Origin of the sequence: Streptomyces sp. NPDC056296, assembly GCF_042268605.1 — a bacterium.
In the GTDB taxonomy this organism is placed as follows: domain Bacteria; phylum Actinomycetota; class Actinomycetes; order Streptomycetales; family Streptomycetaceae; genus Streptomyces.
Map to the genome: position 1 here is coordinate 1 of NZ_JBHJRX010000023.1, position 57,270 is coordinate 57,270.

The 57,270-nt window shown below is 72.9% G+C and carries 45 protein-coding genes (1 of these 45 only partly in view); 23 read left to right on the forward strand and 22 right to left on the reverse strand.

The window, feature by feature from the left end; translation table 11 throughout:
- Positions 1-452 precede the first annotated feature (452 nt).
- Positions 453-902 (forward strand): PTS glucose transporter subunit IIA, encoded by a 450-nt coding sequence (locus tag ACFCZF_RS18435; protein ID WP_375916774.1) that lies wholly within the window; start codon positions 453-455, stop codon positions 900-902.
- A 77-nt stretch (positions 903-979) separates the two neighbouring features.
- Positions 980-2,650 carry a phosphoenolpyruvate--protein phosphotransferase gene (gene ptsP, locus ACFCZF_RS18440; RefSeq protein ID WP_376672545.1) on the forward strand — a complete coding sequence of 557 codons (1,671 nt, stop codon included), beginning with the start codon at positions 980-982 and terminating at the stop codon, positions 2,648-2,650.
- A 72-nt stretch (positions 2,651-2,722) separates the two neighbouring features.
- Here the strand turns inward: ptsP and ACFCZF_RS18445 are convergent, their stop codons facing one another.
- Together ACFCZF_RS18445 and ACFCZF_RS18450 are read right to left on the reverse strand one after the other, a co-directional pair.
- Complete coding sequence (locus tag ACFCZF_RS18445; RefSeq protein ID WP_376672546.1) at positions 2,723-3,613, reverse strand: hypothetical protein; 891 nt, start codon at positions 3,611-3,613, stop codon at positions 2,723-2,725.
- 121 nt (positions 3,614-3,734) lie between these two features.
- Positions 3,735-5,711, reverse strand: a complete 1,977-nt coding sequence (locus ACFCZF_RS18450) for an acetoacetate--CoA ligase (RefSeq protein ID WP_376672547.1) — start codon at positions 5,709-5,711, stop codon at positions 3,735-3,737.
- A gap of 213 nt (positions 5,712-5,924) precedes the next feature.
- Between ACFCZF_RS18450 and ACFCZF_RS18455 the strand changes: the two genes are divergently transcribed.
- Positions 5,925-8,303 carry a TIM-barrel domain-containing protein gene (locus tag ACFCZF_RS18455; RefSeq protein ID WP_376672548.1) on the forward strand — a complete coding sequence of 793 codons (2,379 nt, stop codon included), beginning with the start codon at positions 5,925-5,927 and terminating at the stop codon, positions 8,301-8,303.
- Here ACFCZF_RS18455 and ACFCZF_RS18460 read toward each other — a convergent pair.
- Complete coding sequence (locus ACFCZF_RS18460) at positions 8,294-8,830, reverse strand: NUDIX domain-containing protein (RefSeq protein ID WP_376672549.1); 537 nt, start codon at positions 8,828-8,830, stop codon at positions 8,294-8,296. The genes ACFCZF_RS18455 and ACFCZF_RS18460 overlap by 10 nt on opposite strands.
- 47 nt (positions 8,831-8,877) lie before the next feature.
- The gene (locus ACFCZF_RS18465) at positions 8,878-9,687 is read right to left on the reverse strand and encodes a M15 family metallopeptidase (RefSeq protein ID WP_376672550.1); all 810 of its coding nucleotides are present in this window, start codon (positions 9,685-9,687) and stop codon (positions 8,878-8,880) included.
- Positions 9,688-9,836: 149 nt separating this feature from the next.
- On the opposite strand from ACFCZF_RS18465, the gene ACFCZF_RS18470 reads away from it, so the two are divergent.
- The 3 genes from ACFCZF_RS18470 (at position 9,837) to glpK (ending at position 14,618) form a co-directional block, all read left to right on the forward strand.
- Complete coding sequence (locus tag ACFCZF_RS18470; RefSeq protein WP_376672551.1) at positions 9,837-11,462, forward strand: EAL domain-containing protein; 1,626 nt, start codon at positions 9,837-9,839, stop codon at positions 11,460-11,462.
- Positions 11,463-12,267: 805 nt separating this feature from the next.
- Positions 12,268-13,017, forward strand: a complete 750-nt coding sequence (locus ACFCZF_RS18475) for an MIP/aquaporin family protein (protein WP_376672552.1) — start codon at positions 12,268-12,270, stop codon at positions 13,015-13,017.
- Between the two features lie 68 nt (positions 13,018-13,085).
- Positions 13,086-14,618, forward strand: a complete 1,533-nt coding sequence (gene glpK / locus ACFCZF_RS18480; RefSeq protein WP_376672553.1) for a glycerol kinase GlpK — start codon at positions 13,086-13,088, stop codon at positions 14,616-14,618.
- A 57-nt stretch (positions 14,619-14,675) separates the two neighbouring features.
- On the opposite strand, the gene ACFCZF_RS18485 is transcribed toward glpK, so the two are convergent.
- The 4 genes from ACFCZF_RS18485 to ACFCZF_RS18500 form a co-directional block, all read right to left on the reverse strand.
- Positions 14,676-15,281, reverse strand: coding sequence for an ATP/GTP-binding protein (locus ACFCZF_RS18485; protein ID WP_375916804.1), 606 nt, complete (start codon positions 15,279-15,281; stop codon positions 14,676-14,678).
- Between the two features lie 94 nt (positions 15,282-15,375).
- Entirely contained in the window at positions 15,376-15,771 is a 396-nt protein-coding gene (locus ACFCZF_RS18490) for a DUF742 domain-containing protein (protein ID WP_376672554.1), read from the reverse strand.
- 10 nt (positions 15,772-15,781) lie between these two features.
- Positions 15,782-16,216, reverse strand: coding sequence for a roadblock/LC7 domain-containing protein (locus tag ACFCZF_RS18495; protein ID WP_375916809.1), 435 nt, complete (start codon positions 16,214-16,216; stop codon positions 15,782-15,784).
- The gene (locus ACFCZF_RS18500) at positions 16,213-19,173 is read right to left on the reverse strand and encodes a nitrate- and nitrite sensing domain-containing protein (protein ID WP_376672630.1); all 2,961 of its coding nucleotides are present in this window, start codon (positions 19,171-19,173) and stop codon (positions 16,213-16,215) included. The genes ACFCZF_RS18495 and ACFCZF_RS18500 overlap by 4 nt, the downstream gene beginning before the upstream one ends.
- 421 nt (positions 19,174-19,594) lie before the next feature.
- Between ACFCZF_RS18500 and ACFCZF_RS18505 the strand changes: the two genes are divergently transcribed.
- Positions 19,595-20,179: a hypothetical protein gene (locus ACFCZF_RS18505; RefSeq protein ID WP_376672555.1), complete on the forward strand. Its 585-nt coding sequence runs from the start codon at positions 19,595-19,597 to the stop codon at positions 20,177-20,179.
- Positions 20,180-20,219: 40 nt separating this feature from the next.
- On the opposite strand, the gene ACFCZF_RS18510 is transcribed toward ACFCZF_RS18505, so the two are convergent.
- Together ACFCZF_RS18510 and ACFCZF_RS18515 are read right to left on the reverse strand one after the other, a co-directional pair.
- The gene (locus ACFCZF_RS18510) at positions 20,220-21,527 is read right to left on the reverse strand and encodes an NAD(P)/FAD-dependent oxidoreductase (RefSeq protein ID WP_376672556.1); all 1,308 of its coding nucleotides are present in this window, start codon (positions 21,525-21,527) and stop codon (positions 20,220-20,222) included.
- Positions 21,524-21,847 carry a bifunctional 3-phenylpropionate/cinnamic acid dioxygenase ferredoxin subunit gene (locus ACFCZF_RS18515; RefSeq protein ID WP_376672557.1) on the reverse strand — a complete coding sequence of 108 codons (324 nt, stop codon included), beginning with the start codon at positions 21,845-21,847 and terminating at the stop codon, positions 21,524-21,526. Before ACFCZF_RS18515 ends, ACFCZF_RS18510 begins: the two co-directional genes overlap by 4 nt.
- A 199-nt stretch (positions 21,848-22,046) precedes the next feature.
- Here ACFCZF_RS18515 and ACFCZF_RS18520 point away from each other — a divergent pair, with 199 nt between their 5' ends.
- The 5 genes from ACFCZF_RS18520 (at position 22,047) to ACFCZF_RS18540 (ending at position 28,975) form a co-directional block, all read left to right on the forward strand.
- Complete coding sequence (locus ACFCZF_RS18520; protein ID WP_376672558.1) at positions 22,047-22,871, forward strand: IclR family transcriptional regulator; 825 nt, start codon at positions 22,047-22,049, stop codon at positions 22,869-22,871.
- Between the two features lie 211 nt (positions 22,872-23,082).
- Complete coding sequence (locus tag ACFCZF_RS18525) at positions 23,083-24,168, forward strand: S-(hydroxymethyl)mycothiol dehydrogenase (RefSeq protein WP_376672559.1); 1,086 nt, start codon at positions 23,083-23,085, stop codon at positions 24,166-24,168.
- Positions 24,165-26,636: an FAD-dependent oxidoreductase gene (locus ACFCZF_RS18530; protein ID WP_376672560.1), complete on the forward strand. Its 2,472-nt coding sequence runs from the start codon at positions 24,165-24,167 to the stop codon at positions 26,634-26,636. The genes ACFCZF_RS18525 and ACFCZF_RS18530 overlap by 4 nt, the downstream gene beginning before the upstream one ends.
- 21 nt (positions 26,637-26,657) lie before the next feature.
- Complete coding sequence (gene solA / locus ACFCZF_RS18535) at positions 26,658-27,830, forward strand: N-methyl-L-tryptophan oxidase (protein WP_376672561.1); 1,173 nt, start codon at positions 26,658-26,660, stop codon at positions 27,828-27,830.
- Positions 27,827-28,975, forward strand: a complete 1,149-nt coding sequence (locus ACFCZF_RS18540) for an aromatic ring-hydroxylating dioxygenase subunit alpha (protein ID WP_376672562.1) — start codon at positions 27,827-27,829, stop codon at positions 28,973-28,975. The genes solA and ACFCZF_RS18540 overlap by 4 nt, the downstream gene beginning before the upstream one ends.
- On the opposite strand, the gene ACFCZF_RS18545 is transcribed toward ACFCZF_RS18540, so the two are convergent.
- The 4 genes from ACFCZF_RS18545 to ACFCZF_RS18560 all read right to left on the reverse strand — a co-directional run bounded on the left by ACFCZF_RS18545 (position 28,964) and on the right by ACFCZF_RS18560 (position 37,030).
- Complete coding sequence (locus ACFCZF_RS18545; protein ID WP_376672563.1) at positions 28,964-33,634, reverse strand: hypothetical protein; 4,671 nt, start codon at positions 33,632-33,634, stop codon at positions 28,964-28,966. The genes ACFCZF_RS18540 and ACFCZF_RS18545 overlap by 12 nt on opposite strands.
- Before the next feature lie 52 nt (positions 33,635-33,686).
- On the reverse strand, positions 33,687-34,568 hold the full coding sequence (locus tag ACFCZF_RS18550) for a hypothetical protein (protein WP_375916842.1): 882 nt from the start codon (positions 34,566-34,568) through the stop codon (positions 33,687-33,689).
- Between the two features lie 52 nt (positions 34,569-34,620).
- Positions 34,621-36,147: a hypothetical protein gene (locus ACFCZF_RS18555; protein ID WP_376672564.1), complete on the reverse strand. Its 1,527-nt coding sequence runs from the start codon at positions 36,145-36,147 to the stop codon at positions 34,621-34,623.
- A gap of 187 nt (positions 36,148-36,334) precedes the next feature.
- Entirely contained in the window at positions 36,335-37,030 is a 696-nt protein-coding gene (locus ACFCZF_RS18560) for a GntR family transcriptional regulator (RefSeq protein ID WP_376672565.1), read from the reverse strand.
- A 175-nt stretch (positions 37,031-37,205) separates the two neighbouring features.
- Here ACFCZF_RS18560 and ACFCZF_RS18565 point away from each other — a divergent pair, with 175 nt between their 5' ends.
- From ACFCZF_RS18565 to ACFCZF_RS18585, 5 genes are read left to right on the forward strand one after another with little or no spacing between them, the layout of a single operon-like run.
- The gene (locus tag ACFCZF_RS18565) at positions 37,206-38,528 is read left to right on the forward strand and encodes an MFS transporter (RefSeq protein WP_376672566.1); all 1,323 of its coding nucleotides are present in this window, start codon (positions 37,206-37,208) and stop codon (positions 38,526-38,528) included.
- A gap of 38 nt (positions 38,529-38,566) precedes the next feature.
- On the forward strand, positions 38,567-39,382 hold the full coding sequence (locus ACFCZF_RS18570) for a putative hydro-lyase (protein ID WP_376672567.1): 816 nt from the start codon (positions 38,567-38,569) through the stop codon (positions 39,380-39,382).
- Between the two features lie 46 nt (positions 39,383-39,428).
- Positions 39,429-40,187, forward strand: a complete 759-nt coding sequence (locus tag ACFCZF_RS18575; RefSeq protein ID WP_376672568.1) for a LamB/YcsF family protein — start codon at positions 39,429-39,431, stop codon at positions 40,185-40,187.
- Positions 40,184-40,822: an allophanate hydrolase subunit 1 gene (locus tag ACFCZF_RS18580; protein ID WP_376672569.1), complete on the forward strand. Its 639-nt coding sequence runs from the start codon at positions 40,184-40,186 to the stop codon at positions 40,820-40,822. Before ACFCZF_RS18575 ends, ACFCZF_RS18580 begins: the two co-directional genes overlap by 4 nt.
- Positions 40,819-41,688 carry a biotin-dependent carboxyltransferase family protein gene (locus ACFCZF_RS18585; protein WP_376672570.1) on the forward strand — a complete coding sequence of 290 codons (870 nt, stop codon included), beginning with the start codon at positions 40,819-40,821 and terminating at the stop codon, positions 41,686-41,688. The genes ACFCZF_RS18580 and ACFCZF_RS18585 overlap by 4 nt, the downstream gene beginning before the upstream one ends.
- A 272-nt stretch (positions 41,689-41,960) precedes the next feature.
- On the opposite strand, the gene ACFCZF_RS18590 is transcribed toward ACFCZF_RS18585, so the two are convergent.
- The 5 genes from ACFCZF_RS18590 to ACFCZF_RS18610 form a co-directional block, all read right to left on the reverse strand.
- Entirely contained in the window at positions 41,961-42,809 is an 849-nt protein-coding gene (locus tag ACFCZF_RS18590) for an SGNH/GDSL hydrolase family protein (protein WP_376672571.1), read from the reverse strand.
- Positions 42,806-43,963 (reverse strand): glycosyltransferase, encoded by a 1,158-nt coding sequence (locus ACFCZF_RS18595; RefSeq protein ID WP_376672572.1) that lies wholly within the window; start codon positions 43,961-43,963, stop codon positions 42,806-42,808. Before ACFCZF_RS18595 ends, ACFCZF_RS18590 begins: the two co-directional genes overlap by 4 nt.
- Positions 43,960-45,087 carry a glycosyltransferase family 4 protein gene (locus ACFCZF_RS18600; protein WP_376672573.1) on the reverse strand — a complete coding sequence of 376 codons (1,128 nt, stop codon included), beginning with the start codon at positions 45,085-45,087 and terminating at the stop codon, positions 43,960-43,962. The genes ACFCZF_RS18595 and ACFCZF_RS18600 overlap by 4 nt, the downstream gene beginning before the upstream one ends.
- A gap of 679 nt (positions 45,088-45,766) precedes the next feature.
- A complete protein-coding gene (locus ACFCZF_RS18605) occupies positions 45,767-47,185 on the reverse strand; it encodes a HEAT repeat domain-containing protein (protein WP_376672574.1) in 1,419 nt (472 codons plus the stop codon).
- A gap of 334 nt (positions 47,186-47,519) precedes the next feature.
- Positions 47,520-47,912 carry an ankyrin repeat domain-containing protein gene (locus ACFCZF_RS18610; RefSeq protein ID WP_210961399.1) on the reverse strand — a complete coding sequence of 131 codons (393 nt, stop codon included), beginning with the start codon at positions 47,910-47,912 and terminating at the stop codon, positions 47,520-47,522.
- Between the two features lie 299 nt (positions 47,913-48,211).
- Here ACFCZF_RS18610 and ACFCZF_RS18615 point away from each other — a divergent pair, with 299 nt between their 5' ends.
- Together ACFCZF_RS18615 and ACFCZF_RS18620 are read left to right on the forward strand one after the other, a co-directional pair.
- Positions 48,212-48,406 carry a hypothetical protein gene (locus ACFCZF_RS18615; protein ID WP_003977410.1) on the forward strand — a complete coding sequence of 65 codons (195 nt, stop codon included), beginning with the start codon at positions 48,212-48,214 and terminating at the stop codon, positions 48,404-48,406.
- A 53-nt stretch (positions 48,407-48,459) separates the two neighbouring features.
- Positions 48,460-50,280, forward strand: coding sequence for a hypothetical protein (locus ACFCZF_RS18620; RefSeq protein ID WP_376672575.1), 1,821 nt, complete (start codon positions 48,460-48,462; stop codon positions 50,278-50,280).
- Positions 50,281-50,489: 209 nt separating this feature from the next.
- Here ACFCZF_RS18620 and ACFCZF_RS18625 read toward each other — a convergent pair whose 3' ends face one another.
- Positions 50,490-51,989, reverse strand: a complete 1,500-nt coding sequence (locus ACFCZF_RS18625; protein ID WP_375916886.1) for a PLP-dependent aminotransferase family protein — start codon at positions 51,987-51,989, stop codon at positions 50,490-50,492.
- 101 nt (positions 51,990-52,090) lie between these two features.
- On the opposite strand from ACFCZF_RS18625, the gene ACFCZF_RS18630 reads away from it, so the two are divergent.
- The 4 genes from ACFCZF_RS18630 (at position 52,091) to ACFCZF_RS18645 (ending at position 55,634) form a co-directional block, all read left to right on the forward strand.
- The gene (locus ACFCZF_RS18630) at positions 52,091-52,768 is read left to right on the forward strand and encodes a YitT family protein (RefSeq protein ID WP_375916889.1); all 678 of its coding nucleotides are present in this window, start codon (positions 52,091-52,093) and stop codon (positions 52,766-52,768) included.
- Positions 52,765-53,541, forward strand: coding sequence for a glycerophosphodiester phosphodiesterase (locus tag ACFCZF_RS18635; protein WP_376672576.1), 777 nt, complete (start codon positions 52,765-52,767; stop codon positions 53,539-53,541). Before ACFCZF_RS18630 ends, ACFCZF_RS18635 begins: the two co-directional genes overlap by 4 nt.
- A gap of 75 nt (positions 53,542-53,616) precedes the next feature.
- Complete coding sequence (locus tag ACFCZF_RS18640; protein WP_376672577.1) at positions 53,617-54,981, forward strand: MFS transporter; 1,365 nt, start codon at positions 53,617-53,619, stop codon at positions 54,979-54,981.
- Positions 54,982-55,259: 278 nt separating this feature from the next.
- Positions 55,260-55,634 carry an RNA polymerase-binding protein RbpA gene (locus tag ACFCZF_RS18645; RefSeq protein ID WP_003977404.1) on the forward strand — a complete coding sequence of 125 codons (375 nt, stop codon included), beginning with the start codon at positions 55,260-55,262 and terminating at the stop codon, positions 55,632-55,634.
- 117 nt (positions 55,635-55,751) lie between these two features.
- On the opposite strand, the gene fxsA is transcribed toward ACFCZF_RS18645, so the two are convergent.
- Positions 55,752-56,327, reverse strand: coding sequence for an FxsA family membrane protein (gene fxsA / locus ACFCZF_RS18650; protein ID WP_376672578.1), 576 nt, complete (start codon positions 56,325-56,327; stop codon positions 55,752-55,754).
- Positions 56,328-56,373: 46 nt separating this feature from the next.
- Positions 56,374-57,270: the 3' portion of a polyprenol monophosphomannose synthase gene (locus ACFCZF_RS18655; protein WP_376672579.1), read on the reverse strand. Its footprint extends 3 nt past the window's final position; 897 of the gene's 900 nt are visible here — the last part of the coding sequence; its start codon lies beyond the right edge, outside the window; it ends in the stop codon at positions 56,374-56,376.

A 57,270-nucleotide genomic window follows, 5' to 3' on the forward strand; every position in this document is an offset into this window, starting at 1 on the left:
GAACCGATCAGGTCGGGGTATCAACATATCTGGCGTTGACTTTTGGCACGCTGTTGAGTTCTCAAGGAACGGACGCTTCCTTTGTACTCACCCGACACTCTCGGGCTTTCCTCCGGGCGCTTCCCTTCGTTGTTTCCAACACTATCAGGCTTTCCCGGTGCTTCTGACCACCGTCCTGCGGACATGCAGAAGGCGATCCAGCGATAGGATCTGACAAGTTGGGTTCCGCCGGGGCGAGGACACCTTGCTTCGCATCGCTCAACCTCAGGCAGGAGTAACGACTGTACACGGAGCCGCGGAACGGGTGCAAATCCGTGAGGACTGTGGTCTAGACCTCTAATCGGAACACTCATGCGGAACCGGTACTTCCTATGACATACCCTGCTGCACAGTGCGCCGTCCGGGACAGGCAGTGACGGCCCGTATACATCCCCGCCCCTGGGAGGCTTCCCATGACCACCGTCTCGTCCCCGCTCGCAGGACGTGCCATCGGACTGGCCGCCGTGCCCGATCCCGTCTTCTCCGGGGCCATGGTCGGCCCGGGTACCGCCATCGACCCCGTACGCGAGCCTTCCGAGGCTGTCGCACCCGTGGACGGGGTCATCGTGTCCCTGCACCCGCACGCCTTCGTCGTGGTCGACGACAGCGGGCACGGTGTGCTGACCCATCTCGGCATCGACACCGTGCAGCTCAACGGTGAGGGTTTCGAACTGCTGGTGAACAAGGGCGACACCGTCGTGCGCGGGCAGGGCGTGGTGCGCTGGGACCCGGTCGCCGTCGAGGCCGCCGGCAAGTCGCCGATCTGTCCGATCGTGGCCCTGGAGGCGACGGCCGAGGCCCTCACCGAGCTCCGTGAGGACGGCGAAGTGAAGGCCGGCGAGAGTCTCTTTCTCTGGAAGTGACGTCAGCGCCGTCGTGTGACGGCTGGTAGGACAACCACCGCGGCGGCGGGACCCGCCGCACTATCGGGACGGGTGAGATGGAGACAACGCTGCGAGGCGTCGGTGTGAGCCACGGTGTGGCGATCGGCGAGGTTCGGCACATGGGGACTGCTGTGCTCGAGCCCCCGGCCAAGCAGATTCCGGCCGAGGACGCGGAGCGCGAGCAGGGGCGCGCCCGCAAGGCAGTGGAGGCTGTGGCGGCCGATCTGATGGCGCGCGGCAATCTGGCGGGGGGCGAGGCCCAGGCCGTGCTCGAGGCGCAGGCCATGATGGCCCAGGACCCCGAGCTCATGGCGGACGTGGAGCGGCGGATCGCCGTCGGCAGCACGGCCGAGCGCGCGGTGTACGACGCCTTCGCCGCGTATCGCGCCCTGCTGGCCGGTGCCGGTGAGTATCTGGCCGGCCGCGTGGCCGACCTCGACGACGTGCGGAATCGTATCGTCGCCCGTCTGCTCGGGGTGCCGATGCCGGGCGTTCCGGACAGTGACGAGCCGTATGTCCTCATCGCTCGGGACCTGGCTCCCGCCGACACGGCGCTGCTGGACCCGACGCTGGTCCTCGGCTTCGTCACCGAGGAGGGTGGGCCGACCAGTCACAGCGCGATTCTCGCGCGGGCGCTCGGTGTGCCGGCCGTGGTGGCGCTTCCGGGGGCCGGGGAGCTTCCCGAGGGCACGGTCGTCGCCGTCGACGGCAGCACCGGTGAGATCTTCGTGAACCCCACCGAGGAGAAGAAGGGGCAGCTGGAGGCGGAGGCGGCCGAGCGCAAGGCGGCGCTGGCCGCGTCGACGGGACCGGGTGCGACCTCGGACGGTCACAAGGTGCCGCTGCTCGCGAACATCGGGGGTCCCGCGGACGTGCCCGCGGCGGTCCAGGCCGGGGCGGAGGGCGTCGGTCTCTTCCGTACCGAGTTCCTCTTCCTCGACGACAGCGAGAACGCGCCGTCGGAGGAGAAGCAGGTCACCGCCTACCGGCAGGTGCTGGAGGCGTTCCCCGAGGGCCGGGTCGTCGTGCGCGTGCTGGACGCCGGCGCGGACAAGCCGCTGGACTTCCTGACCCCGGGCGACGAGCCGAACCCGGCGTTGGGTGTGCGGGGTCTGCGGACGCTGCTCGATCACCCGGACGTGCTGCGCACGCAGCTGACGGCGCTGGCGAAGGCGGCTGATGGGCTGCCGGTCTATCTCGAGGTCATGGCTCCCATGGTGGCGGACCGGACCGATGCCAAGGCGTTCGCGGACGCGTGTCGCGAGGCCGGGCTGCGGGCGAAGTTCGGCGCGATGGTGGAGATTCCGTCGGCCGCGCTGCGGGCGCGCTCGGTGCTGCAGGAGGTCGAGTTCCTGTCGCTGGGGACGAACGACCTCGCGCAGTACACCTTCGCCGCCGACCGTCAGGTGGGTGCGGTGTCCCGGCTGCAGGACCCGTGGCAGCCGGCGCTGCTCGACCTGGTCGCGCTGTCCGCGGAGGCGGCGAAGGCCGAGGGCAAGAGCTGCGGCGTCTGCGGTGAGGCCGCGTCGGACCCGCTGCTGGCGTGTGTGCTGACGGGTCTGGGCGTCACCTCCCTGTCCATGGGTGCGGCGTCGCTTCCCTACGTCCGGGCGACGCTGGCGAAGTTCACGCTGGCGCAGTGTGAGCGTGCCGCGGCGGCCGCCCGGGCGGCGGACAGCGCCGAGGAGGCGCGGAACGCCGCTCAGGCGGTGCTGTCCGGCGAGTAGGGCCGGGCGAGGCCGTAGCTGAGGTTGTGGGTGCGGGGCGTTCCACCTTCGGGTGGGGCGCCCCGCGGGCGTTCAGTGGTGATGTCCCGGTGGCAGGTGGTCGTCGCCGAGGTCGGGCGGTGCGCAGTAGTCGACGTTGGATTCCGGGGAGATGAGGTCGCCGGACTCGACGTCGGTGCAGTAGGCGTCGAAGACCTCACCGGCGGTGAGAGGTTCGAGACCGTATCCCCGTAGGCGCCAGCCGTGGATGCGGTCCGGCCCGCTCGGGGGGCTGACGCGCATGACGAGTCCGCCGGGGCTGTGGGTGGCGAGGCCGAGGGCGAGGACGCCGGTGAACTCCAGGGCCTCGGCCTCGTCGACGTGCGGGGTGCCGTCGATGTCCTCGTCGGCGTGGAGGACGGAGAGGAGGGTCTCCGGGGTGCCCGTGATGCTGCAGACCAGGTGCCGGTTGCCCGGGGGCGCCGTTTCGAGGATGCGGCGGAGGAGGCGCGAAGCCCGGGTGAAGGCGGCTCGGCCGAGGTCCTCGCCGCAGGTGGCGCAGTTGCCGAGGCGGGCGAGCAGGTGGGAGGCGTACTCCCAGGTGGCCTGGCGGACGGCTTCGTCGACGAGAGCCGGGAGGAGGTCGGTGAGGGGCTGGCCCTCGTAGGGGACGGTCGGTCCGCCGGCGGCGAGTTCGGCGGTGAACCGGGTGCGGCTGGCGGGGGCGTCGGGGTCGAGGCCCGCGGCCGAGCAGAAGTCGGCGTACTCCTCCGGGTCGAAGAGGGCGATGGAGGTGTGGGTGCCCTGTGCCGCGCGTGCCCTGAGCAGGGCTTCGACCTGGTGGAGGTAGGCGGCGTGGTCGTCGAAGGTGAAGCTGCGGTAGCGCCGCATGGCGCGGAAGTCGTGTTCGTCGGTGAGCAGTCCGATGGTGCCGGCGATTTCCCGGCGCAGGACGCGTCGCGCGGTCTGGTCTGTGTGCGCCATCTTTCCCCCTGTGCGCAGTCGATCAATGCTCACTCACAGTAACCGGCGGCACTGACAACGGCGGCGGGTGAGGCGCGCGGACCGTCCGCCGTTGGGGGCGGCCGGACCGTTGAGCGCCTGGTCAGGTGCGTTTGCGGGCGAGGTCCTCGTAGAAGTGGAGCAGGTCGAGGTTGTCGATGGAGCCCGGGTTGACGGCCTTCTCCAGCGGGGTGCCCTGGAGGAGTCGTTTGACGGGGACCTCGATGCGCTTGCCGGTCAGGGTGTGCGGGATGCCGGGCACTTCGATGACCTCGTCGGGGACGTGGCGCGGGGACAGCTGTTCGCGGATGGTCCGCTTGATGCGGGACAGGAGGGCGTCGTCGAGGGCGGCTCCGGGGGCCATGTGCACGAACAGGGGCATCCAGTAGCCGCCGTCCGGCTGCTCGACGCCGATGACGAGGGATTCCCTGATCTCCGGCAGCCGCTCGACGGCCTCGTAGATGTCGGCCGAGCCCATGCGGACGCCCTGCCGGTTGAGGGTGGAGTCGGAACGGCCGTGGATGACGACGGAGCCGCGGGAGGTGACGGTGATCCAGTCGCCGTGCCGCCAGACGCCGGGGTAGGTGTCGAAGTAGCTGTCGTGGTAGCGGCTGCCGTCGGGGTCGTTCCAGAAGCGGATCGGCATCGAGGGCATGGGGTTGGTGACGACGAGTTCGCCGACCTCGTCGGTGAGGGGGTTGCCGCTCGGGTCCCAGGACTGGAGGTCGGTGCCGAGGCCGGGGGCCTGGAGTTCGCCGATGTACACCGGGAGGGTGGGGACGGCGCCCGCGAAGCAGGAGCACACGTCGGTGCCGCCGCTGACGGAGGCGATCCACAGGTCCGCCCCGCTCTCCGCGAACTCGTCGTGCAGCCAGCGGAAGCCGTCGGGCGGGAGCGGAGAGCCCGTGGTGGCCACGCACTGGACCCGGGACAGGTCGTGATCGCGGGCGGGGTGCACGCCGGCCTTGCGGCAGGCCATGACGTAGGCGGCGGAGGTGCCGAAGAGGGTGGCCCCGGTGCGTTCGGCGATGCGCCACTGGGCGCAGGTGTCCGGGTAGCCGGGGCTGCCGTCGTAGAGGACGATCGTGGTGCCGGTGAGCAGGCCGGAGACGAGGAAGTTCCACATCATCCAGCCGGTCGACGTGTACCAGAAGAAGCGGTCTTCGGGGCCGAGGTCGCAGTGCAGGCCGAGCTGCTTGAGGTGCTCGACCAGGATGCCGCCCTGGGACTGGACGATGGCCTTGGGCAGGCCGGTGGTGCCGGAGGAGTAGAGCACCCACAGGGGGTGGTCGAAGGGCACCTGCTCGAAGACGGGGTCCGTGTCGGCGGACGTCAGCGTCGCCCATTCCAGCGCACCCTCGGGGGCCTCGGTGCCGAGGAGCGGGATGTGGACGACGGCGCGCAGGGTGGGCAGTTCGCGGCGGAGTTCGGTGACGGTGTCGCGGCGGTCGTGTTCCTTGCCGCCGTAGCGGTAGCCGTCGACGGTGAACAGGACGACGGGTTCCACCTGCTGGAAGCGGTCGAGGACGCTGCGGGCGCCGAAGTCGGGGGCGCAGGAGGTCCAGACGCCGCCCACTGCCGCGGTGGCGAGGAAGGCGACCACGGCCTGCGGGATGTTCGGGAGGTAGCCGCTGACGCGGTCGCCGGGGCGCACGCCGAGGGCGCGTAGTTCGGCGGCCAGCGAGCCGACCTGGCGGCGCAGCTCGCCCCAGGTGACGGGACTCGGTTCGTGGGTCTCGTCGACGTACAGGAGGGCCGGTTCGTCCGCGCGGGTGGCCGCCGCGCGCAGGGCGTGCTCGGCGTAGTTGAGCGTGGCGCCGGGGAACCACTGGGCGCCGGGCATGGAGCGGTCGCCCAGCACGCGCGCGTAGGGGGTCGAGAAATGTACGTCGAACCATTCCGTGACGGCTTTCCAGAAGGTGGCCGGCTCGTCGACGGACCAGCGGTGCAGTGCGGCGTATTCGCCCTCGGCGGGGGCGCCGTGGTGCTCGGCTGCCCAGGTCTGGAACCTGGTGATCCGTGCCTTGGCGATGCGCTGCGGATCTGGCTGCCAGAGCGGCTGGGGGTTCACGGTCGACATGGGGCGGCTCCCGGACTGTGCGCGTCGTGTGCGTCCTCCGCGCACGGGCTGGGGTGTGCGCGTGACGCGGCTGACATGGACGATGCCATGTGATCGACTTCTACACCAGGGCGTGCCCCACATAGTCGGTGTCGTGAAGATGTGGTCCCGTCACGGGTGAACGGCAGTTGAACGACGCCCGCGCGGGAGGTCGTCGGTGGCAGGGTGAGCAGCATGGACGGTCGTGACCTGGTGCGTTCGATGAAAGCGGTCGGTTCTGCGGGGGCGGCGCAGGGGTTGCGTACCGTACGGGCGGCGTGGCGCAGGCGGCAGGCCGACGCCGCGGGGCTGCCGCCGCGGGGTGCGGAGCGTGCGCGGGTGCCGGGTCCGATGCAGGCGGTGGAGCCGGGGCCCGGGGGCGGTGTCGTCCGGTTCGGCCGTTCGGAGCTGCGCGTCCTCGTCGCCGTGAACGGGGCCGTGTTCTGGGGCTGGGACGGGGCTGGCCCGGAGCCGTCGTACGCGTTGGCGGGCCGCTGTCCGGAGCCGGATCCGCGGGCGGTGCTGGAGCCGGACAAGGACGGCGGCTGGCGGGTGGTGGCCGAGCGGGCGACGGTGGCCGTCTCCCGGCACGGCGCGATCGAGGTCTGTACGCCCGGGGGCGTGGTGCTGCGCCGTGAGCTGCCGCCCCGCTGGTGGGAGCCGGTCGGCGGCGGTCCGGCGCGCTGGACGCAGCGGTCGGAGGTCGCGGCGGACGCCCGGTTCTTCGGGCTCGGCGGGCGGGCCGCGGGGCCTCGGCTGCGTAAGGGCACGTACCGGTTGTGGAACACCGGTCCCGGCCTGCCGTTCGCTCCGGGTGAGGACCCGTCGTCCGTCACGATGCCGGTGCATCTGGTGGTGGCCGACGCGGGGACGCATCTGGTGTTCCACGACAGTTCGTGGGACGGCACGGTGACATTGCGGGAGGGCGAGGAGGGGGCGGGGTCCGGGCATGACCGGCCCGGGCGGAGTGTGCTGCGGATGGACGGCGGTCCGCTGCGGTGCTGGGTGACGGTGGGCACCCCCGCGCGCGTGCTGCTCGCCTGGGCCTCGCTGACCGGGGCGCCCGCGCTGCCGCCCGCGTGGGCGCTCGGTCACCATCACGCGCGGTCGGGTCCTGGCGACGAGCAGGAGGTGCGGCGGATCGTCGCCGGCCATCAGGAGCGTGATCTGCCACTCGACGCCGTTCACCTGGACGTCGACCATCTCGACGGCCACCAGGTGTTCACCGTGGACGAGGAGCGGTTCCCCAAGCTGCCCGTCCTCGCCGAGGAGCTGCGGCGGGACGGCGTCCGGCTGGTGTCGGTCGTGGGTCCCGCGGTCCCGGCCGTGACCGGCAACGCCGTGTACGACGATGGGACGAGCGAGGACGTGTTCGTGCGGGACGCTTCGGGGCCGGTCTTCCGGGGTGTGGGGTGGCCCGGGGACGTGGTCTTTCCGGACTTCACACGCGCGTGTGTGCGCGAGTGGTGGGGCGGGCTCTACGAGGAGCGGCTCGGGCAGGGGTTCGCGGGGTTCTGGCACGACCTGGACGAACCCACCTCGTTCGCCGCGTTCGGGGAGGCGACGCTGCCGCGTTCGGCCCGGCACTTCCTGGAGGGGCGAGGCGGTGACCACAGGGAGGCGCACAACGTGTACGCGTTGTGCATGGCCCGCGCCGGGTACGAGGGGTTGCGGACGCTGGCACCCGAGGAGCGGCCGTTCGTGTTCTCGCGTTCCGGGTGGGCCGGCCTGCAGCGTTACGGCGGCGTGTGGTCCGGGAACATGGCCACGGGCTGGCCCGGGCTGCGGGCGTCCCTGTCGCTGGTGATGGGGCTCGGGTTGTGCGGGGTGCCGTATGCGGGGCCGGATGTGGGCGGGGCCGGCGGGAGTCCGTCTCCGGAGCTGTATCTGCGGTGGTTGCAACTGGCTGCCCACCTTCCGCTGTTCCGCACGCACGGGGGCCAGTTGGCGGGGCGCGGGGCGCCGTGGGAGTTCGGTGCCGAGGTGCTGGAGCACGCGCGCGTGGCACTCGTCGAACGGCGGCGGCTGCTGCCGTACTTCGTGACGCTGGCGCATCTGGCCCGGCGTACGGGTGCGCCGTATGTGCGTCCGCTGTGGTGGTCGACGCCGGAGGAGCGGGCGTTGCGGGACTGCGAGGACGCCTTCCTGCTGGGCGACTGTCTGCTGGTGGCGCCGGTGCTGGACCCGGGGGCGGACCGGCGGGCGGTGCAGCTGCCGCGCGGACGCTGGTACGACGTGGTGACGGAGCGGGCGTACGAGGGACCGGCGCAGGTCCTCGTCGATGCGCCTCTGGCGCGGATCCCGGTGTTCGCGCGCGCGGGAGCCGTGCTTCCGGTGCGCGGGGAGGACGGCGGGCCGGCGCTGGAGGTGTGGGCGCCCGCGCGGGGGCGGACCGGCGGAGGTCTGGTCGTGCCGGACGCGGGCGACGGCTGGGTGGAACCGGAGATCGAGCGGTACGTCTCGCGTTGGGAGGGGGAACGGGTGGTCGTGGAGCGGGAGGGCGAGGACGGCGTGAGCGAGCCGTCCTGCCCGGTCCGTGTCCGTGGGCTCGTGGAGGGCTCGGCTCAGATGTAGCGGCCCTCGAACCAGGCCCGCACGGCCCGGGTGTGAAGGGGGAAGGCGAGCTCCTCGGCCCTGCGCAGCAGGTGCCATCCCTCGGTCTCGTGCGTAGCGGTGGACGACGGGAGGCCTTCGGCCGACCGCTCGGGGAGCAGCCCGAAGAGCAGCAGGTGGCCGTCGGGCGAGCTCATGGCGTCGGCGAGGCGCACGTCGCGGCTCGCCGCGTCGATGCCCGTCTCCTCCTTGAGTTCGCGGACGACTGCCTGCCGCCAGTCCTCCCGGTCGTCGACGTAGCCGCCGGGCAGTGCGACGCCCCCGCGCGCGGGGGCCACGGTGCGGGTGATGACCACCAGGGCGGTGCCCTGCGTGTCGTACACGGGCTGGAGGGCGACCGCGACCGGCAGCGGGTTGCGGTAGGTCACGGTGCCGCACGCGGGGCAGGTGCGGGGCCAGCCGGAAACGCCCTCTCCGTAGGGCGTTCCGCAGCTCGAACAGTGTGAGCCCGGTGCGGAGTTGGGAGCGGAGGTTTCAGTATCGAACACGCGGCGGACTGTATCCGATTCTGGAGGGGGCGGCTCCGGCAGGCGGTTCAGTGGCGGCCGGCGAGCGACCTCGCGGAGACCGGGAAGTCGAAGTAGGTGTCCGGGTAGGGCTCGGGCTTGTAGGTGAAGTGCCACCACTCCTCGGGGAGGTTCACGAGGCCGACGTCCTCCAGGGTGCTCTTGAGCAGCAGCCGGTTGGCGCGTTGGGCGCCCTGGATACGGGGGTCGAGGGTGTGTGAGCGGGTGTCGAAGCAGTCGTAGCCGGTGCCCATGTCGACGGAGTTGTCGGGGAAGCGCTCGTCCTGGGGTGCGAAGCAGGGCACCAGGGGCTGCCCGGGGTGGTAGGGCCGGGTCGGCTTCGCCGGGAGCTTCACGAGGGTGAGGTCCACGGTCGAGCCGCGGCTGTGGCCGGACTTCTCGGCGATGTAGCCGTCCGCGAAGAGGCGCGTCTTGTCGACCTCCGGGTAGAACTCGGCCTTCATCCTCTGGTCGTCGAGGTCTTCGGCCCAGCGGACGAAGTGGTCGACGGCGCGCTGCGGCCGGTAGCAGTCGTACACCTTGAGGGAGTAGCCCTGGCGCAGCAGCCGGGTCTGGGCCCGGTGGAGGGCTTCGGCGGCGGGACGGGTCAGGATGCACAGGGGCTGCCGGTAGCCGTCGATGCGCTCGCCGACGAAGTTGTGCGCGGTGGTGTAGCGCATCTCCTGGATGATCGTGGGGGCGACGCTTCTCAGGGCCACGAAGTCCTCCGGGGCCCTCGGCTCCGGCTTGGCCTGGGCGGTGGCGGGGACGGCCGTGACGGCGAGCAGGGCGGCGAAGGTGGTGACCAGGCCGCGGAGCGTGGTGGAGAGTCGTGTCATGTTCCCTGCATCTATCAGGAGTGGACTCCGCGGGGGAAGTGGGCGGGCCGGCGACTCGGCTTCCGTACGCTCCGGGAGCGCGTCGGAATGGTGCGTGAACGTCGCGTGAACTGGGCCCGGGCGGGTGTCCGTGGCGCCATTCTGCTCCCGTGCGCTCCTGGACGGACACTCTCCGCTTCGCCTTCCAACCGGTGGTCAATCTGCTGACCGGCGGGGTCGCGGCGCTGGAGATACTCGCCCGCCCGGAGACCGGCGACATCCTGGCCGAGGCGCGCCGCGACCCCGAACTCGACGGCCGACTCGCGGTGGCGGCGTTCCGCGCGGCGGTGCGCAAGGAGACGCTGCTGCCGCTGCACGTCAACGTGTTCGCCGGCACGCTCGCCGACCTCGGTGGCCTGCAAGGACTGCACGGCGCCGTGCGCGAGGCGGGACGGATGCCGTGGGAGGTGACGGTCGACGTCTGTCCGCCGTACACGCATGTGCCGCGGCGGGCCCTGCTGGAGGCGGTGAGCGCGTTGCGGGGCCAGGGGTTCCGGATCTGCGCGGACGGGGTCGGTGACGGGGACGCGCCGCTGCGACTGCTGACGGACCTGGCGCCGGAACTGGTGAAGCTCGACGCGTCGCTGCTGGCCCGGCCGGCGGCCGTACGGGCGATGCGGGTGCTGTGCGACGAGTTGGGGGCGCTGCTGTCCGTCGAGGGCGTGGAGACGGAGTCGCAGTGCGCTGCCGCGCGGACGGCCGGGGCGCAGTTGGCGCAGGGTGAGCTGTTCGCGCCGCCCGCGCGGCTGCCGGCGGCGGACGTGTACGTTCCGCCCGGCTCCCCCGGTGTCGTACCGGCGCCGCGCTCGGGGCCCTCGGTACGGCAGTTCGTACGGCCGGCCGCGTTGCTGCCCGTGACCGCGTCGGCGGGGCAGGTGCGGGCGCTGTTGACCGGGGCGCCGGACGTGTCCGGGGTGCTGCTCGTGGACCGGGACGGGGTCCCGGTGCGGTCGGTCCACCGGTCCCGCTTCCTGCTGTCGATGTCGGGGCGCTACGGCCACGCCCTGTACGCCGACCGGCCCGCCGCGAAGCTCGGCGACGCGCCGCGGACGGTGGGCGTCGACGCGACGGCCTGGGAGGTGCTGGACGTGGTGGCCGTCGGCGGCCGGGGCCGCACGTCGGACGACGTGGCCGTGGTCGACGTGCACGGGCGGTGCGTGGGCGTCGTGCGGCTCGCCGACCTCGTGCGGGCGCTGGCCGAGAGCCGGGTGGAAGAGGCGGCCGGGCTCAATCCGCTGACCCGGCTGCCCGGTTCGGACGCGATCACGGTGGAGGTGGACCGGCGGATCGCGGACGGGCGGGCGTTCGCGCTGAGCTGGCTCGATGTGGACCACTTCAAGCAGGTCAACGACGGGGCCGGGTTCGCGGCGGGCGACGAGCTGATCCGGGCGGTCGGGCGGGCCCTGTCGCAGACGACGGCGGGGTCCGCGCGCGTGGGGCACATCGGCGGTGACGACTTCCTGGTGCTCACCGACCCGGAAGGGCTGGATCCGCTGGCCGCCTCCGTGCTGGACGTGCCGTGGTCGGCCGGCGGGCGGCCCGTGACGCTGTCGTTGGCGACGGTCCTGTGCGCACCGGGCAGTGTGCCGGACCATCGGCAGGCGGCGGCCTGGCTGGCGCCGCTGAAGAAGGCCGCGAAGGGGCTGCGGGGGGCGAGTTGGGTGCTGGGCCGGGCGGGTGCGCCGGGGCACGAGGTCCGTCGCGGGTCGGAGCGGGCGACGGCGCCGGCGGGGTGACGGCGCCGGCGGGGTGACGCGGGCGGCTTCGGCGGCGCCGACGCGGGGGCGCCCTGGCGGCGCCGATACGGAGGCGCCCTCGGCGGCGCCGATACGGAGGCGCCCTCGGCGGCGCCGATACGGAGGCGCCGGGAGGGGCGGCGCACGGGGTGGTGAGGAGCGGCGTCGCCAAGCCCGAGGTGCGGGGCGCTGTCGCCGGCCCGCGCGCGTGCACGCGTTGTCAGCCGGGCCCGCGCGCGTGCACGCTGTTCGTCGGCACGCGCGTGCACGCCTTGTTCGCCGGCACGCGCGCACGCGTTGTTAACGGCACACGCGCGCACGCGTTGTCAGCCGGCCCGCCCGCGTGCACGCTGTTCGTCGGCACGCGCGTGCACGCCTTGTTCGCCGGCACGCGCGCACGCGTTGTTAACGGCACACGCGCGCACGCGCTGTTGGCCGGCACGCGCCCACCGACCGCTACGGCATCACGAGCGCCCGTCGGTAGCCGCCGTCCAGGAGCACCCACGTGGACACGCACCCCGCGCGGGTCGCCCCGCGGGTCCTGAACCGTTGCTGTCGGCCACCTTGACGCTCCCTGGGCGCCGGTGAACACTTCCGGTGTCAGTCGACATCGCCGTACATCTCGGCGTATTCCGGCACTGCGTCGCGCGGGCGCTCCTGTGCTTCGAGGCCCACTCCCCCACGGGCGGTTCGGCTGCTACGGCACGCTCGTCACTCACGCCCCGCGGCGGAGGCCGCCGGGGGAGACGCACCCCGCACAGGAGGACCGGGGCCGATCGCCCCGGGCCAGGGCCTAGGAGCCGCCATGAGCAACGGAGACATCTTCGTCGGCGAGATCATCGGTACCGCGATCCTCATCCTCTTCGGCGCGGGTGTCTGCGCCGCCGTGACCCTGAGGTACAGCAAGGCGCGGGCGGCGGGGTGGGTGGTGATCGCGTTCGGCTGGGGATTCGGTGTGCTGGCGGGCGCCTACACCGCCGCCCCGCTCTCCGGAGGGCATCTCAATCCCGCCGTCACCCTCGCGATCGCCGTCGACACCGGCGAGTGGGGCAAGGTCTGGGTCTATGTGCTGGGGCAGTTCATCGGCGCGATGATCGGTGCCGTCCTGTGCTACCTCACGTACTTCGCCCAGTTCCAGGCCAACGTCCGCAAGACCGGCACCACCGAGGGCACGGCGGACGAGCCGGTTCCGACGCTCGGCATCTTCTCCACCATCCCGGAGATCCGGCACCCGGTCGCCAACCTGGTCACCGAGATCATCGCCACCGTCGGGCTCGTCCTGCCGGTCCTCGCCTTCGGACTGACCGAGGGACTCGGCGAGTCGGGGACGCTCGTGCTGATCGTGTCGCTGCTCGTCGTCGGGATCGGCCTCTCCCTCGGGGGGCCGACCGGCTATGCCATCAACCCCACCCGTGACCTCGGCCCGCGCATCGTGCACACCTTCCTGCCGATCCCGAACAAGGGCACGTCCGACTGGGGTTACGCCTGGGTCCCGGTGGTCGGCCCGCTGATCGGCGGAGCGCTCGCCGGACTCATCTACAACGTGGCCTTCTGAACGGCCCACCGGAACCGTCGCCTCCGCATCGACTCCGCAGTCCTCTGAACCCAGCCCAAGGGGTAGCCATGACGGACCACTCCACGAAGTACGTCGCCGCGATCGACCAGGGCACCACCTCCAGCCGCTGCATCATCTTCGACCAGGACGGCGCGATCGTCTCCGTCGACCAGCGCGAGCACCGCCAGATCTTCCCCAAGCCCGGCTGGGTGGAGCACGACGCCACCGAGATCTGGTCCAAGGTTCAGGCCGTGGTCGCCGGGGCGCTCGCGGGCGCCGGGCTGCGCGCCGACCGGCTCAGCGCGCTGGGCATCACCAACCAGCGCGAGACGACGGTCCTGTGGGACCGCGCGACCGGCAAGCCGGTGCACAACGCCATCGTGTGGCAGGACACCCGTACCTCCGCGCTGTGCCGCCAGTTGGGCGGCGCGGACGGGCAGGACCGTTTCCGTGAACAGACTGGTCTGCCACTGGCCAGCTACTTCTCCGGGCCCAAGGCGGCCTGGCTGCTCGACAACGTGCCCGGTCTGAGGGCCCGCGCCGAGCGCGGGGAGATCGCCTTCGGCACCATCGACTCCTGGCTGATCTGGAACCTGACCGGCGGCACCGACGGCGGGCGGCACGTCACCGACGTGACCAACGCCGGCCGCACCATGCTGATGGACCTCCGGACGCTCCAGTGGGACCCCTCGATCCTGTCGGCGATGAACATCCCCGAGGCCGTGCTCCCCGAGATCAGGTCCTCCGCCGAGGTGTACGGGACCGCCGTCGGCCAACTGGCCGGCGTTCCCGTGGCCTCCGCCCTGGGCGACCAGCAGGCAGCCGTGTTCGGGCAGGCCTGCTACGACGTGGGCACGGCGAAGAACACGTACGGCACGGGCAGCTTCCTGCTGCTCAACACCGGTGACCGGCCCGTGCCGTCGAAGAGCGGGCTGCTGACCACCATGGGTTACAAGATCGGTGACGAGGCGCCCGTCTACTGCCTGGAAGGGTCGATCGCCATCACGGGAGCGCTGGTTCAGTGGTTCCGCGACCAGCTCGGCATCATCCGCAGCGCCGACGAGATCGAACCGTTGGCGGCGAGCGTGGCGGACAACGGGGGCGCGTACATCGTGCCCGCCTTCTCCGGGCTGTTCGCCCCGTACTGGCGCTCGGACGCGCGCGGGGTCGTCACCGGACTCACCCGGTACGTGACCAAGGCACATCTGGCGCGCGCGGTGCTGGAGGCGACGAGCTGGCAGACGCGCGAGGTCGTGGACGCCATGTACCAGGACTCGGGGGTGCGCATCACGACCCTGAAGGTCGACGGCGGCATGACGAAGAACAACCTGCTGATGCAGCACCAGGCGGACGTGCTGGGCGTGCCGGTGATCCGGCCCCGGGTGTCCGAGACGACCTGCCTGGGTGCCGCGTACGCGGCCGGACTGGCCACCGGTGTGTGGAACGGCCTCGACGAACTCAAGACGCACTGGCAGCGGGACGTCGAGTGGGCGCCCGCCATGGAGACGTCGGTGCGGGACCGCGAGTACCGCAACTGGCGCAAGGCGGTGGAGAAGAGCTTCGGCTGGATGGAAGACGGCGACGGAGACGAAGACGGCTAGGCGCCGGGCGGGCTCGGGGGCACGCGCGCGTGGGTGTCGTCGCCGTGCCCCGAGCCGTCAGGTGGTGACGACCCTGCGGCGGTCCGCCGCCTGGGCCATGGCGTGCTGGACCACGCCGACGAGGACCTCCTTGACCGATTCCCGGTCACGGGCGTCGCACATCACCAGGGGCACGTCGGCGTCGAGGTCGAGGGCCTGGCGGACGGTCTCCGCCGGATAGCGGGCCGATCCCTCGAAGCGGTTGACGCCGATCAGGAACGGGATGGAGCGGCGTTCGAAGTAGTCGACGGCGGCGAAGCAGTCCTCCAGGCGGCGGGTGTCGGCCAGGACGACGGCGCCGAGCGCGCCCTCGGAGAGCTCGTCCCACATGAACCAGAACCGCTCCTGGCCTGGCGTGCCGAAGAGGTACAGCACCAGGTCCTCGCGCAGCGTGATCCGCCCGAAGTCCATGGCCACCGTGGTGGTGTGCTTGCCCTCCACACCGCTGACGTCGTCGACGGGCCGCCCGGCCTCGGTGAGCAGTTCCTCGGTGCGCAGTGGCCTGATCTCGCTGACCGCGCCGACGAGAGTGGTCTTGCCGACGCCGAAGCCGCCGGCCACCAGGATCTTGAGCGTGACGGGCTCGACCGGCGGCTTGCCGCGCTGAGAACGCCCGAAGATCATCGATCTCTTCTCCTTAACGTGCCACTTGCCGTGCCGCTGGTCGTGCCGCTGGTCGTGCAGCTTGTCGTGCCGCTTGTCGTGCCCATGGACCGGTTCACAGCGCCCTCAGTCCGCTGATCACGTCGCGCAGAATGTCCTCGTCCGGCAGTTCGGCCGGGGGCACGGGCCGGTTCACGTGGACGAGTTGGACGTCCACGAGGTCTCCGACCAGAACCCGCACGACCCCGATGGGGAGGTCGAGTTCGACGGCGAGTTCGGCGACCGACTGCGGCGCGTCCCGGCACAGCCCGACGATGTCCACGTGCTCCGGGGAGAGCGTGACGTCCGCCTCCGGATCGTCCGCGTGGGGTTCCGTGACGACCACCGCGATGAGGTCGAGGCGGTGCTGGGCCGCGCTGGTGGTGCGGCCGCGCGTCATGGCGTACGGACGGACGACGGGTCCGGCCTCGTCGTCGAACCAGTGGTTTCTTCCCTGACCGTCTGCGCTCATGTCATCCCACTTACCCGCCCGAGGGCAGATCGGTGCGCGGAGCGGTGCCCAGGTGCACGCCGACCCGCTTGACGAGGAGGGTCATCTCGTAGGCGACCTGGCCGACGTCGGAGTCGGCGTCCGACAGGACGGCCAGGCAGCTGCCGTCGCCGGCGGCCGTGACGAACAGGAAGGCGTCGTCGAGTTCGACGACCGTCTGCCGGACGCTGCCCGCCTCGAAATGACGGCCCACGCCCTTGGCGAGGCTGTGGAAACCGGACGCCACGGCGGCCAGGTGTTCACTGTCCTCACGGGTCAGGTCCTTGGACGCCCCGGTCGCCAGACCGTCGCCGGACAGGACGACGGCTTTGCGGATGCTCGCGACACGGTCCACCAGGTCGTCGAGGAGCCAGTTGAGCTCCCCGGACCCGGTCGCGCTGTGGCCGGTCGCCTTCGGTGCGGTCATCGACCGTCCCCCTTAGTCGTTCCTTGTGGTGCTTGTGGTGCTGTGCCGCCGGGGACGTCGTCCTCCGTGGCGTTCTCCTCGCGGCCGCGCTGCCAGCCGCGCTGGAGCGAGGCCATACGGCTGCGTACTTCCTCGGCGTCACGGTCGGCGGGGTCGGAGCGGTCCTCGGCGGGCGGTTCGGGGCTCTGCCTGAGCTGGGGGGCCAGGTTGGCCTGGCGTACGCGCCGGGGCAGCGCGCCGGTGCCGAGTCCGGAGGCGTCCGGGGTACGTCCCGGGACGCCGGGTGCGCGGTCGGCGTGACGCTCGCGGTCCTCGTCGTTGCCGGACGCGGAGCCCCCGCGCTCGGGAGACGCGCCGCGGCGGCGGGCCGGGAGCGACGGGAGCGCCTCGGACTCCGTGCGGTCGGCGTCGCGCCTTTCGGCACGGGCGTCCGTACGGGCGTCGCCACGGCCGTCGGCTCTGGCGTCGGTACGGCCGTCGGCGCCGGCGTCGATTCGTTCCTCGCGACGACGACGGCGGTTCGGCAGGGCGGGCGGTTCGGCCGATCGTGACCGTGCGTCGGTCCTGCTTTCCGCGCTCTCGGCTCCTGCCGGAGGCACCTCGTCCGCGGTGTCCCGGGCGGCCCGTTCCGGCACCGGACGCCCGTGCGAACTGACCAGCTTGGGGGTCCGGCGACGGGGCAGCGCGATCGGCGCGTTCGCCTCGTCCTCCTCGCCCTGGAGCGACCCCTGGAGCGACTCGCCTGTGTGGCTGGGCTCCGGCTCCTGACGTCGCCGTTCGGCGCGGCGGACCTCCTGGTCGTCGTCGGCCGCCACGAGGGAGCGGCGCGGGCGGAACAGGCCACCCCGTTCACTCTCCTCGTCGCCGAGCCCACCCGGCAGGTCGTCGAGGGCGTCCAGGTCGACCGGCGCCTCGAGTTCGACCGGCCCGTCGAGCAGCGGTGCCGGACGGCCCGGCAGCCGTGCGGGCACATGGGTGAGCGCGGAACGGCGGCTCTCCTCCCGCTCCTTCTCCTTGACGTGCTGGGGGCGGTCCAGGCGGAAGCCGACACCGTTGGTGTCCGGGGCGTCGTCCGTGAGCAGCGCGTCGGGGACGAAGACGACCGCGGTGGTGCCACCGTACGGGGAAGGCTGGAGGGACACCCGGACGTTCTGCCGCTGGGCGAGCCGGCTGACGACGAACAGGCCGAGCCGGTCGGTGTCGGACAGCTCGAACTCCGGTGTCTCGGCGAGCCGGAGGTTGGCGTCGAGGAGGGCGTCGGCCGCCATGCCGAGGCCGCGGTCGTGGATCTCCAGGGTGAAACCGTTGGCGACGCGCTCGCCCATGACCTGCACGGCGGTGTGGGGCGGCGAGAACACCGTGGCGTTCTCCAGCAGTTCGGCCACGAGGTGGGTGAGGTCGGCGACGGCCGGTCCGGTGACGGCGATGCGGGGCAGCCGGCGGACCTCGATGCGCTCGTAGTCCTCGACCTCGGCGACGGCGGCCCGGACCACGTCCATGAGCTGGACGGGCTTGCGCCACTGCCTGGAGGGGGCGGCGCCGGAGAGGATGACCAGGCCCTCCGCGTGCCGGCGCATGCGCGTGGTCAGGTGGTCGAGGCGGAACAGGTCGGCGAGTTCCTCGGTGTCCTCGGTGCGGCGTTCCATGGTGTCGAGCAGGGTGAGCTGCTTGTGCAGCAGCACCTGGCTCCGGCGGGCAAGGTTGACGAACACATCCGAGACGCCGGCCCGGAGTTCGGCCTGCTTGACGGCGGCTTCCACGGCGGCACGCTGGAGGGTGTTCAGCGCCTGGCCGACCTCGCCCATCTCGTTCTTGTCGTACTCCAGGCGCGGCACCTCGGTCTCCACGTCCACCTGTTCGCCCGCCGAGAGGCGGCGCATCACGCTGGGCAGACGGACACCGGACGCCTCGTGGGCGTCCAGGCGCAGTTGCCTGAGGTCGCGGATGAGGGAGCGGCCGACGCGTACGGACAGGAAGAGCGAGAACAGCAGGGCGATCAGGCCCAGGGCGCCGGCGACGACCACCTTGGCGATGGTGTTCATCGCGACCGGGTCGACCCGGTCCTGGTAGCGGTCGGCGGCGTGGTCGTCCAGAGCGCCGAGTTCGTCGAGCACATTGCCCGCGGCGGTGTCCCAGCTCTTGGCGGTGACGCCGCGGGGCGGGCCGGCCTCGCCTGCGACGGCGGCCTCCTCGGCGACGCGCAGGGGGGCGGAGGCGGCGTTCTTCCAGAAGCGCTGGTACCGCCCGCGCTCGGCGGCGGGCAGCAGCGGGAGGTTGATGTCGTACATCACGGTGCGCTGGGCCACGAGGTCGGAGACGTCGCGTATCTCGGCGCGGGTGAGTCGACCGGTGACCAGGGCGGAGCCGAGGAGGGCGTCCTCGCGGGAGAGCAGTTCGCGGGCGCGGGAGACGTTGACGAGGGCGCGGTACTGCTTGTCCAGGCTCACATCGTCGACGACGTGGAGGTTGGCGAGCAGTTCGTGACAGGGGTCGACCAGGCGGTTGTAGAGGCCGAGCGCCTGGGCGCGGTCGACGGTGCCGTCCTCGACGCTGCGGCGCAGCGAGCCGATGCCGTCGAGGGCGTCCAGGACGGCGGTGAGCCGCTCCTCCTCGGCCTGGCCCAGCGCGTCGCGTACGTCGGCGTTCGCGGCGTTGCCGCGGATCTCGGCGATGGCCTCGTCGGTGGCGGTGCGGCTGCGCTGCAGGGCGGAAAGCCCGTCGGAGGCGCGCGGGTCGGCGAGGTGGACGAGGGTCTGGCGGCGTTCCTGCTGGAGGACACGGACGGTGTCCTCCACGGGGTAGCCGATCTCCTCGACGACGGTCGAGACGCTGAACAGCCGGCCCGCCTCGCGTCCCGTCAGCACCGTGGCGAAGGCCCAGATCGCGGTCAGGGACACCAGCGGCACGAGAAGCAGCGCCACGATCTTCCGGCGGATCGACTTCCCGCGAAAGCGCATGGCCTCCCCCAGCTCGACCCCCACTGACAGGGGGTACACATGTACGTCAACAAACGGCGCGAGCCTACTACTGACACACAGGTAACTCGAAGACCCGTCCGGAGGCCGAACCTCCGCACCGGCGGTCGGCGATGGCCAGTTGTCCGGTCATTGCGGGAGATTCCTCCCTGGTTCCGGCGGTGGGCGAGGCCGAGCTTCCTTCCGGCCCGGCGGGCGGAATGGCCGAAATTTTTCGACTGTGCGGGATTCTCGGGAATCTTGAGGGCTGGTCGTTCGTCATTCACTACGGGAAATGGAGGCGGAATCGGCCACAGGAGCCGCATCCCGCCCCCGGGCGGCGTAAAGCAGCGCAAGCCGGGCAGCCAGAGGGGAGCCGTGTCTTCGGACACGGACGAGCGGTCTGCTGGCGGTGGGGAGTGACATGTTGATGGGCACGGCGGAGCGGCGCAGGGCGCCCGAGGACGGCGGTGCGGCCGAATCGACGGCCCGCTCGGTTCCCGAGGCTCCGGATCGCGACATTCCGGCGGCCGGGCCGGACACGTCGGCACGTAAGCGTCCGGAGCGGCCGGAGGGACGGGAGGCACGGGAAACGCCGGGAGCGCGGGAGCAGCCGGCCTACCGGCCGTTGTGGACGGAGGAGCCCGCCCGGCGGCGGCGTCTGCCCGATCCGGTGCGGACGGCGGCCGTGCGCGCGGTGCTCGTCGTCGCCGTGACGCTGATACTGGCGATGGTGGCCTTCCTGTGCACGATGGCGGGATCCTGGCTGGCGTTCCCCATGGTGATCGGCAGCGTGGCGGGCACGGTAGTGGCCACGTGGGGCGTGCTGGACGTCTGGGTGACGCGGCAGGTCTGGAACCAGCGGCACGGCGTGGTGTCGATGCCTAGCAGCACCGCGCGGGCCATGCGCCGTGAGCGTCGGCGGGCCAGGCGGCAGGCCCGCTCCGCGGAGCGGGCCCAGGAGCGGATACGCCGGCGGGGCGGCGCGGGGCAGCTGTCGCACTCCTGAGTGGCCGGGAGAAGGGCCGGGCTCCGACAGAGGCCACCCTTCACAGCACCGCCGACTGAACGCGATCGCCCGTCGGGTGCACCCGATCGTCTGTCGGCTGCACCCGACCGTCCGTCGGTTGAGTCTGACTGCCCGTCGGCTGAGTCTGACTGCCCGTCGGCTGGGCCTGACTGCCCGTCGGCTGCGACCGCTCGGCGTGGGCGAGTTCGCGTCGGGCCCGCATGAAGGGGCGTGGGCGGTCCACGGAGAGCACCGCGGTCGTACGGCCGTCCCGTTCGTAGCGGGCGAGGAAGCCATCGTCGGCCGGGACGCCGTCGGCGACCACGCCCTCGACGATGCGGACGGTGTCTCCCTCCCGGCGTCGGCCGGCGAACTGGAGGCGGGCTCCGTACTGGTCGGACCAGAAGTACGGCACCGTCCTCGCCCACTCCACCGTGCGCCCGGCGAGCAGGTTGGTCACGGCCACCCGGGGCTGCTCCGTGGCGGAGGTCCAGTGTTCCGCGCGCGTGCCCCCGACGCGGGCCACGTCGCCGACGGCGACCACCCGCGGCAGCGATGTCACACAGCCGTCGTCGCAGAGGACGCCGTCGTTCAGAACCAGCGCCGAACCCGCCAGCCAGGCGGTGTTGGGTGTGGCGCCGATGCCGACGATCACCACGTCGGCGGGCAGCTTTCGGCCGTCGGAGAGTGCCACCGAGGTCACGGCGACCGTGCCGCGCAGTGCGGCCACGGACGCCCCGGTGACGAGTTCGACACCCCCGCGGCGGTGCAGCGTGGCACACACGGCGGCCATCTCGGCGCCGAGTTGGGGCACGAGCGGGAGCGGAGCGGCCTCGACGACGGAGACGGTGTGACCGAGGGCAGCGCAGGAGGAGGCGGTCTCCGCGCCGATGAAGCCGCCGCCGATCACGACGACCCTGCGCGGGCCTCGGGTGAGTTCCGCGCGCAGGGCGCGGGCGTCGTCCAGGGTACGCAGGGTGTGGACGCCCGCGAGGCCGTCGCCCGGAAGACGTCGGGCGGAGGCACCGGTGGCGACCACGACGCCGTCGGTGGACACGGTGCGGCCGTCGTCGAGCAGCACGGTCCGGCCGCGGGCGTCCAGGCCGCGGGCACGGACGCCGAGCAGCCACTCGGCGTCCAGTTCGGCGGTCTCCTCGGCGTCGGTGAGCGCGAGCTGGTCCTCGTCGGCCCGGCCGGTGAGGAAGTCCTTGGAGAGGGGAGGCCGGTCGTAGGGGCGGTGGGGTTCGTCGCCGACGATCACCAGCCGGCCGTCGAACCCCTGGGTGCGCAGTTCCCGGGCGGCGTACAGGCCGGAAAGCGAGGCGCCGACCACGGTCACGGTCCTCATGCGGCGCTCCCCTCCGCCGCGGCGAGATCGACGTGTACGACACCCTCGTGGATGGTGACGCGGTGGGTTCGCACGGGCCTGCGGGCCGGGAGGCAGGTCGGCCGGCCCGTACGGAGATCGAACGACGCGGCGTGCAGCGGGCATTCGATCAGGCAGCCCTCCAGCCAGCCCTCGGAGAGGGAGGCGTCCTGGTGGCTGCACGTGTCGTCGATGGCGTAGAGGTCACCGTCGTCGGTGTGGAAGACGGCGATCGGCGGACTCGTTCCGACCCGGGTGGACTCGCCCTTGGGGAGGTCTTCGAGGCGGCAGACGGGAATCATGGGCTCCCCTCTCGGTCCGGAACACCCGACGGGTGCGGAACGCGTACCCTTCCGGGATCCGGACGCTTCGGTAACATGATGTTGCACATGGCGCACTGGAGAGCGCTATGCGCAACAGAATCCGGGCGGGCGCCCGTGGCGTCAAGGGCTTCCCGCAGATGCGGTCCGGACGGGGCCGCCAGGTGGTGAGAGTTGAGCCATGACCCGCACACAGAAGCAGCCCGACCATGGTGAGGACCGCGTGGAGAACAAGCAGGTGGGCAGAGGGGCGGCCAGCGGCGTGCAGTCGGTGGACCGCGCCGTGAGCGTCCTGGAGATCCTCGCCCGGCACGGCGAGGCGGGCGTCACCGAGATCGCCGACGAGCTGGACGTGCACAAGTCCACCGCCTTCCGGCTGCTCGGCGTGCTGGAGAACCGCGGCCTGGTGGCCCAGGAGAAGGAGCGGGGCAAGTACTACCTGGGTGCCGGCGTACTGCGCCTCGCGGGGGCGGCGGCAGTGCGCCTGGACATCTCCCAGGAGGGCGTGCCCGTCTGCCGCGAACTCGCCGACGAGCTCGGCGAGACGTCGAACATCGCGGTACTGGACGACGACGCGGCGGTCAACGTCATGCAGGCGCGCGGCACCGCCTCCGTGACGGCGCAGAACTGGCTCGGCCGGCGCACCCCGCTGCACGCCACCGCCAGCGGCAAGGTGCTCCTCGCCCACCTGCCGACCACCCTGCGCGAGGGCCTGCTGGCCCGCCCGTTGCACCGGTTCACCGAGCACACCGTCACCGGCGCGGCGGTGCTGCGCGGCGAGTTGGAGACGGTGTCCGAGCAGGGCTACGCGATCACCCAGGAGGAGCTGGAGATCGGGCTGGCGGCCGTGGCGGCGCCCATCCGTTCCCACGACGGCAAGGTGATCGCCTCGATCAGCGTCTCGGGTCCGGTGTACCGGCTGACGCCGGAGCGGCTGCCGGACCTGGCGAAGCGCGCGCTGGCGGCGGGGGTCGAGCTGTCCCGCCGTATGGGCTACGGCTGCTGACCCGGAACCGGACGGCACGGGGCCGGGGATCCGACTGGGTTCCTCCGGTCCCGTGCCGTCGTGTGTCCGGATGATTTCGGCCTTCGGCGCTTCCCTCCGCTCCTTTTGCCAAGGGTTAACCCGCACCCCTTGACGGCCACTCGGCGGCGTTCTCACTATGTTCCTCATAGCGCAACCCATCGTGCAATGCGCAACAGCAGAGGAGCTTGTCGTGCCACACGAGGTCCGTGCCGTAGTCGCTGTGAAAAAGGGCGCACCGGTCGAGGTGCAGACGATCGTCGTCCCGGACCCGGGACCGGGCGAGGTTCTCGTCGCGGTACAGGCCTGCGGGGTCTGCCACACGGATCTGCACTACCGTGAGGGCGCGATCACGGACGACTTCCCTTTCGTGCTCGGCCATGAGGCGGCCGGCACCATCGAGGCGGTCGGCGAGGGAGTCACCGATCTTGAGCAGGGCGACTACGTGGTGCTGGCCTGGCGGGCGCCCTGTGGCGGCTGCCGTTCCTGCCGACGCGGCCGTCCGTGGTACTGCTTCGACTCCCGCAACGCCGCACAGCCGATGACACTTCTGGACGGCACCCCGCTGACCAGCGCGCTCGGCATCGGCGCCTTCGCCGAGAAGACGCTGGTCGCGGCGGGCCAGGCGGTGAAGGTCGACCCGGCCGCGCGCCCCGAGGCGGCCGGCCTGATCGGCTGCGGCGTGATGGCCGGTTACGGCGCCGCCGTCAACACGGGCAACGTGGGCCGTGGCGACTCGGTCGCCGTCATCGGCTGCGGCGGCGTCGGCAACGCGGCGATCGCGGGCGCCGCACTCAACGGCGCCATGAAGATCATCGCGGTCGACGTCGACGGCCGGAAACTGGACCGGGCGGAGCGGTTCGGCGCCACGCACACCGTCGACTCGCGTGGCACGGACGCGATCGAGGCGGTCCGCGCCCTCACCGACGGCCACGGCGTGGACATCGCGATCGACGCGGTGGGCCACCCGGAGACCTTCCGCCAGGCCTTCTACATGCGCGACCACGCGGGCGTGCTGGTCCAGGTCGGCGTGCCCACGCCGGAGACGGCGGTCGAGCTGCCGCTCATCGACGTGTTCTCGCGGGGCGGCGCGATCAAGTCGTCCTGGTACGGCGACTGCCTGCCGAGCCGTGACTTCCCGTTCCTCATCGACCAGTACCTGTACGGGCTGCTGGACCTGGGTGCCTTCGTCTCGGAGACGACCTCGCTGGACCGGGTGGAGGAGGCGTTCGCCAAGATGCACCGCGGCGAGGTACTGCGCTCGGTGGTGGTCCTGTGAGCGTCCACGGCACCCACTCCGACCACGGCACCCGCCCCTCGCCCCGTGTGGTCGTCATCGGCGCCGGCATCGTCGGCTGCTCGCTCGCCGACGAACTGACCGCCCGCGGCTGGCGGGACGTCACCGTCCTCGAACAGGGCCCGCTGCCCGCCCCCGGCGGCTCGACCTCGCACGCGCCCGGCCTCGTCTTCCGGACCAGCCCGTCCAGGACGCTCACGGCGTTCGCCCAGTACACCGTCGAGAAGTTCACCTCCCTCGCATCGGACGGTGTGTCCTGCTTCCAGCCGGTCGGCGGCCTGGAACTGGCCACCACCCCGGAACGCCTCGCCGACCTGCACCGCAGGGCCGGTTACGCCGCGGCCTGGGGCGTGCGCGGCGAGATCGTCGACGCCGCCCGGTGCAAGGAGCTCTGGCCACTGCTCGACGAGTCGGTGGTGCTCGGCGGCTTCCACACCCCCGAGGACGGCCTGGCCCGCGCCCTGCACGCGTCCCGCGCCCAGCTGGACCGCGCCACCGCGCGGGGCGCCCGTTTCCTGGACCGGCACACGGTCACCGGCATCGAGCGGCGGGACGGCAGGGTCACGGGGGTGGTCACCGACCGGGGCACCTTCCCCGCCGACCACGTGGTCTCCGCGGCCGGCTTCTGGGGCCCGGTCGTCGGCCGCATGGCCGGGGTCGACGTCCTCCTGCAACCGCTCGCCCACCAGTACGCCAGGACCGGACCGCTGCCGGAGCTGAGCGGCGCCACGGCAGAGGCCTCGAAGCCGATCCTCCGCTTCCAGGACCGCGACCTGTACTTCCGGGAGCACGCCGACCGCCTGGGCATCGGCTCCTACGCCCACCGTCCGCTGCCCGTGGACCCGTTCGCCGTCCCCGCCTACGACGAGGCCCGCGACCGCGACATGGAGATGCCGTCCTCGTACCCCTTCACCCCGGACGACTGGGCGCCGAGCTGGGAGGACTGCCGCCGGCTGATGCCCGCCCTGCGCGAGGCGGAGATCGAGTCGGGCTTCAACGGCGTCTTCTCCTTCACCCCGGACGGCATGCCCGTCCTCGGCGAGTCCCGCACGCTGCGCGGCTTCTGGCTGGCGGAGGCCGTCTGGGTCACCCACTCGGCCGGTGTCGCCAACGCCGTCGCCGAGTGGATGGTGAACGGGCGGCCGTCGCTCGACGTGCACGAGTGCGACCTCACGCGTTTCGAGGAGGCGCAGCGTTCACCGGCGTACGTCCTTGACCGCGGTTCACAGCAGTTCGCCGAAGTGTACGACGTCCTCCACCCCCTTCAGCCGATGGAGCGCCCACGTCCGCTCCGGGTCAGCCCCTTCCACGCCCGGCAGCAGCAGCTCGGCGCGTACTTCCTGGAGGGCGGCGGCTGGGAGCGCCCGCACTGGTACGAGGCCAACGCCGAACTCGCCGAAGGGATCGCGCTTCCCGGCCGCGACGACTGGTCGGCCCGCCACTGGTCCCCCATCGCGGCCGCCGAGGCGCGGGCGACGCGCGAGAAGGTCGCCCTGTACGACATGACCCCGCTGCGCCGCCTGGAGGTCACCGGCCCCGGAGCCCTCGACTTCCTCGACCGCATGACCTCCAACAATCTCCGCAAGAAGCCGGGTGCGGTCACCTACACGCTCCTTCTCGACGACACCGGGGGCATCCGCTCCGACCTCACCGTCGCCCGCCTCTCCCCCGACCGCTTCCAGATCGGCGCCAACTCCCCCGCCGACCTCGACCACCTCCTGCGCCACGCGCCCGACGGAGTGCACATCAGGGACATCACCTCCGGCACCTGCTGCGTCGGCGTCTGGGGCCCGCTCGCCCGCGACCTCGTCCAGCCGCTGACGCCGGACGACTTCTCGCACGAGGCGTTCGGCTACTTCCGCGCGAAGGAGACGTACGTCGGCCATGTCCCGGTCACGGCCATGCGCCTGAGCTACGTCGGTGAACTCGGCTGGGAGCTGTACACCTCCGCCGACCTGGGGCTGAGGCTCTGGGACACGCTCTGGGAGGCGGGCCGGGAACTCGGCGTGGTCGCGGCCGGGCGTTCCGCCTTCAACTCCCTGCGCCTGGAGAAGGGTTACCGGGCATGGGGCACCGACATGACCGACGAGCACGACCCGTACGAGGCGGGCGTCGGCTTCGCGGTCCGCATGGACAAGGCGGACTTCGTCGGCAGGGCCGCGCTGGAACGCGCGGGCGAACCGGCCCGGCGCCTCACGCCCCTCCTCCTCGACGACCCGGCCGCCGTGGTCCTCGGCAAGGAGCCGGTCCACGTGGACGGCGCGCCCGCCGGTTACGTGACCAGCGCCGCGTACGGCTACACGCTCGGCCGCTGTGTCGCGTACGCCTGGCTCCCGGCCGGTCTGGCCACCGGCACCGGCGTGCACGTGGAGTACTTCGGCGAGAAGGTGCCCGCCACGGTCGCCGACGAGCCGCTGTTCGACCCGAGGATGACCCGCATCCGCCGCTAGGACGCCCCTAGGAGGCCCCTGTTGTCCCCCACCTACGACGTGATCGTCATCGGCCTCGGCGGCATGGGCAGCGCCGCCGCGCACCACCTCTCCGCGCGGGGCGCCCGCGTGCTGGGCCTGGAGAAGTTCGGCCCGGTGCACAATCGGGGCTCGAGCCACGGCGGTTCCCGGGTCACCCGGCAGTCGTACTTCGAGGATCCGGCATACGTACCTCTCCTCCTGCGCGCCTACGAGCTGTACGAGGACCTGGAGCGGGCCACCGGCCGGGACATCGCCCTGCTCTGCGGCGGGGTGATGGTCGGCCGGCCCGACTCGTGGACCGTCTCGGGCTCGCTGCGCTCGGCACGCGAGTGGGACCTGCCGCACGAGATGCTGGACGCCCGGGAGATCCGCCGCCGCTTCCCGACGCTCACGCCGGCGGCCGACGAGGTCGCGCTGTACGAGGCCAAGGCCGGTCTCCTGCGCCCCGAGAACACCGTCGCCGCCCACCTCCAGCTCGCCACCCGGCAGGGCGCCGACCTGCACTTCGACGAGCCGATGACGCGCTGGGAGCCGTACCGGGACGGCGTCCGGGTACACACCGCCGAGAACACCTACACCGCCTCCCAACTGGTGATCTGCCCGGGCGCCTGGGCACCGCGACTGCTCACCGACCTGGGCGTGCCCTTCACGGTCGAGCGGCAGGTCATGTACTGGTTCCAGCCGAGGAACGGCACCCGTCCCTTCCTCCCCGCCAACCATCCGATCTACGTCTGGGAGGACGCGGCCGGCGTCCAGGTGTACGGCTTCCCGGCCATCGACGGCCCCGACATGGGCGCCAAGGTCGCCTTCTTCCGCAAGGGGCGGGCCACCAGCCCGGAGACCATCGACCGGACGGTGTACGACCACGAGGTCGAGGCGATGGCCGACCACATGTCCGGCCGCATCCCTGATCTGCCCGGAACCTTCCTCAAGGCCGCGACCTGCATGTACACCACCACAGCGGATGAGCACTTCGTCATCGCCCGGCACCCCGCGCACCCCGACTCGGTCACCGTGGCCTGTGGTTTCTCCGGGCACGGTTTCAAGTTCGTGCCCGTCGTCGGCGAGATCCTCGCCGATCTTGCCCTGACCGGCAGCACCGCCCAACCCATCGGTCTCTTCGACCCCGCCCGACTCGCCGCCGCCGCGCCCGCCTCAGGAGCACTCACGTGACGACGACTCCCCTGTCCCCCGTGTCCCCAACGTCCCCAACAACCCCCAGCCTCATCGCGACCCTGCCGGGCCACTACTACACCGACCCGGAGGTCTTCCGTCAGGAGCAGCGGCACGTCTTCGAGTCGATGTGGTTCTGCGCCGTCCGCGGCGCAGACCTGGAGCGGCCCGGCGCCTTCCGCACGGTGCAGGTCGGGTCCGAGAGCGTCATAGTCACTCGCACCCGCACGGGCGCACTGCGCGCCTTCCTCAACATCTGCCGCCACCGGGGCGCCCGGCTGTGCCTGGAGGAGTCGGGCGAGGTGCGGCGCAACCTCCAGTGCCCGTACCACGCCTGGACGTACGACCTCGACGGGCGGCTGGTGGCCGCGCCGGGCCTCACGAAGATGCCGGACGTCGACCGCGCCGTGTACGGCCTGGCCGAGGTCACCCTGCGCGAATGGCTCGGCTACGCCTGGGTGTGCCTGGCCGACGAGCCGCCCTCCTTCGAGGAGACGGTGCGCGGCGCCGTCGTCGAACGGCTCGGCGACCCGGCGGCGATCGAGCGCTACGGGACGGAGCGGCTGGCCCTCGGCCGACGCGTCCGGTACGACGTGCGCGCCAACTGGAAGCTGATCGTCGAGAACTTCATGGAGTGCTACCACTGCGCCACCATCCACCCCGAACTCACCGACGTGCTGCCCGAGTTCGCCGACGGCTACGCGGCCCAGTACTACGTGGGCCACGGCGCCGAGTTCGGCGAGGAGGTCAAGGGCTTCACTGTCGACGGCGGCGAGGGCTTCGACCGGCTGCCCGAGGTGGCGGAGAGCCAGGACCGTCGCTACTACGCCGTCACCGTCAGGCCGACGGTCTTCGTCAACCTCGTACCGGACCACGTGATCCTGCACCGGATGTTCCCGCTCGCCGAGGACCGTACGGTCGTCGAGTGCGACTGGCTGTACGCCCCCGACGTGGTGGCGTCGGGGGCGGACCTGTCACGGTCGGTGGAACTGTTCCACCGGGTCAACACGCAGGACTTCGAGGCGTGCGAGCGGACCCAGCCCGCGATGTCGTCCCGCGCCTACCGCCGGGGCGGCGTGCTGGTGCCGACCGAGCACCACATTGGTCTCTTCCACGAGTGGCTGCTGGAGCGGCTAGGAGGCTGACGACGCGGGGCGCTTGTACATCCGCGTCGCCGTGATCTCGCTGTGCACCGCCTCGCCCTCACCGGCCGGGACCGGCTGGGGCAGTCCCGGCCTCAGGTGTTCCTCCACGCTGATGTACTTGAGGCCGGCCCTGAGGTCGGCGTCATTGCGCAGCCGGATGACCAGCGGGAACTCGGCGAGCGCGGTCGTGTCGAACAGACCGGTGGTGTACAGGAGCTGGACGCCGAGGGCGTTGGACACGGCCCGCTGGAGCTCCAGCAGGTAGGTGGCGTTCGCGCGGCCGATGGGGTTGTCGAGGAACAGGGTGCCTGCGTGCCGGTGCCGGTCGCGGCCTCGGTCGTTGCTGCGGAGCGCGGCCATCGTGCAGTACAGGGCGATGGCCGCGGTGAGCAGCTGACCGCCGGAGAAGACGTCGCCCATCTGGCCGACGGGGACGCGCTCGGCGCGCAGTACGGCGTCGGGCTTGAGGATCTCGACGGCGACGCCCTTGGGCTGGAGGGCGGCGGCGACGCCGCGCAGCAGCAGGGACATGCCGTCGCGGCGCAGGTCGGAGTTCTTCTTGACGGCCGCCCGGGTGGCCTCGTCGACGACCTCGCCGAGCCGCTCGGTGAGCGTGGCCTGGTCGGGTTCCTCGAAGCGGATGCGCAGGAACTCCTGCCCCGACCATTCACCGAGGCCCTCCGGGAGCCGGGAGAGCCGCTGGGCGGAGCGGAGGGTGGCGAGGGCCGACTCGACCAGGCCGCGCAGCCGGTCCACGATCGAGTCGCGGTTGCGCTCCAGCTGGGCCAGTTCGTCGGTCAGGACCCGGAGGCGGGGGGCGAAGGCGTCCGCCCATGCGCCCGCGTGCTCGGGCAGCGCGGAGGCGGGCAGCTCGCGGATCTGCTGGCGGGCGGGGGTGCGCACCTGCTCGTAGCGGGTGGAGTTGGCGTGCCGGACGAGGACGTCGCTCGCCTCGCGTACGGCTGCCTCGGCGGCGGACAGGTCGGCGGCGCAGCCACGCAGCGACCGGCGGGCCTCGGCGGCGGACTGGCGGGCCTCCTCCAGACCGCCCGGGTAGGGCTCGGGCTCCTCCTGCTCCTCCTCGGGCGTGTGCTCGCGCAGCAGGTCGCGGAGGAGGGCGGCGACCTCGACGAATCCGCCGACCGCGTCCTCGGCGGCCCGGTGGGCGTCGAGCAGGTCGGCGTGGGCGTCGCGGGCCTGGGTCAGCGCCTCGTTGCGGGAGGCGAGTTCGGAGGTCGCCGTGCGCAGCAGGGTCTGGGCGTGTTCGGCGTCGCGCGGGAGGAGTTCCTCGGGGAGTTCGGTGTGGGCGTCGCCGTCCTCGGGAGCGAGCCGTTCGGCCTCGCCGCGCAGCCGGCCGAGCTGTTCGCTCGCGTGCGACATGCGGGTCTCCAGGAGCTGCACCAGTTCCTCGGCGCGGGCGGCGGCGGCCTGCCGGGAGGGGCCGTCGGAGCCGTCGGGCGACTCCAGCAGTTGCCCGGCCCTGGTGCGGACCTTGTTGCTGAGCCGGTCCAGCTCGGCGCGCGCCGAGCTCTCGTCGCTCTCCGCGCGGGCCTGCTCGGCGCGCAGGTCGGCGCCGACGCCGACCTTCTCGTAGAGCTGGGAGGCGGCGCGGTAGGCCTCGCGGAGGGCGGGCAGGGACGCCTTCGGCGCGTCCGTGCCGTCGTCGGGTGCGTCCTGCGACGCCTCCTGCGGTACGTCGTCGGGGGCGCCGGCGATCTCGGAGCGCTCGGCGCGCAGCGTGCGGGCGGTGCGGCGGGCGTCGTCCGCGGCCCGCTGGGCGGCGCGGCGGTCCTCGTCGGCGGCGCGGGCGCGCTCCAGGCAGGCCTGGGCGCGGGCCTCGGCCTCGGCGCCCTCGTCGGCCAGTTCGCGGAGCTTGGCCTGCCAGCCGGCGCGCTCGCGCAGCCGGAAGGCGAGTCCGGCGAGGGCGTCGGCGGCGCGGCGGGCCTTCTGCGCGGCTTCCTGCCGTTCGTCCCGCATCCGTACGGCCTCGGCGGCGCTCTCGTCGGCCTCTGCCCGCGCGGTCCGCGCCTCGGTCAGCTCGGCCTCGGTCTCCTCGGCGAAGGCGCGCGCCTCCTGGGCGGTCCGCGCCAGTTCGGCGAGGCGTCCGGCGGGGCAGCCGGTGCGCCAGGAGGCGAGCCGGGCCGCCAGCTCCCGGTCCTTGCCGAGCCGGGCGGCGAGCGTGCGGATCTCCTCGTCCCGTTCCGTCGCCCGTGCGCGCAGCGCGTGCCGCTCCTCGTCGGCGGCGTGCTCGTCGTGCATGGCGGGGTTCGGCGGTACGAGGAATACATCGCCGGTGTCGGAGTCCGGCGCCGGGGTGGGCGCGAGCAGGGCGGCGGCCGTGCCGACGGCGACGGCGGAGCGCGGCAGCAGGGCCGCGTCGCCGAGGACGTCCCGGGCGCGGGTGTGCGAGTCGGGGTCGGTGATGATCACGCCGTCGACCAGTTCGGGACGGGCGGCCAGCACGCGCGCGTGGTCGGCGGGGTCGACGGCCTGCGCGAGGTAGCGCCAGCCGGGCAGGGCGGGGATGCCGTGCTCGCCGAGGAACTCCACGGTGGCCAGTACGTCCGGGCCGGGCGGCAGCAGTCCGCCGTCGCCGAGGGCGCCGAGGATGCGGGAGTCGTCGGCGGCGGCGGTGCGCAGTTCGAACAGCTGGCGTTCGGCGGAGGAGACGGTGTCGTCGAGCAGCTCGCGCAGCTCGTCGGCGAAGCGGTCGAGTTCCTCGGGGGTCAGCGCCCCTTCCGAAGCCCTGGGAGCGGCGGTCCGCTCTTCGCGGTCCGCGTCCTGGCGGGGCTGGGGGATGCCCGGGCGGGTGTCGGCGGCCAGGCCGAGCAGTTCGGCGAGCCGCTCCTCGGCGGTCAGGGCCTCGGCCGTGCGGTGCTCGGCCGCGTGGGCGTGCTCGGCGGCGGTGGCCGCGTCCGCCGAGCGGGCCGCCGTCAGTTCGGCGCGGCTCTCCGCGGCGGCGGTCTCGCGCGCGTGCTCCGTGGTCCGGCGGGCCGCCTCACGGGCGGTGTCCCAGGCCGCGACGGTCGTCTTCTCGGCGTCGCTGGCCGCGAGGGCGGCTCGGGCGGGGTCGGCGTCGGGCGTGCTGTCGTCGAGCCAGCCGGCACGGACCGCCTCGGCGGTCTCCTGCTCGACCTCGGTGAGGCGCTGGCGCAGATGCCCGGCTTCGCTGCGGGCGCGCTGCGCCTCGGTGGCCGCGGTGGTGGAGTCCCGGTGGGCGGCGTCGCTGACCTCCTGGAGGGAGGCGGACCGCTCTTCCTCCTCGTTGGCGTGGTGCTCGGCCTTTCCGGCCGCCGCGTGCAGGGCGCGGACGAGTTCGACGGCGGCCTTGGCGCGGGCGGCGAGCGCGGGGGCCGCGTCCCGCTCGGCCTCCTGGATGGCGGCGGACACGCGGGCGACGCGGTCGGCGGCGGCGCGGTGGCGCAGGACGGCCTCGGCGGCCTGCCAGGCGGAGTGCAGGGTGCGCGCGTCGGCGAGTTCGCGCTTCTGCGCGGCGGCCGACTTCTCGGCCCCGGTCAGGGCCAGCGAGGCGTGCCGGTAGGCGAGTTCGGCGGCGATGAGAGAGCTGCGGTCCCGGGCCGACTCGGCGTGCGTGACGGCGTAGGCGGCGGCGGTGACCCGCTGGGCGAGATCGCCGGCCCGGACCCGCTCCTGGGCGCCGCGGGCGGAGAGCCGGCGGGCCAGGGTCCTGGTCCGGCGTTCGGCGGCGGTGTGGATGTCGCGCGCGCGGGTGCGGGCGTCGGCGGCCTCGACGATCCGGCCGAGGAGGTCGACGGACCCGGCGGTGAAGTCGCGTTCGGCGATCAGCTCGGCGCGCCGGCCGAGCTTGTTGCCGAAGCCGCTGACCAGGTCGGCGAGTCCATCGGTGTCGCGGGTGTCGGTGACGGCGCGCAGCAGCAGGTCGGTGAAGTCGGAGTCCTTCTTGACCGCGAAGAGGCCGGCCGCCTCGCCCTCGTCGGCGTTCATCTCGCGCTGGTAGCGGAAGAGTTCGGGGTCGAGGCCGAGGTCGCCGAGGTGCTCGATCCAGCGGTCGTGGATCTCCTCCCAGTGCACCTCCAGGTGCGGGTAGGCCTTGCCGGCCTCGGTGATGGCGTCCCGGAAGCCCTTCATGGTGCGGCGCCTGCCCTGGGCGCCGGAAACGCCCTCGACGGGCGGGCGTACGGCGTTGGCCTCGGCGACGGGCAGGTTGTCCAGGGTCAGTCCGGGGCCGGGCCGGAAGGAGTACCAGGCCTCGGCGAACTTCCGCGGGTCGCCCGAGACCTGGCGACCACGCCACTCACTGGCCTTGCCGACGACGACGCACTCGCCGGTCTGCACGTGCTGCCACTCCAGCGCCACGTGTCCGCAGTCGTCGGCGAGCAGGAACTTGCGCAGCACGCCGGAGCTGGCGCCGCCCAGGGTGTTGCGGTGGCCCGGCAGCATCACCGAGAAGATCAGCTTGAGCAGGACGGACTTGCCGCCGCCGTTCTCCAGGAAGAGCACGCCGGCGGGCGCGGGCCGGCGCGGCGGGCCGACGGGCTCCTCCTCGAAGAACTCCGCCTGCGCGGGCGCGGGGTCGGGCACGGGCTCGCCCACACCGCGCAGGTCAAGCACGGTGTCGGCGTAGCGCGCACCGGCGGGTCCGATGGAGTAGAGGCGGACCCGGGACAGCTCGTACATGGCGGACTCTCGTAAGTCTTCGTGAAAGTGGGGTGCGGGGGCGGGGGCGGTGTCAGGAGGAGTGGAACGGCAGTCCGGCGTCGGCGACCAGTTCCAGGTCCTCCGTCTCGTCGGCGGGCAGCAGTGTCGCCGTGCCGTCGGTCACCGGGACGACGCCCAGGTCCAGCAGCTCGGCCATGGCGGCGCTGCCCGCCATGTCGCGCACCTGGAGTTGGTAGCGGGCCGTTGTGCGGTAGGTGCCGCCGTTGTCGTCGCCGGTGCGCTGGAGGAAGCCGGACTCGGTGAGGAAAGCGGCGGCCTTGCCGACGATGCCGGTGGTGGAGCCGGGGAGTCTGCGCGCGTCCTTGGTGGCGCCGGTCGCGCTGCGTCTGACCCAGATCCGCCAGGCGGACTCCAGGCCCGGGGCGTCGGTGGCCGGGTCGGTGTTCTCGCCCTGTTCCTCGGCCCGCTCCTCCAGTCGTCGGCAGGCCTGGCGGACGAAGGCGTCCACTCCATTGACGGTGACGCGGCCGATGTAGCCGTCGTCGGCGAGGTCCTCGGGGCGCGGGTAGGCCATGGCGGCGACGGCGAGGTGGGCCAGTCCGTGCAGGAAGCGGTCGCCGGAGTCGGTGGCGGCACGACGTGCGTAGTCGCCCATGCGGACGGCGAACACCGAGTCCTCGGCGGCGGTCACGGCCATCCCCGCGCGCGGGGACACCTCCAGGACGATCAGCCCGAGGCCGGCCGCCACGGCGTCGGCGAGCCGGGCGAAGGGCGGGTCCTCGCGGTAGCGGCGCAGCAGGTCGGCGTACTCCTGGTCGCGCGCGGGCAGCAGCTTGGGCTGGAGGCCGAAGGCGACGAGCCGCGCCGCGTCGGCGGCGTCGGCGGGCGTGACGGCAGCGGTGGCCGGTGCGGCACCCGCCTCCGGTTCGCTCCGGTCGACGTGCTCGGTCACGGTCGGTACTCCTTGCTGTGCTGATGCTCGGGGGTGAGGTCGTGGGAGCCGGTCATGCCGCCTCCGTGCGGTCCGCGGCCATCCCGGCCGCGTCCAGCAGCGCCGTGCCGACGATGAGGTCGGCGCCGCCGAACTCGGGGTCGTCCAGTTCGGTGCCGTCGTCCACGGCGAACAGGAGCTTCGGTTCGCCCTGGCGGTATGCGGTGCCGACGGGCGGGCTGGCCGCGTGCACGGCCAGCAGGGCGACGAGATACGGCAGTTCCGCCTCGCGGGCGCGGGCGTCGGCCAGCAGTCCCGACAGCCGGCGCGGGGCGTCGTGCGGCAGGTCGAGCAGGTCCATGGCCGCCGCGAGCTGGTCCTCGCTGAAGCGGCTGTCGTCCGGGGTGGCGATCAGGTCGGGTTCCGGCATCTCGGCGCCCAGGTGCTCCCGCTCCACGGGCGGGGTCAGGAGTATGTCGACGAGGTCGCCGACCCGGACGGAGACGGGCGTGCGCATACCGGTGCCGCGGGCGAAGAAGGCGTCGGTGACCCGGAGCGCGCGCTCCAGGGGCAACGGCAGGACGGGGGCGACGAGATGGCCGTACAGGTCCAGGCCCGAGGTCGTCAGGGGGGTGGCGAAGGCCTGCCGGTCCTGTTCGGCGCGGAAGAGGGGGCCTGCCTCCAGGAGACGGGACTGGAGCTGAGTGTGGCGGCGGATGCAGTCCTTGACGATGTCGACGAGCTCGGCCGAGCGGCGCTTCTGCTCGGGGTCCTCGGACTCGTCGCGCGCCTTGCGGATGTTGGTGAGGATCGCGTTCTCGTGGCGGTACCGGTCGGCGACGTGGTCCAGGGCCTCGGCGATCATGTCGGGGACGGCGGTGAGCCAGTCCACCGCGCGGACGTTGCGCCGGGTGGCGTCCAGGGCCCTGCGCAGGGTCTCCGAGTACTGCACGGTCCGGTACCGGGCCTGCTCGGCGGCGAGCTGGGCGTCGGCGAGCCGGCCGCGGCTGATCAGCACCTCCAGCTTGACCTCGGCGGCGATCTGGGCGCTGGTGACGTCGGTGTCCAGGGCGCCGACGAGGACGTTGACCGCCTCGTCGGTGGTGCGGAGGTAGACGGTGCCGCCGGGGCCCGGGACCTCCTCCAGGAGCTTGAAGTCGTAGTCGCGGCGCACATAGGTGCCGTCCGGTCCGAAGGTGCCGTACACCGCGCGGAAGCCGCGGTCGACGCTGCCGACGTTGATCAGGTTCTCCAGGACCCAGCGGGCCACCCGCTCGTGCTCGGCGGCGGGCCGCGCGGGGGCCTGGGCGGCGACGCGCGGGATCAGCCGGGCCACGATCTGGTCGTGGTCGGCGCCCGTGTCGAAGTCCATGTTCAGCGTGACGAGGTCGATGGCGGAGAGGGCGACCTCCGCCATGCCGTACACCGAGTACTCACCCGCGAGGTTGGCCTTGCGTGCGTCGAGGTCGTGCAGCGGCGCCGTGCAGGCGAGCGCGCGCAGCCGCCGCGCCAGCCCCTCGTCGGCGGCCGGGCCCGGGGCAGGGCGCGGCCCCGCGCTGAGCTGGGGCGGAACGCTGTCCGTCGATGCAGGCGAAGTCACGGTGCACAGACTAGGTCCTCGGTCTGACAACGACCCAAACGACGCAGATGCGCCCCGACGCGACAGGCGTCGCGGGCCGCCCGCCCTGATCTCGCGGGTCCGCCCGCGGTGGCCTGTCGCTCGTCGATTCGCGGTCCCGCCCGCGATGACCTATCCCTCGTCGCCTCGCGGCCCCGCCCGCAGTGGTCTATCCCTCGTCGCCGACCCGCCGCAGATAGACCTCCACGACGCGCTTCAGCGAGTTCTCGAGGTAGACCGCGAGCAGCCGCTCCGCCGTCTCCCGCTCGCCGGCCCCCAGGGCCGCGAGGATCTCCGCGTTCCGTGCGATGTACGGCTCGTGCAGGCGCCGCGGATCGTCCACGACGTGAAAGGCGAGGCGCAGTTCGGCGAAGACGCTGCGCATCAGCTCGTCGGTGCGTTCGCTGCCGGCGAGAGCCACCAGTTCCCGGTGGAAGTGGATGTTGGCCGTACCCACACCTTTCCAGTCACCTTCGCGGGCCGACCGCCGCCCGTCCTCGACGGCCCCGGCGAGTCCGTCCAGGCCGTACGGCGGCTCTCCGAGGCCCCGGACGACGGCGCATTCGACGAGGGCGCGGGTGCGGTAGATGTCCTCGACGTCCTCGACGGTCAGGACCCGGACGAAGACGCCGCGGTTCAGCTCGTGGATGAGCAGGCGTTCGTGGGTGAGCAGGCGGAACGACTCGCGCAGTGTGTTCCGGGAGACGCCGAGCGCGCCGCCGATGCTGTCCTCCGACAGGCGGGTCCCGGGCGGGAAGTAGCCCTCGGCGATCCGGCTCCTGAGGATGTCCGAGACACGCTCGGCGGTGCTGGTCCGCCCGAGGAGGGCGCGGTCGTCGGCCAGTCCCGTCAACTGCTCTGCCATGCCCGGAATTCAATCGCAGATACCAGAACGAAACAACATGGGTATTGAGGGATCGTTGAACGATCCTCTACGGTGCCATGAAGTGAAGACACGGCGCCCGCTCCCCCACCCGCGCCGCCGCACCGACCGGCTCACTCTCGACAAGCACCCTCCGTCCTCCCACTGCGAGGTGCCCATGAGCACAACCCCTCCACCGCAGGCCCTGTCCTCCGAGAGCCGTCCTCCCGGCTCGGCTGAACACCCCTCGGACGACGGCGCGTTCGGCTGGCTGCGCGCCCTCGGCCCGCGGGGTCGACGCGCCTTCGGCGGCGCGTTCGGCGGCTATGCGCTCGACTCGTACGACTACTTCACGCTGCCGCTGACCATGGTCGCGCTGGCCGCGTACTTCGGTCTGGACAGCGGTCAGACCGGTCTGCTCACGACGGTCACGCTGGTCGTCTCGGCGGTCGGCGGCGCCCTCGCGGGCGTCCTGGCGGACCGCGTCGGCCGGGTCAAGGCCCTGCTGCTCACCGTGATCACCTACGCCGTCTTCACGGTGGCCTGCGGTTTCGCGCCCAACTACGAGACGCTGCTGGTCTTCCGCGCCCTGCAGGGCCTGGGCTTCGGCGGCGAGTGGGCGGTCGGCGCGATCCTGGTCGCCGAGTACGCGAGCGCCAAGCACCGGGGCCGTACCCTCGGCGCGATCCAGAGCTCCTGGGCCGTGGGCTGGGCGCTCGCCGTGGTCGTGTACACGCTGGTGTTCTCGCTGGTCGGCGACGATCTGGCCTGGCGCGTCATGTTCTGGACCGGCGCGCTGCCCGCGCTGCTCGTGGTCTGGGTGCGGCGCAGCGTCCACGACGCGCCCCAGGCCGCCGAGGCCCGCGGGAAAGGCGCCGGGAAGGGCTCGTTCGCGGCGATCTTCAAGCGGGGCACGGCCGACTCGCCGGGCCTGCTGCGCGTCACGCTCTGGGCGAGCCTGCTCTCCACCGGCGTCCAGGGCGGCTACTACACCCTCGCCACCTGGGTGCCGACGTATCTGAAGGACGAGCGCGACCTGTCGGTCGTCGGCACCGGCGGCTATCTGACCTTCCTCATCTCGGGCGCCTTCATCGGCTACCTCACCGGCGGCTATCTCACCGACCGGCTGGGCCGCAAGCGCAACATCTGGCTCTTCGCGCTGCTGTCGGCGCTGTGCATCCTGGCGTACGCGAACATCCCCAGCGGCGCCAACACCCTGCTCCTGGTGCTCGGATTCCCGCTCGGCTTCTGCATGTCGGCGATCTTCAGCGGCTTCGGTTCGTATCTGAGCGAGCTGTACCCGACGGCCGTACGCGGCGCCGGCCAGGGCTTCACGTACAACACCGGGCGCGCGGTGGGTGCCGTGTTCCCGACCACGGTCGGCTTCCTGGCCGACAGCTGGGGCGTGGGCGGCGCGCTGGTCTTCGGCGCCATCGGCTACGGCATCGCGGCGCTGGCACTGCTGGGGCTGCCGGAGACACGCGGAAGGGAACTGGCGTGAAGCACTCGGACCACGGGGCCGTGAGGCACTCCCACCACATGACCGAGGACCGTCCCGTCACCCTCGTCGACGAGCACGCGCGCGCGTGGAGCCCGAAAACGGCCCGCTCCCGCTTCCGGGAAGGGCTCACCGGCCCCACGGCCGGGGTCGCGGCCGGCCACACCCAGGCCAACCTGATCTCGGTGCCCGCCGAGTGGGCGTACGACATGCTGCTGTTCTGCACCCGCAATCCGAAGCCCTGCCCGGTCCTCGACGTCACGGACGCCGGGTCCTGGAGCACCGCGCTCGCCGACGGCGCCGACCTGCGCACCGATCTGCCGCGCTACCGGGTGTGGCGGGACGGCGAGCTGGTGGACGAGCCGACGGACGTACGCGCGCACTGGCGGGACGACCTGGTGTCGTTCCTGATCGGTTGCAGCTTCACCTTCGAGTGGGCGCTGACCGCGGCCGGCGTCCCGATCCGCCACGTCGAGCAGGGGCGCAACGTCCCGATGTACGTCACCGGTCGGCAGTGCCGTCCGGCCGGGCGGCTGCACGGGCCGATGGTGGTGTCCATGCGCCCGGTGCCGCCCGCTCACCTGTCGGCGGCGATCCGCGAGACCAGTCTGCTCCCCGCCGTGCACGGCAGCCCGGTGCACTGCGGGGACCCGTCGGCGCTCGGCATCGACGACCTGGACCGGCCGGATTTCGGCGACCCGGTGGACGCCGGGCCGGACGACATCCCGGTGTTCTGGGCGTGCGGGGTGACCCCGCAGGCGGCGGTCATGGCCTCGCGTCCGCCCTTCGCCCTCACCCACGCGCCGGGGCAGATGTTCCTCACCGACGCACGGGACGAGCAGTACCGCGTGGCCTGATCCCGGGATGTCCCGACACAGGCCGGAAACCGGAGACACTGGAGACATGACCTCGATCGACCTCAACGCCGACCTCGGCGAGGGATTCGGCCGCTGGCGGCTCACCGACGACGAGGGTCTGCTCTCGGTCGTCACCAGCGCCAACGTGGCCTGCGGCTTCCACGCCGGGGATCCGGTCACCATGCGGCGGGTGTGCGAGCTGGCGGCCGAGCGGGGCGTGACGATCGGCGCCCAGGTCTCCTACCGGGACCTGGCCGGTTTCGGGCGGCGCGCGATGGACGTGCCGTCCGCCGAGCTGGCGGCCGAGGTGGCCTACCAGGTCGGCGCCCTGGAGGTGTTCGCGCGCGCGGCCGGCTCCCGCGTGGCGTACGTCAAGCCGCACGGTGCCCTGTACAACCGGGTGGTGCGGGACGCGGAGCAGGCCGCGGCGGTCGTCGACGGTGTGCTCCTCGCGGGGGGCGCGCTGCCCGTGCTCGGGCTGCCCGGCTCACGCGTGCTGGAGCTGGCGGGCCGGGCCGGGCTGCCGGTCGTCACGGAGGCGTTCGCCGACCGCGCCTACACCGACGAGGGGACGCTCGTGCCGCGCGGGCAGGAGGGCGCCGTGGTCGCCGATCCGGACGACGTCGTGGAGCGCTCGGTGGGCCTGGCCGTCTCCGGCACGGTCACCGCCCGCTCCGGGGCACGTGTCGAGGTCCGGGCCCGCTCCCTGTGCGTGCACGGCGACACGCCCGGCGCGGTGGAACTGGCCCGCCGGGTCCGGCAGCGGCTGGAGGCGTCTGGTGTCCGCGTGGAGGCCTTCGCATGAACGTCCTGCCGGTCGGCGACGACGCCCTGCTCGTCGAGGTCTCCTCGGGCGACGAGGCCGAGGCGCTGCACGCGGAGCTGCTGCGGCGCCGCGCGGAGGGCACTCTCGCGGCGCGGGAGATCGTCCCCGCGGCCCGCACCGTCCTCCTCGACGGCCTCACCGACCCGGCCCGGCTGGCGTCCGAACTGGCCGCCGCCGAGGTGCCGTCCGCTCCCCCGCGCGCGGGGCGCGTGGTCGAGATCCCGGTCCGTTACGACGGTCCGGACCTGGCCGACGTCGCCGCGCACTGGGGCGTGGCGGAGGACGAGGTGGGCCGCGTTCACGCGGGTACCGAGTTCCACGTCGCCTTCTGCGGGTTCGCGCCCGGGTTCGGCTACCTCACGGGTCTGCCCGCGCGCTACGACGTCCCGCGCCGGGACACTCCGCGTACGGCCGTCCCGGCCGGTTCGGTGGCACTGGCGGGTCCGTACACCGGCGTGTATCCGCGCTCGTCGCCGGGCGGCTGGCAGTTGATCGGTACCACGGACGCCGTGCTGTGGGACCACACGCGCGTGCCGGCGGCGCTGCTGTCGCCGGGCACGCGCGTGCGGTTCGTCGCCCGTGGGCACCTGTACGAGCATCAGGGGGGTTCATGACGGACCGTGCGCTCGCCGTCGTCCGGGCCGGGGCCCTGACCACCGTGCAGGACCGGGGCCGCCCCGGGCACGCGCACCTCGGCGTGCCCCGCTCCGGGGCGCTCGACGCGCCCGCGGCTGCGCTGGTCCTCCGGCTCGTCGGATGCCCGCCCGACGCCGCCGTCCTGGAGACCACGCTCACCGGCTGCGCCGTGCGTCCACGATGCGCGGTGACGGTGGCGGTCGGCGGCGCCCCCTGCCCCGTGGCAGTGGACGGACGGCCGGTGCCCTGGGGTGCGCCGGTCGACGTGCCGGCCGGCGCGCTGCTGAACGTCGGAGCGGCCGACTCCGGCGTCCGCAGCTATGTGGCCGTCTCCGGCGGCATCCTCGTCGAGCCGGTCCTCGGTAGCCGCTCCACCGACCTGCTGTCCGGCCTCGGGCCACCGCCCCTCACGGACGGCACGGTGCTGCCCCTGGGTCGGCCGCGCGGGCAGCACGCGCGCGTGGACGTCGCCCCGCAGCCGGCGCCCCCGGCGGAGCTGGTCCTGCGGGTGACGCCGGGCCCGCGCGCCGACTGGTTCACGCCGGAGGCGGTACGGACGTTCACCTCGCGCGCGTACCGGGTATCGCCCGCGAGCAACCGCATCGGACTGCGCATGGACGGACCGGCACTGCGACGCGCCCGCCCGGGCGAACTCCCCAGCGAGGGCATGGTGCTGGGCGCGGTTCAGGTGCCGCCCGACGGCAGACCGGTCGTGTTCCTGGCCGACCATCCGACGACCGGCGGCTACCCGGTCATCGGCGTGGTCCGCACCGCCGACCTCCCGGCGGCGGCCCAGACGCCACCGGGGACGCCGGTGCGCTTCGTCGCCGTGCACCGACCCTGACACCGCGACACCACCCGCGCCGACGCCGACGCCGCGGCACGATCATGCCCGGGCCGGCCCAGACGCCACCGGGGGCGCCGGTGCGCTTCGTCGCCGTACACCGACACCGCGACACTGCCCCGTACCCCGGGTGCCGCCGGTCCGCGTACGGCCGTGCGCGAGCACCGACGCCGTACGACGACGGCGAGGTGCCCGCGCCGGGGTACCGGTGTGGTCCGCCCTCCGTCCACGGCGTCGCGCGACCGTACCGGCACGGTCGCGGGCACTGCCGGTCACGCCGCCTCCGGTCGCTCCGTCGTCGACAGCGCCGCGAGCGCGGCGGAGACCGCGGCGGACGTGCGCAGGTCGAGCCGGGCGCTCGTCCCGCGCGCGTAGTGGCGCAGTTCGTCGGCGGCCAGCGTCAGCAGTTGGGGCAGCAGGTCCGTACAGCGCCGGGCCACCCAGCCGGTGCCGGCCGTGGCCAGCCACCACAGGCTCGCCGACCTGGTGGGAGCGGGGAACTCGTTCTCCGGCGAGGGCGCGGGCCCGGTGGCGTCGCCGCGCTCGGCGAGCAGGGCGTGGAAGCGCAGGGCCAGCTGCCGGTGGCCCCCCTCGCCGGGGTGCAGCCGGTCCGCGCTCCACATCGCGCGGTCCGTGATCCAGTCGCCCTCGCTCGCGTGCAGGTGCACGGCCCCGTACCGGTCGGACAGGGCGTGCACGACGGCGTTGACCGCCCGTTGCCGCCGGGCCAGTGGGCGGGCCAGCGCTCCCGGCAGCCCGAGCATCGCCCCGGGGTCCGGCAGGCACGCCGTGAGCAGGAGCGCGCCCTGTCCGGTGAAGGCGGCGTACACCGTGTCGAGCCGGGCGGCGACGGCCCCGAGGTCGAAGGAGCAGCGCAGGGTGTCGTTGACGCCGACGACGACGGAGGCGACGTCGGGACGCAGGGCGAGACCTGCGGGCAGTTGCCGCTCGGCAACGTCCCGGGCCTGCGCCCCGCTGACGGCGAGGTTGGTGAACTCCACGGGCTCCTCGGCGAGCCCGGCGGAGAGCAGCGCGGCCCAGCCGCGCCACCCGTTCCGCACCGGGTCCCCCACGCCTTCGGTCAGCGAGTCGCCGAGGGCCACGAACCGGAGGCGTCTCATGACACGGCCTCCGGCAGCGCGGGAAGCGTGGGGACCGTCGCGTCGTGCGCGGCCAGGAACGCGCGGACCGCCGCGTCCCAGCCGAAACACTCCGCACGCGCGCGTGCCGCTTCCCGCCGGTCCGCCTCCCGGCGTCCGAGGAGCAGGTCCACGGCGTCCGCGAAGGCCTCCCCGTGGTCGGCGGCGACGGCCCCGGCGGAGCCGATCACCTCCGGCAGCGCCGACGACGCGCTGGCCACCACGGGCGTGCCGCAGGCCATCGCCTCCAGCGCGGCGAGTCCGAAGGTCTCGGCCGGTCCGGGCGCCAGGCACACGTCGGCGGACGCCTGGAGCGCGCCGAGCAGCCCGCGGTCGGCGACGTGGCCGAGGAAGGTCACCGGCAGCCCGCGCTCCCGCGCCCGCTGTTCGAGCCGCGGGCGCAACGGCCCGTCCCCCGCCACCACCAGCACCGCCCGCTCGCCGCGCCGAAGCAGCGCCGCCAGCGCGTCGAGCGCCGTGCCCGGCCGCTTCTCCACGGACAGCCGGGAGCACAGCACCAGCAGCGTCTCGTCCACGCGCGCGTACCGGGCGCGCAGCGCCGGATCGCGCAGCGCCGGGTGCCGCCCGGCCAGGTCGACGCCCAGGGGAGCCCGTACGACGTTGCGGGCGCCGATGCGGACGAACTCCCGCTCGGCGAACTCCGTGGTGCACACCACGCGCGCGTAGGTGTGCGCCGTGCGGATGTTCAGGGCGTCGGCGGTGCGCCGGGCCGCCTCTTCGGACAGGCCCCAGGTGCGCAGCACACCGTCGGTGGTCTCGTGGGAGACCATCACGGCGGGGACCCTGGCCCGCCGGGCCCACTTGCCGGTCCAGCGCAGCGTGGTCCGGTCGGAGACCTCCAGCCGGTCGGGTGCCAGCTCCTCCAGCAGCGCCGCCACGCGCCGCTTGCCGGTGAGGACGCGGTAGCCCCCGGTGCCCGGCAGCAGCGGTCCCGGGAGGGTGATCACCCGGCCCTGTTCGGTCTCCCGGTCGTCGGCGCGCTCGCCAGGGACGACGAGGACGGGGTCGTGTCCGGCCGCACGGAAGCCCTTGCCGAGCTCGCGCAGCGCGGTGCGCAGGCCGCCGGACGAGGGTGCGACGAAGTTGGCGAGCCGGACGATCCGCAGCGCGCTCATGCCGCGAGCACCGCCTTCCGTGAGGCGAGGACGTCCGTGTAGTGCCCGATCAGCCGGTCGCCGACGGCCGCCCAGGTGCGCCCCTCGACGGCCGCCCGCCCGGCCGCCCCGTACGCGGCCCGCAGCGCGGGGTCGGCGGTCAGCGACCACACCGCGTCCCGTACGGCGGCGGCGTCGCGCGGCGGCACGAGCAGCCCGGTGCGCCCGTGGGCGACGAGGTCCAGCGGCCCGCCCGCGGCGGGCGCGACGACGGGCACGCCGCTCGCCATGGCCTCCTGCACGGTCTGGCAGAACGTCTCGAAGGGGCCGGTGTGCGCAAAGACGTCCAGTGAGGCGAAGACCCGGGCGAGATCGTCCCCGGTACGGCGGCCGAGGAAGAGCGCGCCGGGGAGCGCCTGCTCCAGGCCGGGCCGGCTGGGTCCGTCGCCGACGATCACGACACGCACGCCGTCCAGGCCGCAGACCCCGGCGAGCAGTTCCACCTGCTTCTCGGGGGCGAGCCGGCCGACGTAGCCGACGATCAGCTCACCGTTGGGGGCCAGTTCGCGGCGGAGCGACTCGTCGCGCCGGTCGGGCCGGAAGCGGACGGTGTCCACCCCGCGCGGCCAGAGCGAGACCCGGGGCACACCGTGCGCCCGGAGGTCGCGCAGGGCCGCGCCGGACGGGGCGAGGGTGAGGTCGGCGGCGGAGTGCACGGAGCGGATCCGCCGCCAGGCGGCCGCCTCGCCCGCTCCCATGTACGTACGGGCGTATCCGGCGAGGTCGGTCTGGTAGACGGCCACGGCGGGGACACCGAGCCGGGCGGCGGCGGCCATGCCCCGGACGCCCAGGACGAAGGGGCTGGCCAGGTGGACGAGGTCGGCGCGGTGTTCGGCGATCGCGGCGGCCACGCGGCGGCTGGGGAGGGCGACGCGTACCTGGGGGTAGCCGGGGAGCGGGAGGGAGGGGATCCGGACGAGGGGGCACGCGGCGGAGGTGTCCGCCGCGTTGCCCGGAGCGGTGGCCGGGGCGACGACGACGCAGTCGTGACCGCGGTCGACGAGGTGCCGGGCGGTCTGGAGCGCGCAGTGGGCGACGCCGTTCACATCGGGGGGAAAGGATTCGGTCACGATGACGACACGCATACCGGTGTTGTCGCCGGACTGGACGTGCTCGCGTCAACGTCGATCTTTCCGGCCGAGGAACGTCCCATGAGCGTTGCCCTGCCCACCCGGGCAGGCCAGATCGCGGCCACACCCGCCGTACCCACGGGCCATCCGTCGTTCACACGGGGGGCTGCCGCCCGGCGGCACGGGGGGCTGCCGCCCGACGGCACGGGGGGCTGATGCCCGGCGGCACGGGAGGTGATGCCCGGCGGCACGAGCAGGGGCTGCCCGACGGCACGAGCAGGGGCTGCCCGACGGCACGAGCGGGGGCTGCCCGACGGCACGGCGGGAGGCTCGGTGGCACGGGGGGGGGTGAGACCCCCCGACGGCACGGCGGGAGGCTGCCGCCCGGCGGCACGGGGGGTGTGACCCCCGACGGCACGTGGGGGGTGACGCCCGCGCGCGGAGCCGCCCCGCCGTCGGCGACGGAGGGGCGCCGCCCGTGCCGGGAGTCCCTCTGTCCGGCCTCCGGCGGGCTTCGGGCCTCCGGGACCGCTTGGCGCGCGCGGGACCCGGTCTTCGTGGACCGGTGGGGCGGGGCCCGGGGCGGGCCGCGTCAGTGCGGAAGGACGGCCACGGGCCCGGACAGGCTTCTCCGTCCGTTCCGCCAGAGCCGCCTCGGGCCGGCCTACCCACTCACACGGCCGACCCCGTTCGCTCACACGGCCGGCGCGTCCGGTCCGAAGCGGCTGCGTACGGCCGTCTGGACCTCGTCCTCCTCGGCCGGATCGGCGGCGAGCCTGCGCAGCCGTTCGACGACGCGGTTGTCGCCGGTCTCGGCGTGGCGGGCGGCGATCTCGCGGGTGGTCTCCTCGCAGTCCCACAGGCACTCGATGGCGAACCCGGCGGCGAAGGACGGGTCGGTGGCGGCCAGCGCCCGGGCGGCCCGGCCGCGCAGGTGGGAGGAGGCGGTCTCGCGGTAGATGTGGCGCAGTACGGGCGCGGCGCAGGCGATGCCGAGCCGTCCGGTGCCGTCGACGAGGGTCCACAGGGTCGGCGCGTCGGGGCCTTCACCGCGTACCGCCTCCCGCAGTGCGGCGAGGACGAGGTCGCGGTCCTGCGCTCCGCCCCGGCAGGCGAGTACCCGCCCGGCGGCGGCGCCCAAGGCGTCGGGTCGGTGCACCCAGCGGCGCGCCAGGTCGACGGCGGCGAGGCTGCGCATGCGCTCGAAGGCGGCGACGGCGGCCTCCACGACCGGCGTCGAGCCGTTGGTCACGGCGCCCTCGATCAGGCCGAGGGCGTCCGGATCGTTGCCGTCGGCGAGATAACGCAGGGCGGTGCAGCGGGCGCCCTCGTCGCCGGACCGCGCGGCCTCGACGATCTCGGGCCGGTCCTCGGGGCCGGCGACGGCCGTGAGACACCGGGCGGCCGGCACATGGAGCGCGGCGCCGCGCTCGACGCCCTGCTGGGCCCACTCGAAGACGGCCCGCACGCTCCAGCCCGGACGCGGTCCGGTGGGACTCATCTGCCGCTGCCAGCGGTCGAAACAGCCCGTCTCGTGAGCGGCACGCACACGCGTGGCGATCGATTCGCGCGGATCGTCGGCCCACAGCCGCCAGGGCCGGGGTTCGAAGGCGTCCCGCACGGCGACGGCCAGCTCGGCGTCTCCCTCGGCATCGTGCGGGAAGCGTGCCAGGACGGGCGCGGCGAGCGAGCGCAGACCGGCGTCGTCGTCGCGCAGCGCCAGTTCGTCCAGGGCCCACGCCCAGTTGACGCCGTGGGCGGCGTACCTGCGCAACAGCTGGAGCGCGTCCAGCCTGCCGTAGGAGGCCAGGTGCCCGAGGACCGCGAGGGCCAGCCCGGTGCGTGACTCGTCGGCCTCGAGGATGTCCTCGGGGTCGAAGAGGTGGGCCTCGATCGCGTCCAGCTCGCCGGTGAGGTCGAGGTAGAGGCGGGCGTAGTAGAGGGAGCGGTTCTCGACCTGCCAGTCGTGGCGGGGGTCGTGCAGCACGCAGTGGTTCAGTGCCGCGAGCGCTTCGGCGCGCGGAGCGGTGAGCGCATGCAGCGTGCCGTCGCCGCGACCCCGCTGAAGCAGGCCGAGCAGCGTACCGCTGGGCGCTATGACCGGATCGAACATGGGAAACAGCCTCACATCAAGCGTCGACGCAACCGGGGAGCACGCGTTACCTGGCCGTGCGCCAACACGTCGGAGCGCCCGCCGTCTCTTGCTTGCTGAAGACCATGTTCCTCTGCCTCTCGTCGGTGGCCCTTGCGGGCCGTGTCACGGCCCGCGCGGTGCGGCAACATCTGCCCAGCCATCACGTCCGTGAACCACGTCGTCATGATGGCCCGGCGGTCACATCTGCCGCGACCGAAATTTCGGCGGCCTGGTACCGCCTCCCCCGTTATTCGTATTTTCCCTGGTCAGAAAGAGTGGAGCAGACCCGGAGCAGTACCGGATGGGCTTCCGGTCACTGAGCGCCGAACAGCTCCAGCAGCTCGGTCCGGGCGAACATCCGCGCCGTGTCGACGGCCGAGGGCGTGCCCGCGGACGGATCCGCGCCGGCCTCCAGCAGCGCCCTGGTCACTTCCGTCTCACCCTTGAAGGCGGCGCCGGCGAGCGGGGTCTGACCCCGGTCGTTGACGCGGTCGGCCTCGGCGCCACGGGCCAGCAGCGCGCGCACCGCGTCGGCGTGGCCGTGGTAGGCGGCGAGCATGACGAGGGAGTCGCCGCGGTCGTTGGTGAGATTGGCGGGAACGCCGGCGTCCACATAGGCCACCAGTTCCTCGGTCCGTCCCTGCCGGGCCAGATCGAAGATCTTCGTCGCCAGCTCCACGACCTCCGGGTCGGGGGCTTCACTCATCGGCCGGACCACCTCTCACTACGCATGCCGGGGACTGTGCGCACGGCCGCGAGCGGTGCGGCCGTGCGAGTGAATCGCCAGGGTACTGGCTCGCGCCGCACATGAGCCGAAGTGCCCGAGGTAAAGATCAGCACGGACCCGGCAGGGCGCAACAGCCCTGCTCAACCGGCCCAAGGACTACTCCGCCAGGTGGGGCAATTCCTGCAAATTTCCCCCATTTGCACCTTTTATCGTATGGATACATGCTGTGAGCCTGGAAGTACTCATGGTGACTGTCCCCGCGAACCAGGAGAACTCACATGATCCTCTCGATCTCAGGCGTGGTCCTGCTCGGCATCGTCGTCTTCATCTTCTTCCGCAAGGACGGCCTCAAGGCCTCGCACGCGCTGGTCGCGGTCCTGTTCGGGTTCTATCTGGCGAGTACGGCCATCGCCCCGAGCATCAAGGCAGGCGGCGAGAGCCTGGCGGGCCTCCTCGGCGGAATCAAGTTCTGACGCCCCCACGCCCCCGCCCGACATCCACACGTACGCACTTCCAGGAGGCAGCAGTGGCCCGGCGGCCCCTCCCCCGCATTCTGAGCAACGGCGGCGCACAGCTCGCCCGGAGCCGGGAGCTGGCCCGGACGGCGGCCGACAGCGCCACCGACGTCCTCCAGCCGCTGATCACGATCGCCCGCGGTCTGCGCCGCCTGGCCGCGGCCGCGCGGCGCAGATGGTGCGAGACCCCCAAGGACCGGCGCGGCGCGCTGCTGTTCCTGGTGGCCTCGGTGGTCCTGGTCGTGGCACTGGTGCCGTACGGCCCGCTGCTCGCCGTCATCACCCTGATGGCGGCGGCGGCCTGGCAGGGCAGGGACCGCGCCCCGGCGGAGCCGGAAGGCCCCGACGACTCCCAGACCAAGCGCCTCCAGTCGCTCTACGAGGCGCTCGTCCCGTACTTCTCCCTCGCCGAGGACCCCGATCCCCTGTACTCCCACGGTGGCGCGTGGGAGAAGGCGTTCCCCTCGTACGAGTTCGACGACACCGGCCGCTTCGCCCACCTGGTGATCCGCTACCCCGCGTACTTCACCGACGGGGAGGCCGAGGCCCGCGCCCGGATCGAGCACCTGCTCACCGCCAAGTCCGGCCGGGGCCGGGAGTACCGCTTCACCTGGGACGAGGAGGCCAACCACCTCTCCGTCGACGTGCTCGCGGCGCTGCCCACCGACATCGCCGCCCAGCGCTTCGTGACGGCGCCCGGCGAGACCGTCCTCGGCTTCACCGACCCCACCCGGGTCCAGCGCACCCTCCCGCTCACCCACGGCGAGGAGCAGCGCGACGTGCCTCCGGTCGTCTGGCGTACCGGCATCCGCTCGACCGAGCCCCACCTGCTGGTCCTGGGGCAGCCCGGTACCGGCACGTCCACCCTGCTGCGCTCGGTCGCGCTGCAGGCCCTGCACCACGGCGACCTGCTGATCGTCGACGGCGGCGGCACCGGCGAGTACGCCTGCCTGGTCGGCCGGGACGGTGTCCTGGCCGTCGAGTGCGGCCTCACCGGAGCGCTGACCAGCCTGGAGTGGGCCGCCTCCGAGACGGAACGCCGACTGATCTCCCTCAACCGGGCCCGCCAGGAGGGCCGACCCGCGCCCGACGACACCAAGCGGCCGCTGTGGGTCTTCCTGGACCGGCCGAGCGCGTTCCCGCACCTGGCCGCCGCGGACGGTCGCAAGGACCCGCAGTCCCTGCTCCAGGTCCCCCTGCGGCACGGCCGCGCCGCGAACGTCACGGTGGTCGTCGCCGACCAGCTGGACTCCCTGGACAGCCTCAGCGACGCCGTACGGCAGCACACGCGCGCGCGTGTCGTCCTCGGCCCGGCCACGCCGGACGAGCTGGCGACGGTGCTCGGCGCTCCCCCGCACACCACGCCCGTGGACCAGGTTCCGCCCGGCCGGGGGTACGCCCGCCTGGGCACCGGACCGGTACACCGCCTCCAGGTCCCGACCACTCCGGACCCCTACGACGACGCGACGAGCGACGCCCACCGGCAGGCGGTGCTCGACCTGCTGCCCCCGCGCACGACCCCGGCGGACGGTGAGCAGGTGCCCGTGGACGAGGGGGCGGCCGGGAAGAAGATCTCCATCGTGAAGATCGAGAAGATCGAAAAGATCGAGGAGAAGGCCGTCACGGACGAGCCCGAGCCCGAGCCGGAGCGGCCAGAGACGGACGCAGAGCCGACGCCGGTCGCCGAGCCGACGCCGGTCGCTGTGAAGCCGCCGGTCGCTGTGGAGACGCCAGTCGCGGTGGAGGCGGCGGCGCAGGAGGTGACCGCGGTGGAGCCGGCCACGCCGGAGACGGTTCCCGCCAAGGCGGTGGCGGCGGCCGAGACCTCCTGACGAACGCCGGGTCGGCCACGGCCCCCGCACGTATCCCCCAACCCACCGGCCCCAAGACGGTCCGGGCCCGCCACGATCCGGCGCCCGGGCCGTCTTTCGTGTCCGGAGCCGCTCGCCGAGACGTCGGCCGTCAGGACGCCATCTCCCGGGAACGGACACGGAGGCGCCCCGCTCCCTCCCGGCGGCCCCCACCGTCTACGCCACGCCGTCTACGCCACGAACGTCCGCGGTGGCTCACCGCCCCCGACGCCTCCGTTCTCCACCAGCCGGGCCGCCGCGGCCAGCCGCGCCGCCGCCTCCTCGGCCACCGCGCCGCCGACGGTGAACGGCAGCCGGACATAGCCCTCGAAGGCCCCGTCGACCCCGAAGCGCGGCCCGGACGGGACCCGGACGCCCACGCGCTCCCCCGCCTCGGCGAGCCGAGAGCCCGACAGGCCCCCGGTCCGCACCCACAGCGTCAGCCCGCCCCGCGGCACCTCGAACTCCCAGTCGGGCAGTTCCCGGCGCACCGCGGCCACCAGCTCGTCCCGGTTCCGGCGGGCCTGCTCGCGCCGCACCGCGACGGCCTGCTCCCAGCCGCCGGTGCTGAACAGCCAGTTCACAGCCAGCTGCTCCAGTACGGGCGTGCCCAGGTCGGCGTACGCGCGCGCGGCGACCAGGCTGCGGATCACGTCGGGCGCGGCGCGGACCCAGCCGATGCGCATCCCCGCCCAGAAGGCCTTGCTGGCGGAGCCCACGGTGACGACCGTGGACCCCGCCGGGTCGAAGGCGCACACGGGGCGCGGCATCTCGACCCCGTCGTCCAGCCACAGCTCGCTCATCGTCTCGTCGGCCACCAGCACCGTCCCCGCCGAGCGGGCCGCCTCCACCAGCCGCCGTCGCTGGTCGTCGTCGGCGAGCGCGCCGGTGGGGTTGTGGAAGTCGGCGACGACGTACGCGATGCGGGGCGCGGCCTCGCGCAGCACCTGGCGCCAGCGCTCCACGTCCCAGCCGGTGAGCCCCTCGGCCATCGCGACGGGGACCAGCCGGGCCCCGGCCTCGCGCATCAGCTGGAGGATGTTGGCGTACGAGGGCGACTCCACGGCGATGCGCTCGCCGCGTCCTCCGAAGAGGTGGCAGATGGCGTCGATCGCGCCCATCGCGCCCGTGGTCACCATGATCTGCTCGGGCATGGTCGGGATCCCGCGCGCGGTGTAGCGCTCGGCGATCATCGCGCGCAGCGCGGGCAGCCCGGCCGGATAGTCGCCATGGGTGTGCGCGTAGGGGGGAAGCTCCTCCAGGGCGCCCTGCACGGCACGGGTGAGCCAGGGCTCGGGCGCGGGGAGCGCCGCGCAGCCGAGGTCGATCAGCGAGCCGAGCGCCTCGGGCGGCAGCGGCTCCAGGCCGCGCGCCGGCAAGGGGTTCCCGGCCGGTACGGCGGTCCAGCTGCCCGCGCCGCGCCGGGACTCCAGGAAGCCCTCGGCGCGCAGCGCCTCGTAGGCGGCGGCGACGGTGGTGCGGCTGACGGTCAGGGCCAGGGCCAGCTCGCGCTCGGCGGGCAGCCGGGCGGCGACCGGTACGCGCCCTTCGAGCACCAGCAGCCGGATGCCGTCGGCGAGCGCGCGGTAGGCGGGCGGGCGGCGGGTGCCGGGCCCGGCCGGGCGGTCCTGCTGGGAGCCGAGCAGCCGGGCGAGCTGCCCCGCCCCCACGGCCGAGGTCCACTGCGCCATGGAAATCAGTCCACCTTCCCCGAATTGGCCATGGTTGGCTCTCCTTCTCAAGCCACAGGGTGTCATGCAGCAGGCCACTACCACCACACAGGGGGCACCTCTTGTCCAGGCGGCAAACCAGGCAGCGATCCGGGCAGCGGCATCTCGCACGGCGACTGACACAGCTCTACGGCGGTCTCGTGCTGTACGGCGCGAGTTCCGCGCTGCTGGTCAGGTCGGGCCTCGGCCTGGAGCCCTGGAACGTGCTGCACCAGGGCCTCGCGGAGCGCACCGGCCTGTCGATGGGCGTGGTGCTGACCCTCCTGGGCGCGGCGGTACTGCTGCTGTGGATCCCGCTGCGCCAGCGACCGGGCCTCGGCACAATCTCCAACGTGCTGGTGATCGGCGCCGCGATGGACGCCGCCCTGGCCGTCGTGCCCGACGCCCACGGCTGGACGCTGCGGATCGCCGCGATGGTGGCGGGGATCGTCCTGAACGGAGCCGCCACCGGGCTGTACATCGCCGCGCGCTTCGGTCCGGGCCCGCGCGACGGCCTGATGACCGGCCTGAACCAGCGCACCGGACTCTCGGTGCGCCTGGTGCGCACAGCTGTCGAGATCACCGTCGTGGCGACGGGGTTCGCCCTCGGCGGCACGGTCGGTGTCGGCACCCTGCTGTACGCCGTGACGATCGGGCCGCTCGCCCAGGTGTTCCTGCGGGTGTTCGCCGTCCCGTCGGCATCCGACGGCAGCACGGTGGTTGCCGCCGGTCAACCCCGGCGCGCGATACTGCGTCGGTGACCACCCCGATACGCCACCCCCGCCACCCCTACCTGGATCACCCCGGCCCGATCGCCTTCGCCCACCGGGGCGGTGCGGCGGACGGCCTGGAGAACACGCTGCGGCAGTTCCGGCGCGCGGTCGAGACGGGCTACCGGTACATCGAGACCGACGTCCACGCCACGCGGGACGGGAAGCTCGTCGCCTTCCACGACGCGACGCTGGACCGGGTGACGGACGGGGCCGGCCGGATCGCCGACCTCTCGTGGGAGAAGGTGCGCCGCGCGCGCGTGGCGGGCGAGGAACCGGTGCCGCTCTTCGAGGAGCTCCTGGAGACCTTCCCCGAGGTGCGCTGGAACATCGACGTGAAGGCGGAGCCGGCACTGCTGCCGCTCCTGGAGCTGATCAAGCGGACGAACACCTGGGACCGCATCTGCGTCGGCTCGTTCTCCGAGGCACGTGTGGTCCGCGCCCAGCACCTGGCCGGCCCGCGCCTGGCCACCTCGTACGGCACCAGGGGCGTCCTGAACCTTCGGTTGCGCTCCTGGGGCGTGCCGGCCGCGCTGCGCCGCTCGGCGGTGGCCGCGCAGGTGCCCGAGACCCAGTCGGGCATCCAGGTGGTCGACCACCGCTTCCTGCACGCCGCCCACGCGCGCGGGCTGCAGGTGCACGTCTGGACGGTGAACGACCCCGACCGCATGCACCGGCTCCTGGACCTGGGAGTGGATGGCATCATGACCGATCACATCGACACACTGCGCAAGGTCATGGAGGACCGCGGCGTCTGGGTCTGAGACGGTCCGGGACCGTCCGAGGTCCGCGGCCGAACCCCCGGGACGTCGCGCGTTCACGGGGAAGCGAGGGCACGGGTGGGCACCGACACCCTGCGGACGGACGCGGCCGACGGCGCCGACGGCCGACGGCGCGAACAGCGCGGCTGGTACTTCTACGACTGGGCGTGCTCGGTCTACTCGACGAGCGTGCTCACCGTGTTCCTGGGGCCCTATCTGACGTCGGTCGCCGAGGCGGCGGCGGACGCGGACGGATACGTCCACCCGCTCGGCATACCCGTGCGGGCCGGGTCGTTCTTCGCGTACTCGGTGTCGCTGTCGGTGATCGTGGCGGTGCTCGTGATGCCCCTGGTGGGCGCCGCGGCCGACCGCTCGGGCCGCAAGAAGCCGCTGCTCGCCGCCGCCGCGTACACCGGGGCCGCGGCCACGACATGCATGTTCTTCCTCGACGGCGACCGCTATCTGCTGGGCGGACTGCTCCTGGTCGTCGCCAATGCCGCGCAGTCCGTGGCGATGATGCTCTACAACTCCTACCTGCCCGAGATCGCCCCGCCCGAGGAACGCGACGCGGTCTCCTCGCGCGGCTGGGCGTTCGGCTACGCGGCCGGGGCGCTGGTCCTGGTCGCGAACCTGATCCTCTACACGGCCCACGACTCCTTCGGGCTGAGCGAGAGCGCGGCGGTCCGCGTCTGCCTGGCCTCCGCCGGCCTGTGGTGGGGCGCCTTCGCGCTCATCCCGCTGCGGCGGCTGCGCGACCGCCGCACACCCGCGCGGGAGCGCGAGAGCGCGCGGGGGGCCGCTCTGCCCGGGTTCCGGCAGCTCGCGGCAACCGTCCGCGACATGCGGCGCCGCCCGCTGACCCTGGCCTTCCTGCTGGCGTACCTCGTCTACAACGACGGTATCCAGACGGTGATCTCCCAGGCCTCGGTCTACGGCTCCCAGGAACTGGACCTCGGCCAGTCCACCCTCATCGTGGCCGTCCTGCTGGTCCAGCTGCTGGCGGTGGCGGGCGCGCTGGCGCTCGGCCGGCTGGCCCGGACGTACGGGGCGAAGCGCACCATCCTCGGGTCGCTGGTCGCGTGGACGGTCACCCTCGCGGCCGGATACTTCCTGCCGGCCGGGGAGCCGGTGTGGTTCTTCGTGCTGGCCGCCGGGATCGGACTCGTCCTCGGCGGCAGCCAGGCGCTGTCCCGCTCCCTGTTCTCCCACCTGGTGCCGCCCGGCAAGGAGGCCGAGTACTTCTCGGCGTACGAGCTGAGCGACCGCGGGATGAGCTGGCTCGGGCCGCTGCTGTTCGGGCTCACCTACCAGCTGACCGGGAGCTACCGGGACGCCATCATCTCGCTGGTGGCGTTCTTCGTCATCGGTTTCGTGCTGCTCGCGCGGGTCCCGGTGCGGCGGGCGATCGGCGACGCGGGCAATCCCGTACCCGAAAGGATTTAGCACTCGGCGCGAAAGGGCTGTAGTGTACGCGTTTGGCCTGCCAGGCGTACCGTTACTGCGCGTCAAAGGTGCCGAAACGCTATGTCACATCTGCCAGCAGAGGTGACAAACCGGACGTCGGCGGGTACTGCACTGGTTGCAAGGCTGCGACTGCGACGGCGACGCAGACGCCCGGAACGGGAGTCGGGACGGGAATCTTTACCGCCGCCCGGACGTTGACCGGATGACGACGACAGCGACACCTGTCCTGTGGGCGACAAGCCCGGGAGGCACGATTCATGAGTGAGCGAGCTCTTCGCGGCACGCGCCTCGTGGTGACCAGCTACGAGACGGACCGCGGCATCGACCTGGCCCCGCGCCAGGCCGTGGAGTACGCATGCGAGAAGGGGCATCGATTCGAGATGCCCTTCTCGGTCGAGGCGGAGATCCCGCCGGAGTGGGAGTGCAAGGTCTGCGGGGCCCAGGCACTCCTCGTGGACGGCGACGGCCCTGAGGAGAAGAAGGCCAAGCCCGCGCGTACGCACTGGGACATGCTGATGGAGCGACGCACCCGTGAGGAACTCGAAGAGGTCCTCGAGGAGCGGCTGGCCGTTCTGCGCTCCGGCGCGATGAACATCGCGGTGCACCCGCGAGACAGCCGCAAGAGTGCGTAGCGGAAAACCGTAAGCAGTAAACCGAACACCGCGGGTGCCGTACGTGAGCTTCACGTACGGCACCCGCGGTTTTGGTGTGTCGGGAACCGGGCCGCAGGAACCGGGCCGCGGGACCGCTCAGTGAGTCAGCGGAGGACGCGGGCCCTGCGGCGCGTCGTCGGGATCGTCTCGTATGACCTCGCCCTGGACGACCTTGCCGTCCGGCTGGTGCATGCGGGCCGCCTGGCGGAAGGCGTCGCCCAGGGTACCCGGGCCGGCTTCCCGGAGCTTGCGCTCCACCGTCCGCTCCGCATAGCGGCTCACGGCCTTCTGGACCGGGGGCAGCAGCATGAGCAGGCCCAGCGCGTCCGAGATCAGGCCGGGGAGTATCAGGAGCAGTCCGCCCAGCATCATCAGGCCGTTGCCCTCGCTGTTCGGACGGGCCTCGGGCATGACGCCGGCCTGCTGCTGTTGCAGCGTCTCCGTGAGGTTCCTGAAGGCCCGGCGGCCCGCACTCTTGATCACCACGGATCCGAGAACGATGCCCGCCACCAGCAGCAGGAAGACCACGAACCCGCTGAACGCACCCGCGACCACGGTAAGCAGCCAGATCTCCAGCACGAGCCACGCGGCGATGCCCAGCGGCAGGAACGTGCGCAGCCTGGAACGCGGGGGCCGGGCGGGGGAACTGGGGGTTTGAGCGCCAGTCGTCATACCCCCAGTGTGCCTGGCCCCGGCTCAGCGCGGCATAAGGGGACGATCAGGCGTTCTTGTCAGGTGCCTGTGTCGACTTGTCGCCCGACTCGGCCGGCTTGGCGGTCGGCTCGGCGTCCGCCCGCCCCGCGACCGGCCCGTCCGACGCCCTGTCGGGCTGCCTGTCGCGGCCCAGGACCTTGCCGACCCGCTCCCCCACACCCCACGTGGTGACCCGCCACAGCGCCTCCACGAGGATGTCGCGGCTCATCTTGGAGTCGCCGAGTTCGCGCTCGACGAACGTGATCGGTACCTCGACGACGTGGTAGCCCGCCTTGATGGCCCGGCGGGCGAGGTCGACCTGGAAGCAGTAGCCCTGGGAGGAGACCTCCTCCAGGCCGAGCCCTTCCAGGGTCTCGCGGCGGAAGGCCCGGTAGCCGCCCGTGATGTCGCGCAGCGGCAGGTCCAGCGCGAGGCGCGAGTACATGCTGCCCCCGCGGGAGATGAACTCGCGGGACTTGGGCCAGTTCACCACCCTGCCGCCGGGCACCCAGCGAGAGCCGAGCACCAGGTCGGCGCCCTTGAGGGCGGTCAGCAGACGGGGCAGTTCCTCGGGCTGGTGGGAGCCGTCGGCGTCCATCTCGATCAGCACGCCGTAGCCGTGCTCCAGACCCCAGCGGAAGCCCGCGAGGTAGGCGGCGCCCAGGCCCTCCTTGCCCTTGCGGTGCAGGACCTGGACGTGGTCGTCCTCGGCGGCCAACTCGTCGGCGAGCTTGCCGGTGCCGTCGGGGCTGTTGTCGTCGGCCACCAGAACGTGCGCCTCGGGGACCGCCTCGCGCACGCGCGCGACGATCGCCTTGATGTTCTCCACCTCGTTGTAGGTCGGAATGATCACCAAGGCCGTGCCCAGGGGGCCGAACCGCCTCCCCTGCCCCGCTACCGCGGGCGTCCCGTCGCCGTCGTT

Bases quoted from the DNA above. Each gene is read 5' to 3' on its own strand.
- ACFCZF_RS18435 (WP_375916774.1), top strand. From the start codon at position 453: ATGACCACCGTCTCGTCCCCGCTCGCAGGACGTGCCATCGGACTGGCC.
- ptsP (WP_376672545.1), top strand. From the start codon at position 980: ATGGAGACAACGCTGCGAGGCGTCGGTGTGAGCCACGGTGTGGCGATC.
- ACFCZF_RS18445 (WP_376672546.1), bottom strand. From the start codon at position 3,613: ATGGCGCACACAGACCAGACCGCGCGACGCGTCCTGCGCCGGGAAATC.
- ACFCZF_RS18450 (WP_376672547.1), bottom strand. From the start codon at position 5,711: ATGTCGACCGTGAACCCCCAGCCGCTCTGGCAGCCAGATCCGCAGCGC.
- ACFCZF_RS18455 (WP_376672548.1), top strand. From the start codon at position 5,925: ATGGACGGTCGTGACCTGGTGCGTTCGATGAAAGCGGTCGGTTCTGCG.
- ACFCZF_RS18465 (WP_376672550.1), bottom strand. From the start codon at position 9,687: ATGACACGACTCTCCACCACGCTCCGCGGCCTGGTCACCACCTTCGCC.
- ACFCZF_RS18475 (WP_376672552.1), top strand. From the start codon at position 12,268: ATGAGCAACGGAGACATCTTCGTCGGCGAGATCATCGGTACCGCGATC.
- glpK (WP_376672553.1), top strand. From the start codon at position 13,086: ATGACGGACCACTCCACGAAGTACGTCGCCGCGATCGACCAGGGCACC.
- ACFCZF_RS18485 (WP_375916804.1), bottom strand. From the start codon at position 15,281: ATGATCTTCGGGCGTTCTCAGCGCGGCAAGCCGCCGGTCGAGCCCGTC.
- ACFCZF_RS18490 (WP_376672554.1), bottom strand. From the start codon at position 15,771: ATGAGCGCAGACGGTCAGGGAAGAAACCACTGGTTCGACGACGAGGCC.
- ACFCZF_RS18495 (WP_375916809.1), bottom strand. From the start codon at position 16,216: ATGACCGCACCGAAGGCGACCGGCCACAGCGCGACCGGGTCCGGGGAG.
- ACFCZF_RS18500 (WP_376672630.1), bottom strand. From the start codon at position 19,173: ATGCGCTTTCGCGGGAAGTCGATCCGCCGGAAGATCGTGGCGCTGCTT.
- ACFCZF_RS18505 (WP_376672555.1), top strand. From the start codon at position 19,595: ATGTTGATGGGCACGGCGGAGCGGCGCAGGGCGCCCGAGGACGGCGGT.
- ACFCZF_RS18510 (WP_376672556.1), bottom strand. From the start codon at position 21,527: ATGAGGACCGTGACCGTGGTCGGCGCCTCGCTTTCCGGCCTGTACGCC.
- ACFCZF_RS18515 (WP_376672557.1), bottom strand. From the start codon at position 21,847: ATGATTCCCGTCTGCCGCCTCGAAGACCTCCCCAAGGGCGAGTCCACC.
- ACFCZF_RS18520 (WP_376672558.1), top strand. From the start codon at position 22,047: ATGACCCGCACACAGAAGCAGCCCGACCATGGTGAGGACCGCGTGGAG.
- ACFCZF_RS18545 (WP_376672563.1), bottom strand. From the start codon at position 33,634: ATGTACGAGCTGTCCCGGGTCCGCCTCTACTCCATCGGACCCGCCGGT.
- ACFCZF_RS18560 (WP_376672565.1), bottom strand. From the start codon at position 37,030: ATGGCAGAGCAGTTGACGGGACTGGCCGACGACCGCGCCCTCCTCGGG.
- ACFCZF_RS18565 (WP_376672566.1), top strand. From the start codon at position 37,206: ATGAGCACAACCCCTCCACCGCAGGCCCTGTCCTCCGAGAGCCGTCCT.
- ACFCZF_RS18570 (WP_376672567.1), top strand. From the start codon at position 38,567: ATGACCGAGGACCGTCCCGTCACCCTCGTCGACGAGCACGCGCGCGCG.
- ACFCZF_RS18575 (WP_376672568.1), top strand. From the start codon at position 39,429: ATGACCTCGATCGACCTCAACGCCGACCTCGGCGAGGGATTCGGCCGC.
- ACFCZF_RS18580 (WP_376672569.1), top strand. From the start codon at position 40,184: ATGAACGTCCTGCCGGTCGGCGACGACGCCCTGCTCGTCGAGGTCTCC.
- ACFCZF_RS18585 (WP_376672570.1), top strand. From the start codon at position 40,819: ATGACGGACCGTGCGCTCGCCGTCGTCCGGGCCGGGGCCCTGACCACC.
- ACFCZF_RS18590 (WP_376672571.1), bottom strand. From the start codon at position 42,809: ATGAGACGCCTCCGGTTCGTGGCCCTCGGCGACTCGCTGACCGAAGGC.
- ACFCZF_RS18595 (WP_376672572.1), bottom strand. From the start codon at position 43,963: ATGAGCGCGCTGCGGATCGTCCGGCTCGCCAACTTCGTCGCACCCTCG.
- ACFCZF_RS18600 (WP_376672573.1), bottom strand. From the start codon at position 45,087: ATGCGTGTCGTCATCGTGACCGAATCCTTTCCCCCCGATGTGAACGGC.
- ACFCZF_RS18605 (WP_376672574.1), bottom strand. From the start codon at position 47,185: ATGTTCGATCCGGTCATAGCGCCCAGCGGTACGCTGCTCGGCCTGCTT.
- ACFCZF_RS18610 (WP_210961399.1), bottom strand. From the start codon at position 47,912: ATGAGTGAAGCCCCCGACCCGGAGGTCGTGGAGCTGGCGACGAAGATC.
- ACFCZF_RS18615 (WP_003977410.1), top strand. From the start codon at position 48,212: ATGATCCTCTCGATCTCAGGCGTGGTCCTGCTCGGCATCGTCGTCTTC.
- ACFCZF_RS18625 (WP_375916886.1), bottom strand. From the start codon at position 51,989: ATGGCGCAGTGGACCTCGGCCGTGGGGGCGGGGCAGCTCGCCCGGCTG.
- ACFCZF_RS18645 (WP_003977404.1), top strand. From the start codon at position 55,260: ATGAGTGAGCGAGCTCTTCGCGGCACGCGCCTCGTGGTGACCAGCTAC.
- fxsA (WP_376672578.1), bottom strand. From the start codon at position 56,327: ATGACGACTGGCGCTCAAACCCCCAGTTCCCCCGCCCGGCCCCCGCGT.